This is a genomic window from Methylibium sp., assembly GCF_965279545.1.
Classification (GTDB): domain Bacteria; phylum Pseudomonadota; class Gammaproteobacteria; order Burkholderiales; family Burkholderiaceae_C; genus Methylibium.
In genome coordinates this window covers 3,194,766-3,249,604 of record NZ_OZ257250.1, presented here as the reverse complement: position 1 = coordinate 3,249,604, position 54,839 = coordinate 3,194,766, and the positions used below count along the sequence as shown (strand labels likewise).

General features: G+C 68.4%; 55 protein-coding genes (2 of these 55 cut by a window edge). 30 read left to right on the top strand and 25 right to left on the bottom strand.

Annotation, left to right across the window (positions count from 1 at the left end; translation table 11 throughout):
- A protein-coding gene (locus tag ACQY9S_RS15270; protein WP_428420717.1) for a metallophosphoesterase family protein crosses the window boundary here: on the top strand, positions 1-892 show its 3' portion. 284 nt of this gene lie to the left of the window's left edge; 892 of the gene's 1,176 nt are visible here — the last part of the coding sequence; the start codon falls outside the window, past its left edge; its stop codon occupies positions 890-892.
- On the opposite strand, the gene ACQY9S_RS15265 is transcribed toward ACQY9S_RS15270, so the two are convergent.
- The 9 genes from ACQY9S_RS15265 to urtA form a co-directional block, all read right to left on the bottom strand.
- A complete protein-coding gene (locus ACQY9S_RS15265) occupies positions 889-2,220 on the bottom strand; it encodes a leucine-rich repeat-containing protein kinase family protein (RefSeq protein ID WP_428420716.1) in 1,332 nt (443 codons plus the stop codon). The two genes, ACQY9S_RS15270 and ACQY9S_RS15265, sit on opposite strands and share 4 nt — an antisense overlap.
- Positions 2,220-2,549 carry a hypothetical protein gene (locus ACQY9S_RS15260; protein ID WP_428420714.1) on the bottom strand — a complete coding sequence of 110 codons (330 nt, stop codon included), beginning with the start codon at positions 2,547-2,549 and terminating at the stop codon, positions 2,220-2,222. Before ACQY9S_RS15260 ends, ACQY9S_RS15265 begins: the two co-directional genes overlap by 1 nt.
- A 94-nt stretch (positions 2,550-2,643) precedes the next feature.
- On the bottom strand, positions 2,644-2,988 hold the full coding sequence (locus tag ACQY9S_RS15255; protein ID WP_428420713.1) for an FmdB family zinc ribbon protein: 345 nt from the start codon (positions 2,986-2,988) through the stop codon (positions 2,644-2,646).
- 97 nt (positions 2,989-3,085) lie between these two features.
- Positions 3,086-4,315 carry a formamidase gene (gene fmdA, locus ACQY9S_RS15250; protein WP_428420712.1) on the bottom strand — a complete coding sequence of 410 codons (1,230 nt, stop codon included), beginning with the start codon at positions 4,313-4,315 and terminating at the stop codon, positions 3,086-3,088.
- A gap of 169 nt (positions 4,316-4,484) precedes the next feature.
- Positions 4,485-5,174, bottom strand: a complete 690-nt coding sequence (urtE, locus tag ACQY9S_RS15245; protein WP_428420711.1) for an urea ABC transporter ATP-binding subunit UrtE — start codon at positions 5,172-5,174, stop codon at positions 4,485-4,487.
- A gap of 10 nt (positions 5,175-5,184) precedes the next feature.
- Positions 5,185-5,928 carry an urea ABC transporter ATP-binding protein UrtD gene (gene urtD, locus ACQY9S_RS15240; protein WP_428420709.1) on the bottom strand — a complete coding sequence of 248 codons (744 nt, stop codon included), beginning with the start codon at positions 5,926-5,928 and terminating at the stop codon, positions 5,185-5,187.
- Entirely contained in the window at positions 5,925-7,133 is a 1,209-nt protein-coding gene (gene urtC / locus ACQY9S_RS15235) for an urea ABC transporter permease subunit UrtC (RefSeq protein ID WP_428420707.1), read from the bottom strand. Before urtC ends, urtD begins: the two co-directional genes overlap by 4 nt.
- A 31-nt stretch (positions 7,134-7,164) precedes the next feature.
- Positions 7,165-8,079: an urea ABC transporter permease subunit UrtB gene (urtB, locus tag ACQY9S_RS15230; protein WP_428420705.1), complete on the bottom strand. Its 915-nt coding sequence runs from the start codon at positions 8,077-8,079 to the stop codon at positions 7,165-7,167.
- Positions 8,080-8,154: 75 nt separating this feature from the next.
- Positions 8,155-9,411: an urea ABC transporter substrate-binding protein gene (gene urtA / locus ACQY9S_RS15225; protein ID WP_428420703.1), complete on the bottom strand. Its 1,257-nt coding sequence runs from the start codon at positions 9,409-9,411 to the stop codon at positions 8,155-8,157.
- Between the two features lie 205 nt (positions 9,412-9,616).
- Here urtA and ACQY9S_RS15220 point away from each other — a divergent pair, with 205 nt between their 5' ends.
- From ACQY9S_RS15220 to ACQY9S_RS15200, 5 genes are all read left to right on the top strand, one after another.
- Complete coding sequence (locus ACQY9S_RS15220) at positions 9,617-12,991, top strand: hybrid sensor histidine kinase/response regulator (protein ID WP_428420701.1); 3,375 nt, start codon at positions 9,617-9,619, stop codon at positions 12,989-12,991.
- The gene (locus ACQY9S_RS15215) at positions 12,975-13,886 is read left to right on the top strand and encodes a response regulator (RefSeq protein ID WP_428420700.1); all 912 of its coding nucleotides are present in this window, start codon (positions 12,975-12,977) and stop codon (positions 13,884-13,886) included. Before ACQY9S_RS15220 ends, ACQY9S_RS15215 begins: the two co-directional genes overlap by 17 nt.
- Before the next feature lie 509 nt (positions 13,887-14,395).
- Positions 14,396-15,559, top strand: a complete 1,164-nt coding sequence (metX, locus tag ACQY9S_RS15210; protein WP_428420698.1) for a homoserine O-succinyltransferase MetX — start codon at positions 14,396-14,398, stop codon at positions 15,557-15,559.
- Positions 15,556-16,140 (top strand): methionine biosynthesis protein MetW, encoded by a 585-nt coding sequence (gene metW, locus ACQY9S_RS15205; RefSeq protein ID WP_428420697.1) that lies wholly within the window; start codon positions 15,556-15,558, stop codon positions 16,138-16,140. Before metX ends, metW begins: the two co-directional genes overlap by 4 nt.
- 318 nt (positions 16,141-16,458) lie before the next feature.
- Positions 16,459-17,268, top strand: coding sequence for a TenA family transcriptional regulator (locus tag ACQY9S_RS15200; RefSeq protein ID WP_428420696.1), 810 nt, complete (start codon positions 16,459-16,461; stop codon positions 17,266-17,268).
- 104 nt (positions 17,269-17,372) lie between these two features.
- Here ACQY9S_RS15200 and ACQY9S_RS15195 read toward each other — a convergent pair whose 3' ends face one another.
- Genes ACQY9S_RS15195 through ACQY9S_RS15185 form a run of 3 tightly spaced genes read right to left on the bottom strand, consistent with a single transcriptional unit; the run spans position 17,373 to position 23,368 of the window.
- Positions 17,373-18,860, bottom strand: a complete 1,488-nt coding sequence (locus tag ACQY9S_RS15195; protein ID WP_428420694.1) for an efflux transporter outer membrane subunit — start codon at positions 18,858-18,860, stop codon at positions 17,373-17,375.
- Positions 18,853-22,074, bottom strand: a complete 3,222-nt coding sequence (locus ACQY9S_RS15190) for an efflux RND transporter permease subunit (protein WP_428420693.1) — start codon at positions 22,072-22,074, stop codon at positions 18,853-18,855. Before ACQY9S_RS15190 ends, ACQY9S_RS15195 begins: the two co-directional genes overlap by 8 nt.
- 16 nt (positions 22,075-22,090) lie before the next feature.
- Positions 22,091-23,368 (bottom strand): efflux RND transporter periplasmic adaptor subunit, encoded by a 1,278-nt coding sequence (locus ACQY9S_RS15185; protein WP_428420691.1) that lies wholly within the window; start codon positions 23,366-23,368, stop codon positions 22,091-22,093.
- A gap of 305 nt (positions 23,369-23,673) precedes the next feature.
- On the opposite strand from ACQY9S_RS15185, the gene ACQY9S_RS15180 reads away from it, so the two are divergent.
- The 4 genes from ACQY9S_RS15180 to ACQY9S_RS15165 are packed head-to-tail and all read left to right on the top strand — an operon-like array spanning position 23,674 to position 26,957.
- A complete protein-coding gene (locus ACQY9S_RS15180; protein ID WP_428420690.1) occupies positions 23,674-25,191 on the top strand; it encodes a M20 family metallopeptidase in 1,518 nt (505 codons plus the stop codon).
- Positions 25,188-25,808 (top strand): DJ-1/PfpI family protein, encoded by a 621-nt coding sequence (locus tag ACQY9S_RS15175; protein ID WP_428420688.1) that lies wholly within the window; start codon positions 25,188-25,190, stop codon positions 25,806-25,808. The genes ACQY9S_RS15180 and ACQY9S_RS15175 overlap by 4 nt, the downstream gene beginning before the upstream one ends.
- Positions 25,809-25,824: 16 nt before the next feature.
- Positions 25,825-26,196: a CidA/LrgA family protein gene (locus tag ACQY9S_RS15170; RefSeq protein WP_428420686.1), complete on the top strand. Its 372-nt coding sequence runs from the start codon at positions 25,825-25,827 to the stop codon at positions 26,194-26,196.
- Positions 26,193-26,957 (top strand): LrgB family protein, encoded by a 765-nt coding sequence (locus ACQY9S_RS15165; protein ID WP_428420684.1) that lies wholly within the window; start codon positions 26,193-26,195, stop codon positions 26,955-26,957. Before ACQY9S_RS15170 ends, ACQY9S_RS15165 begins: the two co-directional genes overlap by 4 nt.
- A gap of 195 nt (positions 26,958-27,152) precedes the next feature.
- Here the strand turns inward: ACQY9S_RS15165 and ACQY9S_RS15160 are convergent, their stop codons facing one another.
- From ACQY9S_RS15160 to ACQY9S_RS15125, 8 genes are all read right to left on the bottom strand, one after another.
- Positions 27,153-27,668 (bottom strand): hypothetical protein, encoded by a 516-nt coding sequence (locus ACQY9S_RS15160; protein ID WP_428420683.1) that lies wholly within the window; start codon positions 27,666-27,668, stop codon positions 27,153-27,155.
- A complete protein-coding gene (locus ACQY9S_RS15155; RefSeq protein WP_428420681.1) occupies positions 27,665-28,426 on the bottom strand; it encodes a 5'-methylthioadenosine/adenosylhomocysteine nucleosidase in 762 nt (253 codons plus the stop codon). Before ACQY9S_RS15155 ends, ACQY9S_RS15160 begins: the two co-directional genes overlap by 4 nt.
- A gap of 25 nt (positions 28,427-28,451) precedes the next feature.
- A complete protein-coding gene (locus tag ACQY9S_RS15150; protein WP_428420679.1) occupies positions 28,452-28,961 on the bottom strand; it encodes a hypothetical protein in 510 nt (169 codons plus the stop codon).
- A 133-nt stretch (positions 28,962-29,094) separates the two neighbouring features.
- Positions 29,095-30,768, bottom strand: a complete 1,674-nt coding sequence (locus ACQY9S_RS15145; protein WP_428420677.1) for a long-chain-fatty-acid--CoA ligase — start codon at positions 30,766-30,768, stop codon at positions 29,095-29,097.
- A 135-nt stretch (positions 30,769-30,903) separates the two neighbouring features.
- Positions 30,904-32,328: an NAD(P)(+) transhydrogenase (Re/Si-specific) subunit beta gene (locus tag ACQY9S_RS15140; RefSeq protein WP_428420676.1), complete on the bottom strand. Its 1,425-nt coding sequence runs from the start codon at positions 32,326-32,328 to the stop codon at positions 30,904-30,906.
- Positions 32,325-32,648, bottom strand: coding sequence for an NAD(P) transhydrogenase subunit alpha (locus ACQY9S_RS15135; protein WP_428420674.1), 324 nt, complete (start codon positions 32,646-32,648; stop codon positions 32,325-32,327). Before ACQY9S_RS15135 ends, ACQY9S_RS15140 begins: the two co-directional genes overlap by 4 nt.
- A 17-nt stretch (positions 32,649-32,665) precedes the next feature.
- Positions 32,666-33,031, bottom strand: a complete 366-nt coding sequence (gene panD, locus ACQY9S_RS15130; RefSeq protein ID WP_428420672.1) for an aspartate 1-decarboxylase — start codon at positions 33,029-33,031, stop codon at positions 32,666-32,668.
- Position 33,032: 1 nt separating this feature from the next.
- Complete coding sequence (locus ACQY9S_RS15125; protein WP_428420670.1) at positions 33,033-34,151, bottom strand: Re/Si-specific NAD(P)(+) transhydrogenase subunit alpha; 1,119 nt, start codon at positions 34,149-34,151, stop codon at positions 33,033-33,035.
- Between the two features lie 78 nt (positions 34,152-34,229).
- Here ACQY9S_RS15125 and ACQY9S_RS15120 point away from each other — a divergent pair, with 78 nt between their 5' ends.
- The 6 genes from ACQY9S_RS15120 to ACQY9S_RS15095 all read left to right on the top strand — a co-directional run bounded on the left by ACQY9S_RS15120 (position 34,230) and on the right by ACQY9S_RS15095 (position 40,881).
- A complete protein-coding gene (locus tag ACQY9S_RS15120; protein ID WP_428420668.1) occupies positions 34,230-34,721 on the top strand; it encodes an NUDIX hydrolase in 492 nt (163 codons plus the stop codon).
- 2 nt (positions 34,722-34,723) lie between these two features.
- Positions 34,724-35,911 (top strand): tRNA 2-thiouridine(34) synthase MnmA, encoded by a 1,188-nt coding sequence (mnmA, locus tag ACQY9S_RS15115; protein WP_428420667.1) that lies wholly within the window; start codon positions 34,724-34,726, stop codon positions 35,909-35,911.
- A gap of 529 nt (positions 35,912-36,440) precedes the next feature.
- On the top strand, positions 36,441-37,406 hold the full coding sequence (locus ACQY9S_RS15110) for a UDP-glucuronic acid decarboxylase family protein (RefSeq protein WP_428425771.1): 966 nt from the start codon (positions 36,441-36,443) through the stop codon (positions 37,404-37,406).
- A gap of 526 nt (positions 37,407-37,932) precedes the next feature.
- Positions 37,933-38,628, top strand: a complete 696-nt coding sequence (locus ACQY9S_RS15105) for a glycosyltransferase family 2 protein (protein WP_428420665.1) — start codon at positions 37,933-37,935, stop codon at positions 38,626-38,628.
- Positions 38,625-39,008, top strand: a complete 384-nt coding sequence (locus tag ACQY9S_RS15100; protein ID WP_428420663.1) for a GtrA family protein — start codon at positions 38,625-38,627, stop codon at positions 39,006-39,008. Before ACQY9S_RS15105 ends, ACQY9S_RS15100 begins: the two co-directional genes overlap by 4 nt.
- A 13-nt stretch (positions 39,009-39,021) precedes the next feature.
- On the top strand, positions 39,022-40,881 hold the full coding sequence (locus ACQY9S_RS15095) for a DUF1420 family protein (protein ID WP_428420661.1): 1,860 nt from the start codon (positions 39,022-39,024) through the stop codon (positions 40,879-40,881).
- A 208-nt stretch (positions 40,882-41,089) separates the two neighbouring features.
- On the opposite strand, the gene ACQY9S_RS15090 is transcribed toward ACQY9S_RS15095, so the two are convergent.
- Positions 41,090-42,001 carry a DMT family transporter gene (locus ACQY9S_RS15090; protein ID WP_428420659.1) on the bottom strand — a complete coding sequence of 304 codons (912 nt, stop codon included), beginning with the start codon at positions 41,999-42,001 and terminating at the stop codon, positions 41,090-41,092.
- A gap of 97 nt (positions 42,002-42,098) precedes the next feature.
- Positions 42,099-43,379, bottom strand: coding sequence for a lysophospholipid transporter LplT (lplT, locus tag ACQY9S_RS15085; protein ID WP_428420658.1), 1,281 nt, complete (start codon positions 43,377-43,379; stop codon positions 42,099-42,101).
- Between the two features lie 180 nt (positions 43,380-43,559).
- Between lplT and alr the strand changes: the two genes are divergently transcribed.
- The 8 genes from alr to ACQY9S_RS15045 all read left to right on the top strand — a co-directional run bounded on the left by alr (position 43,560) and on the right by ACQY9S_RS15045 (position 48,541).
- Entirely contained in the window at positions 43,560-44,660 is a 1,101-nt protein-coding gene (gene alr / locus ACQY9S_RS15080; RefSeq protein ID WP_428420656.1) for an alanine racemase, read from the top strand.
- A gap of 75 nt (positions 44,661-44,735) precedes the next feature.
- A complete protein-coding gene (locus ACQY9S_RS15075; protein WP_428420655.1) occupies positions 44,736-44,987 on the top strand; it encodes a GlsB/YeaQ/YmgE family stress response membrane protein in 252 nt (83 codons plus the stop codon).
- The gene (locus ACQY9S_RS15070; protein WP_428420653.1) at positions 44,984-45,490 is read left to right on the top strand and encodes a hypothetical protein; all 507 of its coding nucleotides are present in this window, start codon (positions 44,984-44,986) and stop codon (positions 45,488-45,490) included. Before ACQY9S_RS15075 ends, ACQY9S_RS15070 begins: the two co-directional genes overlap by 4 nt.
- On the top strand, positions 45,490-45,978 hold the full coding sequence (locus ACQY9S_RS15065) for an acyl-CoA thioesterase (protein ID WP_428420651.1): 489 nt from the start codon (positions 45,490-45,492) through the stop codon (positions 45,976-45,978). The genes ACQY9S_RS15070 and ACQY9S_RS15065 overlap by 1 nt, the downstream gene beginning before the upstream one ends.
- Positions 45,975-46,385: an alternative ribosome rescue aminoacyl-tRNA hydrolase ArfB gene (arfB, locus tag ACQY9S_RS15060; protein WP_428420650.1), complete on the top strand. Its 411-nt coding sequence runs from the start codon at positions 45,975-45,977 to the stop codon at positions 46,383-46,385. Before ACQY9S_RS15065 ends, arfB begins: the two co-directional genes overlap by 4 nt.
- Positions 46,386-46,422: 37 nt before the next feature.
- Positions 46,423-47,787: a DNA repair protein RadA gene (gene radA / locus ACQY9S_RS15055; RefSeq protein ID WP_428420649.1), complete on the top strand. Its 1,365-nt coding sequence runs from the start codon at positions 46,423-46,425 to the stop codon at positions 47,785-47,787.
- The gene (locus ACQY9S_RS15050) at positions 47,784-48,152 is read left to right on the top strand and encodes an antibiotic biosynthesis monooxygenase family protein (protein ID WP_428420647.1); all 369 of its coding nucleotides are present in this window, start codon (positions 47,784-47,786) and stop codon (positions 48,150-48,152) included. Before radA ends, ACQY9S_RS15050 begins: the two co-directional genes overlap by 4 nt.
- Complete coding sequence (locus tag ACQY9S_RS15045; RefSeq protein ID WP_428420645.1) at positions 48,149-48,541, top strand: hypothetical protein; 393 nt, start codon at positions 48,149-48,151, stop codon at positions 48,539-48,541. Before ACQY9S_RS15050 ends, ACQY9S_RS15045 begins: the two co-directional genes overlap by 4 nt.
- Before the next feature lie 74 nt (positions 48,542-48,615).
- On the opposite strand, the gene ACQY9S_RS15040 is transcribed toward ACQY9S_RS15045, so the two are convergent.
- Positions 48,616-49,047, bottom strand: a complete 432-nt coding sequence (locus ACQY9S_RS15040) for a hypothetical protein (protein ID WP_428420644.1) — start codon at positions 49,045-49,047, stop codon at positions 48,616-48,618.
- A 208-nt stretch (positions 49,048-49,255) separates the two neighbouring features.
- Between ACQY9S_RS15040 and ACQY9S_RS15035 the strand changes: the two genes are divergently transcribed.
- From ACQY9S_RS15035 to waaF, 3 genes are read left to right on the top strand one after another with little or no spacing between them, the layout of a single operon-like run.
- Positions 49,256-50,179: a branched-chain amino acid transaminase gene (locus ACQY9S_RS15035; protein WP_428420643.1), complete on the top strand. Its 924-nt coding sequence runs from the start codon at positions 49,256-49,258 to the stop codon at positions 50,177-50,179.
- 35 nt (positions 50,180-50,214) lie between these two features.
- On the top strand, positions 50,215-50,415 hold the full coding sequence (locus ACQY9S_RS15030) for a zinc-finger domain-containing protein (RefSeq protein WP_428420641.1): 201 nt from the start codon (positions 50,215-50,217) through the stop codon (positions 50,413-50,415).
- A 16-nt stretch (positions 50,416-50,431) separates the two neighbouring features.
- The gene (gene waaF / locus ACQY9S_RS15025; protein ID WP_428420640.1) at positions 50,432-51,457 is read left to right on the top strand and encodes a lipopolysaccharide heptosyltransferase II; all 1,026 of its coding nucleotides are present in this window, start codon (positions 50,432-50,434) and stop codon (positions 51,455-51,457) included.
- A 123-nt stretch (positions 51,458-51,580) separates the two neighbouring features.
- Here the strand turns inward: waaF and ACQY9S_RS15020 are convergent, their stop codons facing one another.
- Together ACQY9S_RS15020 and ACQY9S_RS15015 are read right to left on the bottom strand one after the other, a co-directional pair.
- Positions 51,581-52,270, bottom strand: a complete 690-nt coding sequence (locus ACQY9S_RS15020) for an anti-sigma factor (RefSeq protein WP_428420638.1) — start codon at positions 52,268-52,270, stop codon at positions 51,581-51,583.
- Positions 52,271-52,277: 7 nt separating this feature from the next.
- Entirely contained in the window at positions 52,278-52,997 is a 720-nt protein-coding gene (locus tag ACQY9S_RS15015) for a sigma-70 family RNA polymerase sigma factor (protein ID WP_428420637.1), read from the bottom strand.
- Between ACQY9S_RS15015 and purU the strand changes: the two genes are divergently transcribed.
- The 3 genes in view from purU to ACQY9S_RS15000 are tightly spaced (at most 19 nt apart) and all read left to right on the top strand, a layout consistent with a single transcriptional unit that may run on beyond the window.
- Positions 52,996-53,883, top strand: coding sequence for a formyltetrahydrofolate deformylase (gene purU / locus ACQY9S_RS15010; protein WP_428420636.1), 888 nt, complete (start codon positions 52,996-52,998; stop codon positions 53,881-53,883). The genes ACQY9S_RS15015 and purU overlap by 2 nt on opposite strands.
- Positions 53,884-53,902: 19 nt before the next feature.
- Entirely contained in the window at positions 53,903-54,343 is a 441-nt protein-coding gene (locus tag ACQY9S_RS15005) for a YybH family protein (RefSeq protein ID WP_428420635.1), read from the top strand.
- Between the two features lie 16 nt (positions 54,344-54,359).
- Positions 54,360-54,839, top strand: partial view of a YheT family hydrolase gene (locus ACQY9S_RS15000; RefSeq protein ID WP_428420634.1) — the 5' end (the start) only. 540 nt of this gene lie beyond the right edge of the window; 480 of the gene's 1,020 nt are visible here — the first part of the coding sequence; the start codon lies at positions 54,360-54,362; its stop codon lies off the right edge, out of view.

Genomic DNA, 54,839 nt, shown 5'->3' with positions numbered 1-54,839 from the left:
CTTCAACGGCGACATGATCATGGGCTACGGCCTCGCAGGCCCGACGGCGAGCAACAGCGTGGCCGACGTGACCGGTTCCGATCTGATGGCCTTCTATCGGCAATACGGCTTCTGGCGCGGCATGGTGGCGCCGCTGATGGAAGCCGGCACCTACGTGGTGCCGGTGGCCGGCAATCATGAAGTCCAGTCGAAACCACTGGGCAAGAAGGCCCAGGTCGAGAACGAAAACGCCTGGCGCGCCAACATGGGCGACCTGATCATCGACACGGCGCGCTTCAAGACCATCGTCGGAACCGATGCCACGAACGTCAATGTCCAGAACAATGGCGGCTACGACGGCCTCGGCACCGATCAGAGTCAGCTGTCCTACAGCTTCGACGTGGGCGATGCGCACTTCGCCGTGATCAACACCGACCCGGTGGGCAAGGACAATGTGGCGCCCACAGGCTGGCTGGCCAGCGACCTGGGTTCGGCCGCCGGGCGCGGCGCCAAGCACTTCTTCGTGTTTGGCCACAAGCCGGCCTACACGTACTACTTCGGCACCAACACCCCGCCCAACCCGGGCGTGTCCGGTCTCGACAAGTTCCCTGCGAGTCGCGATGCGTTCTGGAACGTGATCGAACAGTACGGTGCCACGTACTTCTGCGGGCACGAGCACGAATTCAACATGGCGCAGCCCAAGGGGGCGGCATGGCAGGTGCTGGTCGGTACCGGCGGCTCGCCGTTCGACGCAGCACCCGGCGAGGCCACCCTGAGTCCGGCCACGGACCGGACCTACGCCTGGGCGACCGTCAAGGTCCGCCGCAGCGGCAAGGTCGACATCGACGCTTACGGCTTCAGCGATTCCTTCGGACCCACCAAGGTGCTCAAGCACGTCACCTTGGCGCGCTAGTTCTGAAAGGCGTGCCCGCTGGGCGGGCCCCGGCGCACGGGTGTCCGTTCCGAGTCCGGGCCCTGAGCGGCCACGCGCACGGAGTCCAGCGCTCGCGCATCGTCGCAGCGCTCGGCCAGCTCGTCGAACAGCCAGCCCAGCGCGCGCCGGTCCATGCGCATCAACGCGTCGCTGCGTGCCGCGTCACCGGCCGGCAGGAAGGACGCCGCGCCGAAGTCGCCGAGCAGGCTGTCGCCGGCGTCGTCGACCAGGATGTTGTGCGCGTACAGGTCGCCGTGCGCGAGACCACGCGCATGCAGGTGCGCCAGTGCCGCCGCGATGCCGCGCGCGATGCGCTGTGCCCGCGCCGCGCTGAAGCGGGTGCCGTCGGCATAGACGTCGCGCGTGCAGCTCGCCAGGCTGGGCGGCGCGGCGAGGTTGGTGAAGCCGGGCGGGATCTTGCGCAGCACCAGGCCCTGCGTGCCGTCCGGGTGTTCGCCCACGCGGCCCTCGACGCCGACGATGTGGCGGTGCGCGCCGGCCGCGATGGACGCGGCCATCTCGCTGCGCGGCAGGCCGTCGCTGGTGATGCTGCCCTTGAACAGCTTCACGGCCACGGCCTGTGGCGGTGCGTCGGCGCGCTGCCACAGCGCCTCGTGGATGACGCCCGACGCGCCCTCGCCGAGCCGGGCGCGCAGCTGCAGCGCCGACCAGGGGATGCGCGCGACGGGTTGCGCCTGCGCGGTCTGCGTTTCGTGCGCATCGTTGTAGGGGTTGCCCGCAAGAGCCAGCCAGCTCAGGCGCGGCAGCGCGAGCAGCGGCTCGGGCAGCGCGTCGGCCACCGTCTCGAAGGCATTGGCCGACACGCGCAGCAGCTCCAGGTTGCGGCAGTCGGCCAGCGTGGCCGGCAGCGCGCGCAGCCGGTTGCCGGCCAGCATCAGCTTCTGCATCCGCGTGCAGCGGCCCAGGCTGTCGGGCAGGGCTTCGACGCGGTTGTCGGTCAGGATCAGCCAGCGCAGCGACGGCGCCAGCGCGGCCTCGGGCACGTGCTCGATGCGGTTGGCCTTGAAGCCGACGATGTCGAGCCGTGCGCAGCGGCCGAGCACGGCGGGCAGTTCGGTGAAGCGGTTGTCCGAGCAGAACAGCACGCGCAGGCGGCGCAGCCGGGGCAGGTCGTCGGGCAGCGACTGCAGCGCATTGCCGCTGAGGTTCAGCACCTCCAGCGACTCGGCCAGCGCGAAGATCTCGCGCGGAAATGCCGTCAGCCCGCAGGACAGGTCGAGCCGCTCGAGCCCGGCCAGGCGGCCGGCGCGCAGTTGCGAGAGCGTGTCCGGTGCTGCGCCGTCCATCAGTCGGACGACGAGGCCGAGCCGGCGGCCGACTTCAGCTTCTGGCCGCCGCTCTCGAGCACCTCGCCGGTCTTGCGCACGCCCTTGCGCACGGCGCGATCGGTCGCCTTGGCGCCGGTCTCGATGGCCTCGCCGGCCTTGTGTGCGCCGCGCTCGATGGCGGCGCCGGTCTTGCGCGCCCCGCGTTCCACGGCCGCGCCGGTCTTGGTGGCTGCCGTCGACGCAGCCTCGCCGACCGACGACGCGGCCTGCTTCACCTTGGACGGCTCCTCGGCCTGCGCCAGCACAGCGCTGGCGATCAGGAAAACGGCGATGACGGTCTTGCGCATGGGCTCCTCGCGGTCGGTGCGCCGGCCCCGACATCGCAGGCCGGCCCAGCCGCGATTTTGCGCGCCCCGGTCGAGGTCGCTGTAGCAGACCGTGTCAGTGGCTGATCATCCAGGGCCGCTTGCTCGGGAAGGCCTTGTTGCCGTTGGGCGCCGTCACCGTGGCGCCGCGTCGCGTGGGTGTGGCGCAGCAGCCGCAGCCGGCCGGGTGCCCGAGGCGCTGGTAGTCGCGCGAGCTCCTGGGTTCGTGGCGGGCGCGCTCGTTGGTCTCGATCGCGCTGCGGGCCGTGCCGGCCATCAGCGCCAGGCGCGGCGCGCCGACGAAGACGCGCGGCGACTCGCGGCTGCAGTCGGGGCAGGGCGCCGGATCGTTGCGCGCAGCCAGCGTGCGGAAGGCGTCGAAGCCGCCGCAGGCGGGGCAGGCGTAGTCGTAGGTGGGCATGGTGGCTGAGGCTCGCTGGCTGCGATGGCCCCTCACCCTGGTCCTCTCCCCGGTGGGGAGAGGGAGTGAGCGCGAGGGAGCATGGTGATGTGACGGCTCAGAGGTCCGGCGACAGCGGCATGTCGATCGAGCCGTCGAGGTACTTCACCGGCCCGGCGGCGCTGGGGTTGATGTCGAACTCGAAGATCTGCGTCGGCAGCCACAGCGTGGCGCAGGCGTTCGGGATGTCGACCACGCCGCTGATGTGACCCTGCACCGGCGCCGTGCCGAGGATGGAGTGCGCCTGCGCGCCGGAGTAGCCGAACTTCTTCAGGTACTCGATGGCATTGAGGCAGGCCTGGCGGTAGGCCACGTGCACGTCGAGGTAATGCTGCTGGCCGTATTCGTCGACCGAGATGCCCTCGAAGATGAGGTAGTCGTTGTAGTGCGGCGTGATCGGGCTGGGCTTGAAGATCGGATTCTTGATGCCGTACTTGGCCATGCCGCCCTTGATCAGGCTCACCTTCATGTGCACCCAGCCGGCCATCTCGATCGCGCCGCAGAAGGTGATCTCGCCGTCGCCCTGGCTGAAGTGCAGGTCGCCCACGCTGAGGCCGGCGCCGTCGACGTAGACCGGGAAGTAGATCTTCGAGCCGCGCGACAGGTCCTTGATGTCGCAGTTGCCGCCGTGCTCGCGCGGCGGCACGGTGCGCGCGCCCTCGGCGGCGGCCTTGTCGCGCGCGGTGCCGGTCAGCTTGCCCATGTGCGCGGTGCCGGCCGACGGCGGCGCGGCCAGCGGCGGCACGCGGTCGGGGTCGGTGGCGATGAAGCCGAGCTCGCGCTCGTTCCACAGGTCGAGCATCTTCCTGTCGGGCAGGCAGCCGATCAGCCCGGGGTGGATCAGCCCGGCGAACTGCACGCCGGGCACGTGGCGCGAGCTGGTGAACAGGCCGTGGAAGTCCCAGATCGACTTCTGCGCCTGCGGGAAGTGGTCGGTCAGGAAGCCGCCGCCGTTCTTCTTGCTGAAGAAGCCGTTGAAGCCCCACAGGCTGTCGGGCTTGGCGCCGATGTCGAGCAGGTCCACCACCAGCAGGTCGCCGGGCTCGGCGCCCTTCACGCCCACCGGACCCGACAGGTAGTGCACCGTGGTCAGGTCGATGTCGCGCACGTCGTCGGCGCTGTCGTTGTTCTTGATGAAGCCGCCGGTCCAGTCGAAGGTCTCGAGGATGAAGTCGTCGCCCGGCTTGACCCAGCAGGCCATCGGGATGTCCGGGTGCCAGCGGTTGTGGATCAGCTCGTTCTCGGTGGGGGACTTCGTCAGGTCGACCTTGATCAGGGTGTCGGTCATGGCATTGGCTCCTTCGTTCTGGGTGGGGTGGATGGCGGCGGAGGCGGCGACAAGGCCCCTCACCCCGGCCCTCTCCCCGCCAGCGGGGCGAGGGAGAGGACCGGTGCGGCGGCTCCCTCTCCCGCCGGGCGGGAGAGGGCAGGGGTGAGGGTGGTGCTGGGGCGCAGACTCATACCGACAGGTACTGCTTGATGTGGGCCACGTCGGTGCTGGCGCGCGGGGTCTCGTGCACGAGCCGGCCGCCCTCGATGACGAACAGCCGGTCGGCCACGTCCATCGCGAAGCTCAGCACCTGCTCGGAGACCACGATCGTGATCTCGCGCAGCTTGCGGATCTCGTTGAGCGCCTTCGCGATGTCCTTGATGATCGACGGCTGGATGCCTTCGGTCGGCTCGTCGAGCAGCAGCACCTTGGGGTTGGTGACCAGCGCGCGGGCGATCGCGAGCTGCTGCTGCTGGCCGCCCGACAGGTTGCCGCCCTTGCGGCGGCGCATGTCGAACAGCACCGGGAACAGCGCGAAGATCTCTTCCGGGATCTCCTTGTGCCTGGCGTTCTCCAGGCCGGTCTGGATGTTCTCCTCGACGGAGAGCGTCGGGAAGATCATGCGGCCCTGCGGCACGTAGGCGATGCCCTTGGCGACGCGGCGGTAGCTCTCGTCCTTGGAGACGTCCTGGCCGTCGATTTCGATCGTTCCCGACTTCAGCGGCAGGATGCCGATCAGCGACTTGAACAGCGTGGTCTTGCCCATGCCGTTGCGGCCCATGATCGCGACCGTCTCGTTCTTCTTGGCCGAGAAGTCGATGCCGTGCAGGGCCTCGCTCTGGCCGTAGGCGACGTGCAGGTTGGTCACATTCAGCATGGCGGACTCCTCAATGACCCAAATACACGTCGATGACCTTGGGGTCGTTCTGCACCTTGTCCATCGAGCCCTCGGCGAGGATCTTTCCCTGGTGCATCACGGTCACCTTGTGGGCGATCTGCTTGACGAAATCCATGTCGTGCTCGATCACGATCACCGCGCGGTTCTTGCAGATGCGCTGCAGCAGCTCGGCGGTGAGCTCGCGCTCGCGCGCGCTCATGCCGGCGATCGGCTCGTCGAGCATCAGCAGCTCGGGCTCCTGCATCAGCAGCATGCCGATCTCGAGCCACTGCTTCTGGCCGTGGCTCAGCAGGCCGGCCTCGGTCTCCAGCAGCGCGGCGAGGCCGATCTCCTCGGCCACCCCCTGCACGCGCGCCTTCACCGTGTCGTCGCACTTGAAGAACAGCGCCCCGGTGACCGAGCGGCCCTTCGGGAAGGACACCTCGAGGTTCTTGAACACCGACAGGTTCTCGTAGATCGACGGCGTCTGGAACTTGCGGCCGATGCCCAGGCGCACGCGCTTGTGCTCGGCCATCCGGGTGAGCTCGGTGTTCATGAACTTGATGCTGCCGTGGCTCGCCTTGGTCTTGCCGCAGATCAGGTCGAGCAGCGTGGTCTTGCCGGCGCCGTTCGGGCCGATGATCACGCGCAGCTCGTTCTTGTCGATGTAGAGCGCGAGTTTGTCGATGGCCTTGAAGCCGTCGAAGGAGACCGTCAAGTCCTCGACTGCCAGCGCGAAGTCGGTATTGCTCATCGTGCACCTTCCCGCACGCCCTCACCCCAGCCCTCTCCCGCAAGCGGGAGAGGGGGCGATCCGTGCCCCTGCGGCTCCTTCTCCCGCTTGCGGGAGAGGGCGGGGGGTGAGGGCTCGCGGCGCGCCGCCTGGCGCCGGATCCACCACGGCTTCACCTGGCTCTCCCACAGGCCGGCCAGCCCCATCGGGAAGGCCAGCGTCACGCCGATGAACAGCGCGGCCATCAGGAACAGCCACAGGTCGGGGAAGCTCTCCGAGAAGAAGGTCTTGCCGGCATTGACCAGCAGCGTGCCGTAGACCGCGCCGACCAGGCTCATGCGCCCGCCGACCGCGGCGTAGATCACCATCTCGATCGACGGCACGATGCCGACGAAGCTGGGCGACATGAAGCCGACCTGCAGCGAGAACAGCGCGCCGCCGATGCCCGACAGCGCCGCCGCCAGGCAGAAGGTGAAGATCTTGAAGTTGGCGACGTCGTAGCCGGAGAAGCGCACCCGGTCTTCCTTGTCGCGCATCGCCAGCAGCAGGGTGCCGAGCTTGCTGGTCTGGATCCAGCGGCACAGCAGGATGCTGGCCGCCAGCAGCGCCACGCAGAGGTAGTAGAGGATGTACTTGGCGCTGTCGGTGCGCGTGTCCCAGCCCAGCACGGTCTTCAGGTCGGTCATGCCATTGACGCCGCCGGTGTAGCCCTGCTGGCCGATGATCAGCACCGTGAGGATCAGCGCGACCGCCTGCGTGATGATCGCGAAGTACACCCCGCCGACACGGCGCTTGAACATCGCGAAGCTGATGATCCAGGCCAGCAGCGTGGGCACCGCGATCACCAGGATCAGGCTCAGCGGCAGGCTCTTGAACGGCAGCCACATCAGCGGCAGTTCGGTGATCTGGTTCCAGTCCATGAAGTCCGGGATGCCCGGCGTGGTCTGGATCTTGGTGGTCACCGGGTCGGAGGCCTCGAGCTTCAGGAACATCGCCATCGCGTAGCCGCCGAGGCCGAAGAACACGCCCTGGCCCAGGCTCAGCACGCCGCCGTAGCCCCACACCATCACCAGGCCGACCGCGACGAAGGCATAGGTGAGGTACTTGCCGACCAGGTTGAGGCGGAAGATGTCCAGCGTGAGCGGCAGCACGACCGCGAGCAGCAGGATCAGCAGCAACAGGCTGCCGAGCCCCGATTTCTTAGACCACGCGAGCAGCGATTTCATGGGAAGGGGTCCTCTGCGTCGGAAAACGGTGTCAGCGCCGGACCTTGACGGCGAACAGGCCTTGCGGGCGGAACATCAGGATCAGCACGATCAGCGACAGCGTCAGCACCTTGGCCATCGAGCCGGTCATGAAGAACTCGGAGATCGACTGCGTCTGCGCGATGCCGAAGGCCGAGACCACGGTGCCGAACAGGCTGGCCGCGCCGCCGAAGGTGACCACCAGGAAGGCGTCGACGATGTAGAGCGAGCCGGAGGTCGGGCCGGTGGAGCCGATGGTCGTGAAGGCCGCACCGGCCACGCCGGCGATGCCGCAGCCGATCGCGAAGGTCAGGCGGTCGGTCTTCATCGTGTTGATGCCGATCGCGTTGGCCATCGTGCGGTTGCTGACGGTGGCGCGCACGCGCAGGCCCCAGCGGCTCTTGTAGAGCGCGATCAGCACCAGCGTGGTGACCAGCGCGGTCAGGCCCAGCACGAACATGCCGTTGATCGGGATGTCCAGCCCCTCGTGCGGCGCCCAGGAACCGAGCAGCCAGTCGGGCAGCGTCGGGCTCACTTCCTTCGGGCCGATGAAGGTGCGGAAGATCTGCTGCAGGCCCAGGCTCACGCCCCAGGTGGCGAGCAGGGTGTCGAGCGGGCGCTTGTACAGGTGGCGGATCAGGCCCCACTCGACTCCCCAGCCGACGATGAAGGCGAACACGAAGGCCAGCACGATGGCGAGCGGGAAGTAGTACGGCATCAGGTTCGGCGCGATCTTCTCGGTCAGCGTCGAGCCGAGGAAGATGGTGTAGGCGCCGATCGTCATGAACTCGCCGTGCGCCATGTTGATGACGCCCATCTGGCCGAAGATGATGGCCAGGCCCAGCCCCATCAGCAGCAGCACCGCGAACAGGCTCAGGCCCGCGAAGCCCTGCATCAGGCCGATGTTCATCATGTCGGAGAAGGTCATCGCGGCTTCCTGGTGTTTGCGTCTGCGGCCCCCTCTCCCGCGGGCGGGAGAGGGCAGGGGTGAGGGCTCTGCCTCTTATTGATATCCCTTGGGGAAAGGATCGGGCTTGATCAGCTCCGGCGACTCGGCCACCACCTTGAAGGTGGCGTCCGGCTGGCCCTGGCCGATGCGTGCCTTGCTCCACAGATGGTGGTTGGCATCGAGCTTCACGTAGCCTTCGGGCGCGGTCTTGAGTTCGATGCCGGGCGATGCGGCGACCACTTTGTCGACGTCGAAGCTGCCGGCCTTCTCGACCGCGGCCTTCCACAGCCACGGGCCCAGGTAGCCGGCCTGCGTCACGTCGCCGATCACGGCGTCCTTGCCGTACTTGGCCTTGAAGGCCTCGACGAACTTCTTGTTGTTGTCGTTCGACAGCGACTGGAAGTACTTCATCGACGAGTAGAAGCCGGCGAAGTTCTCGCCGCCCACGCCGGTCATCTCGTCTTCCGTGACGGCCAGCGTCAGCAGGAACTGCTTGTCGCCGGTGATGCCGGCGGCCTTGAGCTGCTTGTAGAAGGCCACGTTCGAGCCGCCCACCACCGCGGCGAAGATGCAGTCGGGCTTGGCGACCTTGATCTTGTTGATGAGCGAGTTGAAGTTGGTGTGGCCCAGCGGGTAGTACTCCTCGCCCTTGACCGTGCCCTTCTGGAAGTTCTCGATGTGCTTGCGCGCGATCTTCATCGAGGTGCGCGGCCAGATGTAGTCGGAGCCGACCAGGAAGAAGGTCTTGGCCTTCTTCTCCTTCGCGCCCCAGTCCAGGCCCCAGATGATCTGCTGGGTGGCTTCCTGGCCGGTGTAGATGACGTTCTTGCTCTGCTCCAGGCCTTCGTAGAAGGTCGGGTAGTACAGCAGGCCGTTCTCCTTCTCGAACACCGGCAGCACGGCCTTGCGCGAGGCCGAGGTCCAGCAGCCGAACACGGTGGCGACGCGGTCGTTGACGAGCAGCTTCTTGCTCTTCTCGGCGAAGTTCGGCCAGTCGGAGGCGCCGTCTTCCGAGATCACCTTGATCTTGCGGCCGAGGATGCCGCCCATTGCATTGATCTGGTCGATCGCGAGCTGCTCGGCCTGGATCGAGCCGGTCTCCGAGATCGCCATGGTGCCGGTCTTCGAATGCAGCTGGCCGACGATGACCTCGGTGTCGGTGACGGCCAGCTTGGTGGTGTTGACCTTGGCGGTGGGGTACTGCTCGGCCAGCGCCCAGGCGGGCATGCCGGCCAGCGGCAGGGCGCCGAGGCCCTGGAGCAGGCGGCGGCGGTCGATGGAGAACGGGGTGTCGTCACGATCGTTGGACATGGCTAGCGGCTCCTGCGAACGGTGGGTGGGAAGTGCGACAGGGGGCAAAGCTGCCGCGACGGAAGTGATGGTGCGGACAAGCGTGCGCCGGCCGAATACGTCAATCGACGTAGCTCGCGAATGCGGCGTGGAGCCCGCAAACAGTGCCCCGGCGCGGGGCGGCGCGCTTCTTGCACCAGCACGGGGAGGAAACGGGACATCGAACGTGTCGATCGCTACGCAGAAAATATTTCGCATCCGCCGCGACTACAACGCCTGGGTGGCCGACGAGTCGATGGAGGACTACGCGCTGCGCTTCACGCCGCGCAGCTTCCGCAAGTGGTCCGAGTGGCGGGTCGGCAACACCGCCTTCGGCGCCACCTCCTTCCTCGCGCTGGAGGCCATCGGCGCGTCGGTGGCGCTGAACTACGGCTTCTCGAATGCGCTGTGGGCGATCCTGGTGGTGTGCGTGGTGACCTTCTTCACCGGCCTGCCGATCAGCTACTACGCCGCCAAGTACGGCGTCGACATGGACCTGCTGACGCGCGGCGCCGGCTTCGGCTACCTCGGCTCGACGCTCACCTCGCTGATCTACGCCAGCTTCACCTTCATCTTCTTCGCGCTCGAGGCCGCCATCCTGGCGCTGGCGCTGCAGATGTACTTCGACTGGCCGCTGGCGCTGTGCTATTTGCTGTCGTCGCTGGGCATCGTGCCGCTGGTGATGCATGGCATCACGCTGATCTCGCGGCTGCAGCTGTGGACGCAGCCGGTGTGGATCGCGCTGTTCGTCTGCCCCTACGTGGCGATCCTGCTGAAGAACCCCGAGGCCTTCGCCGACTTCACCGGCCTGGCCGGGCGCAGCTCGGGCAGCAGCGGCTTCGGCTGGCTCATGTTCGGTGCGGCGGCCACGGTGGCGTTCTCGCTGGTGGTGCAGATCGGCGAGCAGGTCGACTACCTGCGCTTCCTGCCGGAGAAGACGAAGAAGAACCGCGTGCGCTGGTGGACCGCGGTGCTGGTGGCCGGGCCGGGCTGGATCGTGCCGGGCGCGATCAAGATGCTGGGCGGCGCCTTCCTCGCCTTCATCGCGCTGCAGCACCAGATCCCCACCGACAAGGCGGTCGAGCCGACGCAGATGTACCTGGCCGGTTTTTCCTACGTGTTCGACGACCCGGCCTGGGTGCTGCTGGCCACCACGGTGTTCGTCGTCGTGTCGCAGGTCAAGATCAACGTGACCAACGCCTACGCCGGCTCGCTGGCGTGGTCCAACTTCTTCGGCCGGCTCACGCACAGCCACCCGGGCCGCGTGGTCTGGCTGGTGTTCAATGTGCTGATCGCGGTGCTGCTGATGACGCTGGGCGTGTTCGAGGCGCTGGAGCGCGTGCTCGGCCTGTACAGCAACGTGGCGATCGCCTGGGTGGGGGCGCTGGTGGCCGACCTGGTGATCAACAAGCCGCTGGGCTGGAGCCCGAAGCACATCGAATTCAAGCGCGCCCACCTCTACGACATCAACCCGGTGGGCCTGGGCGCGATGCTGGTCGCGGCGACGCTGGCGATCGTCGCCTACTCGGGCCTGCTGGGGCCGGCGGCCGAGGCCTTCGCGCCCTTCATCGCGCTGCTCACGGCGATGGCGGTCTCGCCGCTGCTGGCCTGGCTCACGCGCGGGCGCTACTACCTGGCGCGCGCGAGCCGCAGCGAATGGGCGCCGGGCCAGGTGGTGGCCTGCTCGGTGTGCGACAACCGCTTCGAATCCGAGGACATGGCCTTCTGCCCGGCCTACGAAGCACCGATCTGCTCGCTGTGCTGCACGCTCGACTCGCGCTGCCACGACCGCTGCAAGAGCGGCTCGCGCGCGGCCGAGCAGGTCGGCGCGGCGCTGAGCGTGGTGCTGCCGGCCGCGCTGGCCTCGCACGTGAACTCGCGCGTCGCGCACTACCTGGTCACGGTGGTGTCGCTGCTGGCCTTGCTGGCGGTGATCTTCGGCGTGGTCTACGACCAGGAGAGCACGCTGCGCGGCGTGCAGGGCCTGGTGCTGCAGGGCCCGTTCCTGAAGGTGTTCGCGCTGCTCGCGCTGGTGGCGGCCGTGGGCGCGTGGTGGATGGTGCTGGGCAGCGAAAGCCGCCACATGGCGCAGGAGGAGTCGAACCGCCAGAACCAGCTGCTGACGCGCGAGATCGAGGCCCACCAGCGCACCGACGCGGCGCTGCAGGCGGCCAAGGAGGTGGCCGAGTCCGCCAACCAGGCCAAGACGCGCTACGTGGCCGGCATGACGCACGAGCTGCGCACGCCGCTCAACAGCATCCTGGGCTATGCGCAGATCCTGCTGAAGGACGGCGTGCTGAGCGCGGCACCGCGCGAGGCGGTGCACACCATCCGGCGCAGCGGCGAGCACCTGATGGGGCTGATCGACGGCCTGCTGGACCTGGCCCGCATCGAGGCCGGCCGGCTGCGGCTGGAGCCCGCCGCGCTGCCGCTGCCGGCCTTCATGGACGAGCTGGTGCGCATGGTGCAGCCGCAGGCGCAGGCCAAGCGCCTGGCCTTCGCCTACACCCACAGCGGCCGCATGCCGGCCTGGGTGCATGCCGACGCCAAGCGGCTGCGGCAGATCCTGATCAACCTGTTGAGCAACGCGGTGCGCTTCACCGACGAGGGCACGGTGACGCTGCACGTCGATTGCCGGCGCGAGGTGGTGCGCTTCGACGTGATCGACACCGGCATCGGCATCGCGCCTCAGGACCAGCAGCGCATCTTCATGCCCTTCGAGCGCGGCGCGGCCGGGCGCCGCCGCGGCGAGCCGGGCACCGGCCTGGGCCTCACCATCACCGCGCTGCTGACCTCGCTGATGGGCGGCGAGCTGAGCCTGGCCAGCGAGGCAGGCCGCGGCAGCACCTTCAGCGTGCGCCTGTACCTGCGCGAGGTCACCGATCCCGGGCCGCAGGCCGAGGCGCCGCGCCAGGTGAGCGGCTACCAGGGCCGGCGGCGCACGTTGCTGGTGGTCGACGACCAGCCGGTGCAGCGCCAGATGCTGGCCGGCATGCTGGCGCCGCTGGGCTTCGTGCTGCGCGAGGCGGCCAGCGGCAGCGAGTGCCTCGACAGCCTGCGCGAGACGGTGCCCGACGCGATCCTGCTCGACATCACCATGGACTACCTCGACGGCTGGCAGACCGCACGGCTGGTGCGCGACGCCGGCTACACGCTGCCGATCCTGATCGTCTCGGCCAACATGTTCGAGAACCAGCCCGAGCGCCTGCTGGCTGCGCAATGCCAGGCCTTCATCGGCAAGCCGGTCATCGAGTCGGAGCTGATCGCGACGCTGCAGCGCCACCTCGGCATCGAGTGGATTGCCGCGCACGCGCCGGCCCTGCCGTTGCCCCGGGAGGCGCCGGCGACCGTGGCGGCGTTGCCGGACGAAGCGCGTGCCGACCTGCTGCGGCTGGCGCGCATCGGCCATGTGCACGGCCTGCGGCGCCGGCTCGACGCGATCGAGGCCGAGGACTCGCGGCATGGGGCGGCCTGCGCCCGGCTGCGGGCCTACATCACGGGCTTCGATCTCGAAGGCCTGCAAGCCTGCTTGACGGAGGCGGTCGATGGCCAGCCCGCCTGACCCGTCCGGGGCGGCGCGCCCCGTCGTGCTGGTGGTCGACGACGCGCCCAGCAGCCTGGGCATGCTGTGCGACACGCTGGAGGAGGCCGGCTACACGGTGCTGATCGCGCGCGACGGCGAGGCGGCACTGCAGCGGCTGCACCTGGTGGCGCCCGACGTGATCCTGCTCGATGCGGTGATGCCCGGCCTGTCGGGCTTCGAGACCTGCCGCGCGATCAAGGCCGACGCGGCGCTGATGCACATCCCGGTGATCTTCATGACCGGTCTGTCGGAGACGGCGCACGTGGTCGAGGGCTTCGCGAGCGGCGGCGTCGACTACGTGGTCAAGCCCCTCCGCGCGCCCGAGGTGCTGGCGCGGCTGCACACGCACGCCCGCAATGCGCGCATCACGCGGCTCGCGCGCGAGGCGGTCGACGTGGCCGGGCTCGGTGTGCTGCTGGTCGACGCGCAGGGCCGCATCGCCTGGCGCTCGCCGCAAGCCGCCCGCTGGCTCGCGGCCCGTGGCCCCGAGCATCCGGACGACGTGATCGCCGCGGCCGACGCGGGCACGCAGTGCGTGTTCGAACTGCCGGGGCCGCCGGCGCAGCAGTTGGTGCTGAGCAGCCTCGGCGCTGCAGGCCTCGGCGAGACCATGTGGCTGCTCGAGGTGCAGCGCAGCGACGGCGCCGGCGCCGCCGCGACGCCGTCGCGCCTGAGCGCGGCAGCACTGACGCCGCGCGAGACCGAGGTGCTGTCCTGGCTGGCCAAGGGCAAGACCAACCGCGACATCGGCGACATCCTCGGCGTGAGCCCGCGCACCGTGAACAAGCACCTCGAGCACATCTTCGAGAAGCTGGGCGTCGAGACGCGCGCGGCGGCGGCGGCGCTGGCGAGCACGCAGTGGGGTGGGGACTAGGAATCCTTCCCGCGTGCTCGGTGTGCCTTGCGATCGAATTCATGCGGCCCTGCGAGAACCCTCTTTGTTGCTCGCAGCCGGAAGCGGGGTCGCCGACTCCGTTCAGCCAATTCTTATTCACTCCGTCGGCGACCCCGCTTCCGGCTGGGCCGGTGCAGTTCGGGGCACTGCAATGCGGGTTCGTTCGATCAGCTCCGCCGGTGCTTGCAAAGCCGGTGTCGGGCTGGCCGGCGGAGTGAGTAAGAATTCCCCGAACGGAGCCGGCCAGCCCGACACCGGCTTTGCTCGCCCAACCCCGTAGCACCCGTCGCGAAGCGCCTGTCCATCGACAGAACGACGTCCGGCCAACCGGCGACCGGCCTCGCTATACTTCGCCCACAGCGCCGATTTGATCCGGATTGCGGGCGCTCAACAAATGCAGCTAAAGAGGGGCCTTCGACCGTTCACCGTCACCCGGCCTCGCTAGCGCAGCGACGCCGGGTTGGTTTTTTCTTGGGTTGAACAACGGGATGGCTTCGGTCGGCATCGTCACTCCACAGTCCTTGCGCCTGAGCGCCCCACTGCCGCTGCGCAGCGGCGCCGTGCTCGACGACTGCACGCTGGTCTACGAGACCTACGGCACGCTGAATGCGCAGCGCAGCAACGCGGTGCTGGTGTGCCACGCGCTCAATGCCTCGCACCACGTGGCCGGCCGCTACGAGGGCCAGGACCGGAGCGAAGGCTGGTGGGACAACCTGGTCGGTCCCGGCAAGCCGCTGGACACCGAGCGCTTCTTCGTCATCGGCGTCAACAACCCGGGCTCGTGCTTCGGCTCGACCGGGCCGGCGTCGATCGACCCGAAGACCGGCCGGCCCTATGGCGCGGACTTTCCGGTCGTCACCGTCGAGGACTGGGTCGACGCCCAGGCCCGGCTGCTCGACGCGCTGGGCATCGAGCAACTGGCCGCCGTGATCGGCGGCAGCCTGGGCGGCATGCAGGCGATGAGCTGGACGCTGCGCCATCCGCGGCGCGTGCGGCACGCCATCGTGGTGGCCTCGGCGCCCAACCTGTCGGCCCAGAACATCGCCTTCAACGAGGTGGCGCGGCGCTCCATCGTCACCGACCCCGACTTCCACGGCGGTCACTACTACGCCCACGGCGTGGTGCCCAAGCGCGGCCTGCGCGTGGCGCGCATGGTCGGCCACATCACCTACCTGAGCGACGACGTGATGGCGAGCAAGTTCGGCCGCCAGACGCTGAACCCCGAGCTCGCCTACAGCACGCAGGACATCGAGTTCCAGATCGAGAGCTACCTGCGCTACCAGGGCGACAAGTTCAGCGAGTACTTCGACGCCAACACCTACCTGCTGATCACGCGCGCGCTCGACTACTTCGACCCGGCGCGCGAGTTCGACGGCGACCTGAGCCGCGCGCTGGCCGGCGCCACGGCGAAGTTCCTGGTGGTCAGCTTCACCACCGACTGGCGCTTCTCGCCCGAGCGCTCGCGCGAGATCGTCAAGGCGCTGGTCGACAACCGGCGCGACGTGAGCTACGCCGAGATCGACGCGCCGCACGGCCACGACGCCTTCCTGATGACCGACCCGCGCTATCACAACGTGCTGCGCGCCTACTTCGCCCGCATCGCCGACGAAGCCGTCGCACCGGCGGGCGGGATCAGGAGGTTCGCGGTATGAGCGAGCGGAAGGACCTGGAGCTGATCGCGCAGCTCGTGCCGCAGGGCGCGCGCGTGCTCGACCTCGGCTGCGGCAACGGCGCGCTGCTGGCGCTGCTGCGCGACACCCGCGGCTGCAGCGGCTACGGCGTCGAGCTCGACGACGCCAAGGTGCACGACTGCGTGCAGCGCGGCGTCAACGTGATCCAGCGCAACCTCGACGAGGGGCTGGCCATCTTCGCCGACCAGGCCTTCGACGTGGTGCTGCAGCTCGACACGCTGCAGAACCTGCGCAACACCGAGGCGATGCTGATCGAAACGGTGCGCGTGGGCCGGCTCGGCATCGTCAGTTTCCCGAACTTCGCGCACTGGCCGAACCGCGTGTCGGTGCTGCGCGGCCGCATGCCGGTGACCAAGGTGCTGCCTTACCAGTGGTACGACACGCCCAACATCCGTGTCGGCACCTTCGCGGACTTCGAGGTGCTGGCGCACAAGAACGGCCTGCGCGTGCTCGACAGCTTCGGGCTGCAGAACGGGCGCGCGGTGCGGCGCTGGCCCAACCTGATGGCCGGCACCGCGCTGTTCAAGTTCGAACGCGCCTGAGCGCTGGCGCGACGAGCGGCCGGCCCATTGTTCCCGTGGCCTGCGGCGGCCCGGAGCGCGACCCGCAGCGGACGCTGCGAACGGGTACGCAGGCTCGTCGTTTTCCCTCGGTCACCACGCCTGCGGCGCGCCTCGAAGCACCCGTCCGCGGCTAGCCGGGAACGCGGCCCGGCAACGGCGAGTGTGGCGCGGATGTTGCATCCCGTTGTGAAGCAATGCACGCACCGTCACCGATTTCGCGTATTGTCCCGATCGTGCAAGCGACGCCGACGGGACGGCGGTGACTTGTTCAACCTAACCAAGACGAGGAGCGCATTCGTGAGCGATGACTTCATTCGAGAAGGGGAGCTGACCGACATCCGCAGCTATCCGGCGTGGGCACAAGACCTGGTCGAGAGCTGCGCCGAGACGCGTGCACGCGTGGCGTCGCACGAGCTCTTCCATCGCATGCGCGACAACGAGCTCGACGCGAACCAGATCAGCACCTTCCTGGTCGGCGTGTGGCCGGTGATCGAGCAGTTTCCGCAGTACATGGCGCAGAACCTGCTGAAGCTGCAGTACGGCCGTGCCCGCGGTCACGACCTCGCGCGGCGCTACCTGATCCGCAACATCCGCGTCGAGCAGAACCACGCCGATCACTGGGTCGAGTGGGCCATCGCCAGCGGCGTGAGCCGCGACGAGCTGCTGTACGGTGAGGTGCCGACCGAGACGCATGCGCTGTCGCACTGGTGCTGGCACACCTGCGAGCGCGACACGCTGGCGGCGGCGATGGCCGCGACCAACTACGCGATCGAAGGCGTGACCGGTGACTGGTCGGCGCTGGTCTGTTCGTCCGACGTCTACGAGAGCAACTTCCCGCTCGAGGTGCGCGGCAAGGCCATGAAGTGGCTCAAGCTGCACGCCAAGTATGACGACACCCACCCCTGGGAAGCGCTCGAGATCATCTGCGCCATCATGGGCACGGACCCGACGCACCGTGGCATCTCGCTGATCCGCTCGCGGGTGATGAAGAGCTACGAGTACATGCGGCTCACGCTCGACTACTCGCTGAACGCCGAGCAGGTCGCCACCATCCCGGGCCAGCTGTTGTCGCTGGTCTACCCCGAGGAGCGCAAGCGCGCGGCTTGAGTTGATCGGGCTCGCTCCCTCTCCGCCGGTCACGGGGAGAGGGCTGGGGTGAGAGGGGTCTACGGCCTCGCCAGGGTGCACACCCCGGCGAGGCCGCGTCGCTTTCAGCGCACGTTGCTGCTGACCGCAATGGGCGCCGCTGCGGCGGGCGCGCTCCAGCCGCCGCCCAGCGCACGGTAGACGCTGACCAGTGCCGTGGCCGTGCCGACCTGGGCCTGCACCCACTGATCGCGGTTGGACAGCGCCTCGCGTTCGGCGTCGAGCACGGCGAGGAAATCGGTCACTCCCGCCTCGTAGCGCAACCGTGCCAGGTGCGAGGCCTCCTCGGCGCTGCGCACCGCCACGTCCAGCTTCTCGGCGCGCTGCGCGTTGCGGGTGAACCCGCTGAAGGCGCCCTCGGTCTCCTCGAGCGCCACTGCGACCGTCTGCTCGTAGCTCGCGAGGCTCTGCTGCGTGCGGGCTTCGCTGGCAGCGATGCGCGAGCGGATCTGCCCCAGATCGAGCGGTGTCCAGGTCAGTCCGACGCCGAGTGAATAGATCGCCGACTCGCTCTTGCCGAGGTTGCCGAACGTGGCCGCGTTGAGCCCGAGCAGGCCCGACAGCGAGACACGCGGGAACAGGTCCGACTTCGCGATGCCGATCTTCGCCGTGGCGGCCGCGAGCTGACGCTCGGCGACGATCACGTCAGCCCGGCGCTGCAACCACTGCGCGGGCGTGCCCAGTGGCAGTGCGGACAGGTCCGTGACCGGCAGTCCGGGCAGCGGTGCCGGTGCGGCGAGCTGGTCCAGGAGCGCGCGCGGCGGCTGGGCAGTCAGCGTGGCGAGCCGGAACACCGCGCGTTCGACGGAGGCCTGCAGCGCGGGCAGCGCCGCCTCGGTGCTGGCGACCAGCGTGCTCGCGCGCGCCAGGTCGAGCTGCGTGCCGCGACCGGCGTCGAGCCGTGCCTGGGTGATGCGCAGCGCCTCGCGCTGGTTGATCAGCGCGTCCTCGGTCACCTGTCGGCGCTGCTGCAGGCCGCGCAGCTCGAGGTAGTTGCGGGCCACTTCGGCCGCCACCGACGTGTGGGCTGCGCCGAGCCCGGCCTCACCTGCCTCGACCAGCGCCGCCGCGGCCTCGCTGCCGCGGCGGTAGCGGCCGAAGAAGTCGAGCTCCCAGTTGGCGATGAAGCTGGCGTCGTAGGTGGTGCCGGTGCGCTCGCTGCGCGAGGCGCCGGGCTGCTGCGTGATCGGCCGGACCGAGCGCGTGACGCCGCTGTCGATACCGAAGCCCGGCCGCGCCGCCGCATCGGCCTCGCCCTGGTTGGCGCGTGCCTCCTGCAGCCGCGCCTGGGCGATGCGCACGTCGCCGTTGGCGGCCAGCGCATGCTCGACCAGGGTGCTCAGCAAAGGGTCGCCGAAGCCGCGCCAGAAGTTGGCAATGTCGGCCGACACCGGCTGGGTGTTGCTGGCCGAGGCGCCGGCGTTGACGAAGCCGGCGTCCACGGCGATCGCCGGCCGCTCGTAGTTCGGGCCGACGGCGCAGCCCGTGGCGAGCAGGGCGGCGCTGGCCAGCAGGCCGAGGCGGCCGCGGCGCGGCAGCGAGAGGTCACGCATGGTCGTCTCCCGTCTGGGCGCGCACCTTCAGCGGTGCGGCATGGGCGGTGGGCAGGTGCTTCTGCGGCGCCAGCTTGCGCAGCAGCACGTAGAACACCGGGGTCAGGAACAGGCCGAACACGGTGACGCCGAGCATGCCGCTGGCGACGGCGATACCCATCGCCTTGCGCATTTCCGCGCCTGCGCCGCTGGACAGCACCAGCGGGGTCACGCCGGCGATGAAGGCGATCGAGGTCATCAGGATCGGGCGCAGCCGCATGCGGCAGGCCTCGACCACCGCCCTGACGGCGGTGCGGCCGTGGTCCTCGAGCTCGCGGGCGAACTCGACGATCAGGATCGCGTTCTTGCACGCCAGGCCCACCAGCACCACGAAGGCGATCTGCGTGAAGATGTTGTTGTCGGCCGGCTGGCCCAGGAAGCCGCTGAGCCACACGCCGGTGATCGCGCTCAGGATGCACATCGGCACGATCAGGATGATGGCCAGCGGCAGGGTCGTGCTTTCATACGTGGCCGCGAGCACCAGGAAGACCAGCAGCACGCACAGCGGGAAGATGTAGATCATGGTGTTGCCGGCGATCTTCTCCTGGTAGACCAGCTCGGTCCACTCGTAGCCGATGCCGCGCGGCAGCGTCTCCTTCAGGATCTTCTCCATCTCGGCCTGCGCCTCGCCCGAGCTGAAGCCGGGCTTGGCCGCGCCGTTGAAGTCGGCCGTGTAGAAGCCGTTGTAGCGGCCCACCGAGCCCGGCCCGAAGGTCGGCTCGATGTTCATCACCGCCGACAGCGGCAGCATTTCGCCGCGCCCGTTGCGGATCTTCAGTGCGCCGATGTCCTCGGCCTTGGCGCGGTGGCCGGCATCGGCCTGCACGATCACCTGGTAGGTCTTGCCGAAGCGGTTGAAGTCGTTGACGTACAGCGAACCCAGGTAGGTCTGCATCGTCTCGTAGATGTCGCTGAGGCTGACCCCCATCTGCTTGGCCTTGGTGCGGTCGACGTTGGCGAACAGCTGCGGCACGTTGATCTGGTAGTTCGAGAAGGCCTGCGTGATCGTGCTCTGCGGGTTGCCGTAGACGCGGCCCATCAGCTGCTGCACCACACCGTTGAGCGCGCCCTCGCCGAGCGAGTCGCGGTCCTGCAACTGCAGCTTGAAGCCGCCGGCGTTGCCCAGGCCACTGACCGGCGGCGGCGACAGCACGAACATGAAGGCGTCCTGGATCGCGCCCAGCCGCATGTTGACCTGCCCGACGATCGCGTCGGCGCGCCGCTCGGGCGCGGTGCGGTTCTCGAACTCGTCCAGGGCGAAGAACACGATGCCCGAGTTCGGCGCCGCGGTGAAGCCGTTGATCGACAGGCCGGGGAAGGCCACCGAGTTCTTCACGCCCGGCACCGACAGCGCGATGTCGCTCATCTGCCGGATGACCCTGGTGGTGCGCTCCAGGCTGGCACCGTCGGGCAGCTGCGCGATGCCGATCAGGTACTGCTTGTCCTGCTGCGGCACGAAGCCCGGCGGGACCAGCCGGAACAGCAGCACCGTGGCGACCAGCAGCACCGCATAGACCACCAGCGCGATCGACTTGCGCTTGACGACGACGCCGGTGACGCCGCGGCTGTAGCGGTCGGCATTGCGATGGAAGAAGCGGTCGAACCAGCGGAAGAAGCGGCCGAAGAGCTTGTCCATGCCGCGCGTCAGCGCGTCCTTCGGTGCGTCGTGCGGCCGCAGCAGGATCGCGCTCAGCGCCGGCGACAGCGTCAGCGAGTTGAAGGCCGAGATCACCGTCGAGATGGCGATCGTCACCGCGAACTGCTTGTAAAACTGCCCGGACAGCCCGGACACGAAGGCCAGCGGCACGAACACCGCGCACAGCACCAGGCCGATCGCGATGATCGGGCCCGACACCTCCTGCATGGCCTTCACGCTCGCATCGCGCGGACTCAGTCCCGCCTCGATGTTGCGTTCCACGTTCTCGACCACCACGATCGCGTCATCGACCACGATGCCGATCGCCAGCACCAGGCCGAACAGCGTCAGCGTGTTGATCGAGAAGCCCAGCGCCAGCAGCACCGCGAAGGTGCCGACGATGGACACCGGCACCGCCAGCAACGGGATGATCGAGGCGCGCCAAGTTTGCAGGAAGATGATGACCACCAGCACCACCAGCGCGATCGCCTCGATCAGCGTGTGGATCACCTTCTCGATCGAGGTGGCGACGAAGCGCGTCGGGTCGTAGACGATGGCGTAGTCGACGCCGGGCGGGAAGTCGGCCTTGAGCCGCTCCATCGTCGTGCGCACGTCGTTCGACAACTGCAGCGCGTTCGAGTTGGGCGCCTGGAAGATCCCGAGCGCGGCGGCTTCCTTGTTGTTCAGCAGCGAGCCGAGTGCGTAGGTGTTCGGCCCGAGCTCGACACGACCGACATCCTTGACGCGGATCACCGAACCATCGGCGGTGTCGGCCTTGATGATCACGTCGCCGAATTCCTGCTCGCTCGCGAGCCGGCCCTGGGTGTTGATCGCGAGCTGGAACTCGGTGTTGTTCGGCGAGGGCGGCGCCCCCACCACGCCGGCCGCGACCTGCGCGTTCTGCTCGCGGATCGCACGCACCACGTCGGCCGAGGTCAGGCTGCGCGCCGACAGCTTCTGCGGGTCGAGCCAGATGCGCATCGCATAGTCGCCCGAGCCGAAGGTCTGCACCGAGCCCATGCCCTGGATGCGCAGCAGCGGGTCGCGCACGTTGAGCGTCGCGTAGTTGCGCAGGTAGAGCGCGTCGTACTTGTTGTCCGGCGAGACCATGTGCACCACCATGGTCAGGTTCGGCGAGCTCTTCTCGGTGGTCACGCCGATCTGGCGCACCACGTCGGGCAGGCGCGGCAGCGCGCGGTTCACACGGTTCTGCACCGCGGTCTCGGCCACCTCGGGGTTGGTGCCGATCTTGAAGCTCACCGTCAGTGTCAGGGCACCGTCGGCCGAGGCCTGGCTGCCCATGTAGAGCATGTTCTCGATGCCGTTGATCTGCTCCTCGAGCGGTGTCGCCACCGTCTCGGCGATCACGCGCGGGTTGGCGCCGGGGAACTGCGCACGCACCACCACCTGCGGCGGCGCGACCTCGGGGTACTCGGAGATCGGCAGCTTGAAGACCGCGATCGTGCCGATCAGCGTGATGAAGACCGACAGCACGGCCGCGAAGATCGGCCGGTCGATGAAGAAACGGGACAGGTTCATGGAGGCCGCTCCCGGATCAGGTGGTGCGCGCGCGGTCGGCAGTCACCGGTGTGCGCAGGGCGGCCTTCTTCTCGTCCTTCTTGTCCCCGTCGGCGGGCTCCTTGCCGCCGGCGCCCGGCGGCGGCGCGGCGGGCTTCTCGATCGGCATGCCGCGCGCGTCGACCTCGAGCTTTTGCGGCGCCAGCGGTGCGCCGGGGCGCACGCGCTGCAGGCCGCTGACGACCACCAGCTCGCCCGGCTTGAGCCCGGCGGTGACCACGCGCATGCCGTCGATCAGCGCGCCGAGCTTGACCTCGCGGAACTCGGCGACGTTGTTCGCGCCGACCACGAACACGAACTTCTTGCTCTGATCGGTGCCGATCGCGCGCTCGGGCGTCAGCACCGCTTGGTAGGACGTGCTGCCCGCGACCTGCAGCCGGGCGAACAGGCCGGGCGTGAACTCGCCCCGGGCGTTGTCGAACACCGCGCGGATGCGGATCGCGCCGGTCTGCGTGTTGAGGCGGTTGTCGATGAAGTCGACCTTGCCGGTGTGCGGGAAGCCGGTTTCGTCGGCCAGGCCCATCTTCACGTTCAGCGCGGCGTCGTTGGCCTTGCGCAGGCGCAGGAAGGTCTGTTCGCTGCCGTCGAAGTAGGCATAGACCTTGTGCGTGGCGACCAGCGTCGTCAGCACCGTCTTGTCGTCGACCAGGTTGCCGGCGGTGACGACGGCGCGCGAAGTGTGCCCGGCGATTGGCGCCCGCACCGCGGTGTACTCGACGTTGAGCCGGGCGACGCGCAGCGCCGCCTCGGCGGCCTTGATGTCGGCGTTGCTGGTGCGTGCCCCCGAGCTCAGCTGGTCGAATTCCTGGCGCGACACGGCTTTTGCGTCCAGCAGTTGCTGCGCCCGCGCCAGCTCGGCCTTCGCCAGTTCGGCACGGGACTGGGCCGCAGCCAGCTGCGACTCCGCGCGGGCCACTTCGGCCTGGTAGGGGCGGGGATCGATCGTGAACAGCAAGTCCCCCTTCTTGACCGTCGCACCATCGCGGAAGTGCACGCGGTCGATCGTGCCGCCGATGCGCGGGCGGATGTCCACGGTTTCCAGCGCCTCGAGACGGCCGGTGAACTCCTCGCTGTCGGCGATCGGCTTCTGCACGGCGGGCGCTGCCGACACCGGTGGCGCCTGCGGCGGCCCGCCCTGGGCCGCAGCACGTTCGCCGCAGGCCGTGAGCACGCCACTGACGGCGAACACGGCAGCCAGCAGCGCGGCGGCGCGCAGGGAGGGAACAGGGGAAAAGGGGGCGACAGGGTCACGCATGAGAGCACCCAGGAAAATGAGGTGATGAGGCATCGAGGCCTCCGCGACAACCGAGCGAAGTCCTCCCTTCTTTCTGATCGCACGCGTTCGGCCGTCCACCCGACGCGTGTCTCTTGTGCAGAGCGGCGATCTTACTGACCATGCGGTCATCAAGCGGCGACCCGGGAATACCCCTAAAGATGGCAAGCCTATTGCAGCAAGCGCAGGCAAGCCTTCGGCCAGGAAGCGGACCCGGCGGCGGGCCTTCCGGGGGGGGCTGCCTATACTGGCCGCAACCCCACCCCCTGCGCGATCAGCACGCTGCCATGAACGCTCCCGACCGCCTGCCCGGCCTCGATGCCGGCGCTCTGCAGGGCTTCGTCGACGAGGCCTGGGACAGGCAGATCCTGCCCGAACTCATCGATTACATCGCCGTCCCGGCCAAGAGCCCGATGTTCGATGCCGACTGGGCGGCACACGGCCACATCGACCGCGTGGTGCGCCGCGCCGCGCACTGGGTCGAGCAGCAAGGGCTCGCCGGCCTGAAGCTCGAAGTGCTGCAGTTGAGCGAGGCCGACGGCGGCCTGCGCACGCCGGTGATCTTCTTCGAGCTGCCGGCCACCACGCCTGGCGGCAACGAGCGCGGGGCGCCGACCGTGCTGCTTTACGGCCACCTCGACAAGCAGCCGGAGTTCAGCGGCTGGCGCGCCGACCTCGGTCCCTGGACGCCGAAGTACGAGGACGGCCTGCTGTACGGCCGCGGTGGCGCCGACGACGGCTACGCGGTCTATGCGGCCACCGCGGCGCTGAAGGCACTCGACGTGCAAGGCGTTCCGCGGCCGCGCTGCGTGGGCCTGATCGAGACCTGCGAGGAGTCCGGCTCCGGCGACCTGCCGGCCTACATCGACGCGCTGAAGGCGCGGCTCGGCGACGTGAGTCTGGTGGTCTGCCTCGACTCGGGCGCCGGCAACTACGACCAACTCTGGCTCACCACGTCGCTGCGCGGGAATGTCACGGGAACGCTCGAGGTCGAGGTGCTGAGCGAAGGGGTGCACTCCGGCGATTCGAGCGGCATCGTGCCATCGAGCCTGCGCGTGCTGCGCCAGCTGCTCGACCGCCTCGAAGATGCGGCCACCGGCCGGCTGCTGCCGCAGAGCCTGCACTGCGAGATCCCGGCCGAGCGCACGGCGCAGGCGCGCGAGACCGCCCGCGTGCTGGGCGACGCGGTCTGGAAACGCTTTCCCTGGGCCTGCGGCGCCGATGGTGGCCCCGTGCTGCCGATGACCACCGACCCGACCGAGGCGCTGCTGAACCGCACCTGGCGGCCCTCCCTCAGCGTGACCGGCGCTGCCGGCCTGCCGGCGATCGCCGACGCCGGCAACGTGCTGCGGCCGGTCACGGCCTTCAAGCTGAGCCTGCGCCTGCCGCCGCTGGTCGACGGCCACGACGCGGCGGTGCGGCTCAAGGCGCTGCTCGAAGACAACGCGCCCTACAACGCCAAGGTCACGTTCGCGCCCGACGGCCGGGTCGGCGCCTGGGGTGCCAGCGGCTGGAACGCGCCGCCGATCGAGCCCTGGCTCGAGCACGCGCTGCAGTCCGCCTCGCGTGCGCACTACGGCGCCCCCTGCGGCTACATCGGGCAGGGCGGCACGATCCCGCTGATGAGCCTGCTGCAGCGGGGCTTTCCGAAGGCCCAGATGATGGTCTGCGGCGTGCTGGGCCCGAAGAGCAACGCGCACGGCCCGAACGAGTTCCTGCACGTGCCCTACGGCAAACGGCTCACGGCCGCGGTGGCGCAGGTGATTGCAGCGCTGCCGGGCGCGGCGCAGGCAGCCGCCCGATGACGCGGCGCGTCGGCATCTTCGTGTTCGATGACGTCGAGGTGCTCGACTTTGCCGGGCCCTACGAGGTCTTCACCACGGCGAGCCGCGTGCAGCGGCGGCGCCTGCCGGCGGCCCCCGCCGCCTACGAGGTCTTCACGGTCGGCCCGGGCGCGCCCGGATCGATGGTCCGGGCCCGCGCCGGCCTGCGGGTGCAGATCGACCACGGTCTGGACGCTCACCCGCCGATCGACCTGCTGATCGTGCCCGGCGGCGTGGTGGCGGCCGAACTGGCGCGGCCGGCGGTGGCGCCTTGGCTGCTCGCCTGTGCGGCGCGTGCCGAGCTCACGGCCTCGGTCTGCACCGGCGCTTTCCTGCTGGCCCAGGCCGGGCTGCTGGCCGGGCGCTGCGTCACGACGCATTGGGAAGACATCGCCGAGCTGCGCGCGCTGCACCCGCAACTCGTGGTGCTCGAAGGCCGCCGCTGGGTCGATGAGGGCGCGGTCGTCACGTCGGCCGGCATTTCGGCGGGCATCGACATGAGCCTGCACCTGGTCGAACGCACGGCGGGACGCGAACTTGCGCTTGCCACCGCGCGACAGATGGAATTCGACTGGACACCCGACCGGCTGGCCACCTGATGCCGCGGCGATCCACATGATTCAGGGCCTCGCCGCGCTGCTGCTGTTCCAGTCGCTCGGCGAGGCGATCGCGCAGCTCACGCACGCGCCGGTGCCGGGGCCGGTGATCGGGTTGGTCGCGCTGCTCGCGACCCTGCTGCTGCGCCAGCGTCTGTGCAAGCCGGTCTGGGCGCCGCTGGAGCAGGCGGCCGACGGCCTGCTGGCGCACCTGTCGATCTTCTTCATTCCCGCGGCGGTCGGCGTGATGCTGTACTGGGAACCGCTGGTGCGCGAGGGCCTGGCCTGGGTGGTGGCGCTGATGGCCAGCACCGCCGCGGCGATCGCGGTGACGGCCTGGTTTCTGGCGCGCCGGCTGGGGCCGGCCCCCGACGAGGAGCAGGCGCCGTGAGCGATCGTGCGCTGACGCTGCCGGTCGGCCTCAGCGACGCACTCGAGCCGCTGGCCGAGGTCTGGGTTTACCTCGCCGCGACACCGCTGTTCGGGCTGACCTTGACGCTCGGCGCCTACGTGCTGGCCGAGCGCGTGTCGGCGCGCAGCGGCCGGCACCCGCTGGCCAACCCGGTGCTGTGGGCGGTGCTCGCCATCATCGCGGTGCTGGCGCTCACCGGCACGCCTTACCGCCGCTACTTCGAGGGCGCGCAGTTCGTGCACTTCCTGCTCGGCACCGCGACGGTCGCACTCGCGGTACCACTGGCGCGGCTGTGGCCGGAGCTGCGCGCGCGGGCCGGCACGCTGCTGCTGGCGCTGCTGCTCGGCGGCACGGTGTCCATCGCCGTGGCGCTCGGCACGGCCTGGGCGCTGGGCGGATCGAAGCTGATCCTGGCCTCGCTGCTGCCGAAGTCGGTGACCGCGCCGATCGCGATGGGCATCGCAGAGCGCATCGGCGGCTCGGCCACGCTGGCGGCGGTGTTCGCGGTCACGACCGGCATCGTCGGCGCGCTGATCGTCACGCCGCTGCTCAACGCGATGGGCGTGCGCGACTGGGCGGCGCGCGGCTTTGCGGCCGGTCTCGCGGCGCACGGCATCGGCACGGCCCGGGCTTGGTCGATCAACCCGCGCGCGGGCGCCTACGCCAGCCTGGCGATGGGGCTGCACGGCATCGCCGGTGCGTTGCTGCTGCCGTGGCTGGCGCGCTGGCTGCTGGCCTGACAACCAAGTCGCGTTCACCCGTGTCCGATCACCCGGCGCCTGTCACGGCAGTCAAACCCCGGCGCAGCGCTCCCGCTGACGCTTGACAGTCAGCGTACCGAACAAGAACACCGCAACCAGCCCTGCCCCAATCTTCGATCTGATGCGTTTGAACGCAATGCCGCATGAGCATTGCCGCCGAAGCGAGAGAGCTGTTCAGTCGCTGCGAGTTGCAAGCCAGCGCCGCCAGCGCCGACGCCAGCCCTGACCGATGCGCTCGATCGCGCGCCAAGCCGCCGTCGAGCGCCACCAGGCCTTGACGTGTTGCTTGTAGGCGGACCAGGCGTCGAGGGCTCGCGCCAGCCAGCGATAGTGGCGCAGCTGCGGCTCGGTCAGCACGAACAGGCGGCCGAGCAGGGCGGTGCCGAGCAGCTTGGCCGCGACGATCAGCGCCAGGCCCAGCGCCGCATGACCGGCGTGGACCAGCCACAGCGCGAGCAGCTTGACGGGCAGCAAGCCCAGCGCCGGCGCGAGGAACAGGGCCAGGGCGAGCGGTGGCGGCACCTGCCGCAGGCGGTCTTCCAGGCGCGCGACCGGTGCCCAGCGCGCCAGACGGCCGAGCGCGCGCGACAGGGGCTGCCAGCCCCATTCCTCGAACAGGATCAGCAGCGCGATCGGCGTGCCGGCGATCGCGCGCAGTGCGCGCAGCAGCCGGGCGAGCGCAGGGCTCACGCCGGCTCGACGCGGCGCAGCCAGGTGCGCACGATGGCGGCGGCCAGCGGGCCGGCCACCTCGGCGACGAAGCGGCCGAAGTCCACGTGCGCGCTGTCGTCGGCGCAGTCGGACAGCGTGCGCAGCACCGCGAAGGGCAGGTCGCAGTCGTGGCAGACCTGGGCCACGGCCGCGCCTTCCATCTCGACCGCCAGCGCGTCCGGCAGTTCGGTGCGCAGCGCGGTGCGCTCCAGCGCGGTGGCGACGAAACGGTCGCCGCTGACCACCAGGCCTTCGTGCACGCGCAGGCGGTCGATGCCGAGCGCCGCGAAGCTGGAGTCCAGCCCGATGCGCTCGGCCTCCAGCGCGTCGCGCGCGGCCAGCGCCAGCGCGTCGCTCAGGTCGGCGTCGGTCGGGAAGCGCGAGCGGCCGGTGAGTGGCACCTCGTGGCGCGGGAACAGCGGCGAGGCGTCCATGTCGTGCTGCAGCAGCTCGCGCGCCACGACCACGTCGCCGATCGCGGCGCCGGGTTGCAGCGCGCCGGCCACGCCGGTGAACACCAGCGCGTCGACGCCGTAGCGGTCGGCCAGCAGCAGTGCCGTGCTGGCCGCGGCCACTTTGCCGATGCCGGAGCGCACCAGCACCACCTCGTGCCCGTCGAGCTGGCCGCGATGGAAGGCGCGGCCAGCGTGGTGCTCGGTCACCGGCGCCTGGAGCGCGCCGAGCAGGGTGCGGAGTTCCTCATCGATGGCCGTGACGAGGGCAAAGCGAAGTCCCATCGCGGGCTCGGTGGTTCAGCGCCGCTCAGGGCAGCAGCAAGGCGCGCCGCACGGCGCGGGCGACCGCCGCGCCCTTGGCGCGCTCGACCTCGGCCACCAGGTCCTGCGCCACCTGCTGCAGGCCGGCCAGGCCCGAGGCCTTCTCGATGGCCAGCACGAAACGGTAGCCTTTCATCAGGCCCAGGTGCTGTTTCGCCAGGCTGGGCAGCAGGTCGTAGAGGTCCGAGTAGGACAGTGCCGATTCCGCCAGTGTGCCCGGCGCGGTGGCCGGCGCCAGGGCCGCAGCGGCGGTCGGTTCGGGTTCGACGGGCGCGCCTGTCGTGATGCTCGGGCCGCCGAGCAGCGCCACCAGTCCGGCATCGACCAGGGTCTGCAGGTCCGCGGCGGTGGCGCCCTGCACCATCGACACCCAGCTGACGCCGTCACGGCTGGGATCGATGATCAGCAGCAGGTTGCGCGCGGTGCGCGTCAGCGCGTGGACGCGGGCGCGGATTTCGGCTCGGCCGATCTCAGTCTTCGTGTAGCGATCGGCCATCGTGCATCAACAGCTTGCTCTGCCTCGACAGGGTTCTGCTCACAGTGTACGGGGCGCATTCGGTTGCATCCGGCTTCGACCGGCACAATTGAACAGGGCCCGTGACGCGGCGCACACCGCGCGTCGCCGGTGCTCACGTCTTGTCGCGCAACTCACGGCGCAGGACCTTGCCGACCGGCGTCTTGGGCAGCTCGGTGCGGAATTCCACCGTCCTGGGCCGCTTGTAGCCGGTCAGGTTGGCCTCGCAGTAGGCACGCACCTGCGCTTCAGTCACGGCGGGGTCGCTGCGCACGATCACGAGCTTGACGGCCTCGCCGCATTTCGCATCGGCCACGCCGATCGCTGCGCATTCCAGCACGCCGGGCATCTGCGTCACCACGTCTTCCACCTCGTTCGGGTAGACGTTGAAGCCGCTCACCAGGATCATGTCCTTCTTGCGGTCCACGATCTTGAAGTAGCCGCGCTCGTCGACGATGCCGATGTCGCCGGAGCGGAAGTAGCCGTCGGCCGTCATGACCTTCGCGGTTTCGTCGGGTCGTTGCCAGTAGCCGGCCATCACCTGCGGGCCCTTGATCGCGATCTCGCCCGGCATGCCCGGGGGCACCTCGTTGCCGTCGTCGTCGATCAGCTTGAGCAGGGTGTTGGGCATCGGCAGGCCGATGTTGCCGCTGAATGCGGTGCTGTCGACCGGGTTGCAGGTGGCCGTCGGCGAGGTCTCGGACAAGCCGTAGCCTTCGACGATCGGGCAGCCGGTCTTGTCGAGCCAGAGCTTCGCGGTGGCGCTCTGCACCGCCATGCCGCCGCCGACGGAGATCTTCAGGTGGCGCCAGTCGACGCTGCCGAAATCGGGGTGGTGGGCCATCGCGCTGAACAGCGTGTTGACGGCCGGGAAGCTGTGGATCTTCTCGCCCCTGAGCTGCTTGAACATCGTCCGCAGGTCGCGCGGGTTGGCGATCAGGATGTTGCAGCCGCCCATGCGCATGCCCAGCATCATGTTCGTGTTGAAGCCGAAGATGTGATAGATCGGCAGCGCGCACGCGGTGTTGATCTGCTCGCCGGCCGGGATCTTCTTCAGCGCCGGCTGGTACCAGGCCTCGGACTGCAGGATGTTGGCGACCAGGTGGCGGTGCAGCAGCACCGCGCCCTTGCTCACGCCGGTGGTGCCGCCGGTGTACTGCAGCACGGCGATGTCGTCCGGACCGACCTTCGCCGGCGTGTAGGCCTGGTCGCGGCCGGCGGCCAGTGCATCGTTGAAGCGCGCCGCGCCCGGCAGCTCGAAGGCCGGCACCATCTTCTTGACTCGACGCACCACGGTGTTGACGAGCAGCGACTTCGGAAAGCCGAGCAGGTCGCCGAGCGCGGTGAGCACCACCTTCTTGGTCGGCACCGCCGGCAGCACCTTCTGCAGCACGTGTGCAAAGTTCTCCAGGATCACGATGGCCTTCGCGCCCGAGTCCTTCAGCTGGTGCTCCAGCTCGCGAGGGGTGTACAGCGGATTCACGTTGACCACCACGCAGCCGGCGCGCAGGATCGCCGCGACCGCGACAGGGTACTGCGGCACGTTGGGCATCATCACCGCGACGCGGTCACCCGCGATCAGGCCCAGGCTCTGCAAGTAGGCCGCGAAGGCGCGCGAGAGTTCGTCCGTTCGCCCGAAGCTGAGGGCCTTGCCCATGAACTTGTAGGCGGGCAGTTCGCGGTACTTCTTGAAGCTGTCCTCGAGCAGCGCGACCAGCGAGGGGTACTGCCGGACGTCGATGCTGTGCGGCACGCCGGCCGGGTAGTGCTTGAGCCAAACGGGGTCCATGGGCAAGTTCCTGTGCGAAAAGTCATTCTGACTTCGCGCTGACGAGCCCCTCTCAGGGAATGCGATAGCTCGTGCCGGAGCGGGCTGCCTGGCCTCGGGCAAGGCCCCGAAGGGCTCCGGGGCCTTGCCGCGAGTTCATTCGACGGCCTTGACCATGTCCTCGACCACCTTCTTCGCGTCGCCGAAGACCATCATGGTCTTGTCCATGTAGAAGAGCTCGTTGTCCAGGCCGGCGTAGCCGGCGGCCATCGAGCGCTTGTTGACGATCACGGTCTTGGCCTTGTAGACCTCCAGGATCGGCATGCCGTAGATCGGGCTGCCCTTGGTCAGCGCGGCCGGGTTCACCACGTCGTTGGCGCCCAGGACGATGGCCACGTCGGCCTGGCCGAACTCGCCGTTGATGTCCTCCATCTCGAACACCTGGTCGTAGGGCACCTCGGCCTCGGCCAGCAGCACGTTCATGTGGCCCGGCATGCGCCCGGCCACCGGGTGGATCGCGTACTTCACCGTGATGCCCTTGTGCGTGAGCTTCTCGGCCAGCTCCTTGACGGCGTGCTGCGCGCGCGCCACCGCCAGGCCGTAGCCCGGCACGATCACCACCGTCTCGGCGTTGCCCAGGATGAAGGCCGCGTCGTCGGCGCTGCCGCTCTTGACCGGCCGTGCTTCGCTCTTGCCGGGCGTGGCGGCCGTCGCGTCGCCGCCGAAGCCGCCCAGGATCACGTTGAAGAACGAGCGGTTCATCGCCTTGCACATGATGTAGCTCAGGATCGCCCCCGAGGACCCCACCAGGCTGCCGGCGATGATCAGCATGCTGTTGTTCAGCGAGAAGCCGATGCCGGCCGCCGCCCAGCCCGAGTAGCTGTTGAGCATCGACACCACCACCGGCATGTCCGCGCCGCCGATCGGGATGATGATCGTCACGCCGAGCACGAAGGCCAGCGCCAGCATCGCGAAGAAGGCCGCCCAGTTCCCGCTGGCCATGAACAGCAGCCCGAGGCCGATGGTCAGCAGGCCCAGCACCAGGTTGAGCTTGTGCTGGCCGGGGAAGCTCACCGGTGCGCCCTGGAACAGGCGGAACTTGTAGGTGCCCGAGAGCTTGCCGAAGGCGATGACCGAGCCGCTGAAGGTGATCGCGCCGATGGCCGCGCCGAGGAAAAGTTCGAGCCGGTTGCCGCTGGGGATGGGCGCGCCCTTGGCGACGATGCCGAAGGCATGGGGTTCGGCCACCGCGGCGACGGCGATGAACACCGCGGCCAGGCCGATCATGCTGTGGAAGAAGGCCACCAGCTCGGGCATCTTGGTCATCTCGACTGTCCTGGCCCGGTAGGCGCCGTAGCCGCCCCCGACCACCAGGCCGAGCAGCACCCAGCTCATGCCGAACGCCGAGCCGGCGGCCAGCTTGATGATCAGCGCCGCGGTCGTCAGCACGGCGATGGCCATGCCGACCATGCCGAACAGGTTGCCGCGGATCGAACTGGTGGGGTGCGACAGGCCCTTGAGCGCCTGGATGAAGCAGACGCTGGCGACCAGGTAGAGCAGGGTGACGAGGTTCAAGCTCACTTGGCACCCTCCTTCGCGGCCGGCGCTTTCTTGTCCTTCTTCCTGAACATCTCCAGCATGCGCCGCGTGACGAGGAAGCCGCCGAACACGTTGACGGCGGCCAGCGCGACCGCCAGCGTGCCCATGGTCTTGCCCAGCGTGGTCTCGGTCAAGGCGGCGGCGAGCATCGCGCCGACGATCACGATCGCCGAGATCGCGTTGGTCACCGCCATCAGCGGCGTGTGCAGCGCCGGCGTGACGGTCCACACCACGTGGTAGCCGACGTAGATGGCCAGCACGAAGATGATCAGGTTGATGAGGGTCGGACTGACGGTGTCCATGGCGGGTCTCCTGGGAATCAGAACTTGCGGACCGAGTCGATGCGGTTGCCCGCGCCGAGCAGCACCACCTTGGGCTTGTGGCTGCGCACCTCGTCCTCGCTCATCGGCGCGTAGGTGCAGATGATCAGCAGGTCGCCCACGTGCGCCTTGCGCGCCGCAGCGCCGTTGAGCGAGATCACGCCCGAGCCGGGCGGCGCGGGGATGATGTAGGTGGAGAAGCGCTCGCCGTTGTTGATGTTGTAGAGCTCGATCTGCTCGAACTCGCGCATGTCGGCGGCTTCGAGCAGCGTCGCATCGATGCCGCAGGAGCCTTCGTAGTGCAGGTCGGCCTCGGTGACGGTCGCGCGGTGCAGCTTCGCGCGCAGCATGACGCGGTGGTTCATGTCAGACCCTCAGGAGCTGCCCGTCGCGGCACATCAGGCAGGCCTTGACGATGTCGTCCTCGAGGTCGATCTTCAGCGCCGCGGCGTCCTTCTCGAGCACCAGCTTCAGGAAGTCGAGCACGTTGCGCGCATACAGCGCCGATGCGTCGGCCGCCACCAGCGCCGGCAGGTTGGTCTCGCCGACCAGCGTGACGCCGTGCTTCACCACCGTGCGGCCGGCCTCGGTCAGCGGGCAGTTGCCGCCCTGGGGAGCGGCCATGTCGACGATCACCGAGCCGGGCTTCATGGCCTTGACCATGTCCTCGGTCACCAGCACCGGCGCCGGGCGGCCCGGGATCAGCGCGGTGGTGATCACGATATCGGCCGCGGCCACGCGTTTGGCGACCTCGACCTTCTGGCGCTCCAGCCAGGACGGCGGCATCGGGCGGGCGTAGCCGCCCACGCCCTCGGCGGCTTCCTTCTCTTCGGGCGTCTCGTAGGGCACGTCGATGAACTTGGCGCCCAGCGACTCGACCTGCTCCTTCACCGAGGGCCGCACGTCGCTGGCCTCGATGACGGCGCCCAGGCGCTTGGCGGTGGCGATGGCCTGCAGGCCGGCCACGCCGACGCCCAGGATCACCACCCGGGCGGCCTTCACGGTGCCGGCGGCGGTCATCAGCATCGGGAAGATGCGCTGGTACTGGTCGGCCGCGATCATCACCGCCTTGTAGCCGGCCAGGTTGGCCTGCGAGGACAGCACGTCCATGCTCTGCGCGCGCGTGGTGCGCGGCGCGGCTTCGAGCGCGAAGGCGGTGAGCCTGGCGTCGGCCAGGCCCTGCAGGCCGCCCTGGTCGAAGGGATTGAGCATGCCGACCAGGGCGGTCGAGGCCGGCATCAGCGCGCGCTCGGCCGCCGAGGGCGCGCGCACCTTCAGCACCAGCGGGCAGCCGAAGGCGCCGGCCGCGTCGGTGATCTCGGCGCCGGCCGCGGCATAGGCCTCGTCGGTGACGCTGGCGCTGAGACCGGCGCCGGCCTGCACCTGCAGTGCGTGGCCCTGCGCCTTGAGCTTCTTGACCGTCTCGGGGGTCGCGGCAACGCGGGTTTCTCCCGCTGCCGTCTCGCGCGGCACGCCTATGCGCATGGTGCTGCCTCCTCGGGGCTTGTCGTGTTTGGGGGCGGAGCTTACACAATCCGGAGCCGACCGCCCTTACGATCGTGCATGAAACAAAGATGGAAACCCGCGGTGACCGTGGCCGCGGTCATCGAAAACCAGGGCCGTTTCCTGCTGGTGGAAGAGCAAACGCCCGAGGGCGTGTGCCTCAACCAGCCGGCCGGCCACCTCGACCCCGGCGAGTCGCTGCTCGAAGCGGTGGTGCGCGAGGTGCTCGAGGAGACGGCCTGTGTCTTCACGCCGACCGCACTGCTCGGCGTCTACATGTCGCGCTTCATCCGCAGCGCCCGCAACGAGGACGTGACCTACCTGCGCTTCGCCTATTGCGGCAGCGTGGGAACGCCCGTGCCCGGCCGTGCGCTCGACCGCGGCATCCTGCGCACGCTGTGGATGACGCCCGAGGAGATCCGCGCCAACACCCACCGCCACCGCAGCCCGGCCCTGCAGCGCAACGTCGACGACCACCTCGCCGGCGTCCGCCATCCGCTCGGCACGGTCTTCGTAGACCCCGGCCTCTACGATCCGGTGGAAAAATCCTGAGCATGGGCAAGCAAAGGGTGGTGGTGGGCTTGAGCGGCGGCGTCGATTCCGCGGTCAGCGCCTGGCTGCTGAAGCAGCAGGGGCACGAGGTTGTCGGCCTCTTCATGAAGAACTGGGAAGACGACGACGATGACGAGTACTGCTCGTCGCGCCAGGACTTCCTCGACGCAGCGAGCGTGGCCGACGTGATCGGGATCGAGATCGAGCACGTCAACTTCGCCGCCGAGTACAGGGACCGCGTGTTCGCCGAGTTCCTGCGCGAGTACGAAGCGGGCCGCACGCCGAACCCGGACGTGCTGTGCAATGCCGAGATCAAGTTCAAGGCCTTTCTGGACCACGCGCTGCGGCTCGGCGCCGGCAAGATCGCGACCGGACATTACGCCCGGGTTCGCCGTGTACCGGCGCACCCGGGCATGCCCGATGGGCCTCATGACGAGTCGAGCGCCGGCGCGCTCGACCGTGCCCGGGTGCGCGAGGCCGGCGGCCGCTTCGAACTGCTCAAGGGCTTGGACGCGAGCAAGGACCAGAGCTATTTCCTGCACCGCCTCACGCAGGCCCAGCTGTCGCGCACGCTGTTCCCGGTCGGCGAGCTGCCGAAGACCGCGGTGCGCCGCCTCGCTGCCGAGATCGGGCTGCCGGTGGCCGCAAAGAAGGACTCGACCGGCATCTGCTTCATCGGCGAGCGGCCGTTCCGCGAGTTCCTGAACCGCTACCTTGCCCACACGCCCGGGCCGATCCGCGACGATCGCGGGCGCACGCTGGGCGAACACGTGGGCCTGTCGTTCTACACGCTGGGCCAGCGCAAGGGCATTGGCATCGGTGGCGTCAAGGAGCGTGGTGTGCCGCGTGGCGGCGGCGAGCACGCGCCCTGGTTCGTCGCGCGCAAGGACCTCGAACGCAACACGCTCTACGTGGTGCAGGGCCATGACCACCCCTGGCTGCAGTCGCAGCGGGTCGAGGCCGACGATGCAAGCTGGATCTCCGGCGAGCCGCCTGCGCCCGGCGCGCTGGCTGCGAAGACGCGTTACCGCCAGAGCGATGCGGCCTGCGTGTTGGCGCCGAATGCCAACGGCGCGTTCGCACTCGAGTTCGGCGAGCCGCAGTGGGCCGTGACGCCGGGGCAGTCGGCTGTGTTGTACGACGGCGAGGTCTGTCTGGGCGGTGGCGTCATCGCCGGCACGTCCATCTGATCAGGCGGCAGGCATCGGCCTGCCGGTGAGTCGCTCCCCCGGTGGATTGGAGCAAGGGCCGCTATCTCACAGTCGGGGCGTATGTGAAATACCCAGCGCTGACCCGTCTTGCCTGAATAGCGGCGCGCCGTCAAGCGCAACAGAGCGGCTACCGATCCACTTGGGTGCGCGCATGGCGGCTGTCCGGCAGACCCCGGTCATCCAGGTCCACTTCAACGGGGAGCACGTCTCGGCCAATGCCGGACTGATGCGCACGAGTGCCTGTTCCACTTTGAGCGACCGCGCAATCAAAGACGCACAGGGCGTCGAATTTCTCAAGACATCGCGTGCGCGGTTCAAGCCGATCTTGACGCCGAACAACTTCTGCCCGCGCTCGCGTGGTGAACACAAGCACACCATTCGCATCCGTCCGCACAGCAGTTCGATAGCGGATCGATCGTCGTCACCTGCTGGAAACAGGTGGGGCTACGGAGGTGTCATCGGCTACGTAACAATCAGCAATTCGGGTCGCGACCAACGGAGAAACATGATGCGCCAGTACAACCAGACCAAACGAATCCTCGTGACCGGCGGCGCCGGCTTTCTGGGCAGCCATCTGTGCGAGCGCCTCGTCTCGCAAGGGCACGACGTCTTGTGTCTCGACAACTTCTTCACCGGCAGTCGGCGCAATGTGGAGCACCTGCTGGACAGCCCTCGCTTCGAACTGATGCGTCATGACGTGACCTTTCCTCTGTATGTCGAGGTGGACGAGATCTACAACCTGGCGTGCCCGGCCTCCCCAATCCACTACCAGTACGATCCAGTGCAGACAACCAAAACCAGCGTGCACGGGGCCATCAACATGCTGGGCTTGGCCAAGCGGGTACGTGCCAAGATCCTTCAAGCCTCCACCAGCGAGGTGTATGGCGACCCGGAGGTGCATCCGCAGCCGGAGTCGTATTGGGGGCGCGTCAATCCCATCGGCCCACGCAGTTGTTATGACGAAGGCAAGCGCTGTGCCGAAACGCTGTTCTTCGACTACTACCGCCAGCACCGCCTTCGCATCAAGGTCGTAAGGATTTTCAACACCTACGGCCCGCGCATGCATCCGAACGATGGTCGCGTTGTTTCCAACTTCATCGTGCAGGCACTCAACGGCGAGGACATCACCATCTACGGCAACGGCAGTCAAACGCGCAGCTTTTGCTACGTGGACGACCTGATTGAGGCAATGGACCGCACGATGAACACTCCGGACGACTTCACCGGTCCCGTGAACATCGGCAATCCAGGGGAGTTTTCGATGCTTGAGTTGGCTGAGCAAGTCATCGCCCTCACCGGCTCTCGCAGCAAACTGCGACACCTGCCACTGCCGACGGATGATCCAAAGCAACGCTGCCCAGACAGTTCGCTTGCCAAGGCCGCCCTCGGAGGTTGGGAGCCTCAGGTGCCGTTGGCCGAGGGACTCAAAAGGACGATCGAGTATTTCGACGCACTTCTCGCACGAGAGCGCTGACACGGTGACCGCATCATGCTGATGCTTGCAGGCATTGCGGAGTCACAGGCGACCTTGCCCAACTGCGCGACGCTCGTGGCGTACGAATAGTCGCCCTTTTCGACCCACTTGATTTGCCACGGCTCATTGGGCCGGCATCAGAGTTTTGGTTTCCCATGCTTGCATCAACGTGCAGTGCTCGCCTATGAACGCGCTGTGCACTCATCCATGTGGACGCGCGAGTGGCCCGTGTCGCGCCATCTGATCTGGCGCTGATGCGCGACCGCCAAGTCTGAGCAGACTTCCACCTAGAATTGCTTGTTATTCCACTTCCGTGCAAGCAGACGCATCGCTGCGCATATTGTCCGGTTTGCCCACAGTTCGAAGTCGCTGGCGACCGATTCTCGGAATCTTCAGAATTCAGCGCTGATGAATTCCATGCCGGCATTGCTGCGACCGGCCTTCAGATTCCTCAACTCCGGCGTGACTTTGCACGCGAATGCCGAATTCGCGCGAGAAAGAACGACATCCATCTCGATTCACCACAATGAAACTTTCCATTGTCATTCCTTGCTACAACGAACTTGCCACCATAGACGCCATCATCAGGGCGGTAAATGACTCTCCTTATCCAAGCAAGGAGATCATCATCGTCGATGACTGCTCAACGGATGGGACCCGGCAAAAGCTTCGAGACGAGATCGAAGCATCCGGCAAAGTCGCCAAGGTGATCTATCACGAAATAAATCAAGGCAAGGGTGCGGCCTTGCGAACCGGCATTGCTGCGGCTACCGGTGAGATCGTCATTATTCAGGACGCCGACCTCGAGTACGACCCGAACGAATACTCAAGACTCGTAGAGCCAATCCTTCGCGACAAGGCTGATATCGTTTTCGGTTCGCGATTTCTCGGTAGCGATGCGCATCGAGTTCTCTATTACTGGCATCGCGTCGGCAATGGAATACTGACAACGCTGTCAAATATGTTCACCAACTTGAATCTGACCGATATGGAAACATGCTACAAAGTGTTTCGTCGTGAAATAATTCAAGGGATTTCTATTGAAGAGAACAGATTCGGCTTTGAGCCGGAAATTACGGCAAAAATATCGAAACTGAAGTGCAGAATTTTCGAGGTCGGCATTTCATATTATGGTCGCACCTACGATGAGGGTAAGAAAATAGGCTGGCGAGATGGGGTGCGGGCGCTTTATTGTATTATTAAATACAATGTCTTCCGATGAGGATCGTTCGCTATTTATTCGCCGGTGGCGTCGCCGCACTCGTGGATTGGTCCATCTTTTGGGGTCTGGCGAATGAATTGCAATTGCAGTATCAGATCGCTGCAACCATCTCGTTTTTGTTGGCAACACTGACGAACTATATTGTCAGCATAAGGTACGTCTTCGAGAGTGGGGTTCGGTACTCACGTCGCCGAGAGGCGGCACTCGTATATCTGGTTAGCGCTCTGGGATTGGGAATAAACTTGATCGTTCTGCAGATACTTGTCGGAGGCTACGGGTTCCACTTGATGGTTGCAAAGATTTCTGCGACGGCGATCGTTTTTTTCTGGAATTATTTCTCGCGCGCGACTTTTATCTTCAAGTCCGACCCCAAAGCCTGAGCGTGGGACGAGCATGACCGCTATTTTTGGTCTGGAAGCAGCGGTTCTGTCGCCACCGTATTCGGCGATCGTCTCCCTGCTGATGTTCGTCGGCGTCTTTGCACTTGGCTTGCGTGTGAGTGGCTGGTTGGATGTGCGGGCGAGCAACACGTCAGGCTGGGAGTTTTTCGTCGCGCCGGTCGTGGGAGCCACAGTATTGGCCGCGATGCTTTATCCGCTGATGCTGTTCGGACTGGTCAATGCCACAGGCTTGAGCGTTGTCGCCATTCTGCTTGCGCTGCACGGTCTTTGGGCGCTGGGCCGGGCCGTGCCTGGGTTCAGTTCGAAAATCCGTGCCTCGGGGCGCTCGTATTTTGCGTCACTGTTCCGTTGGCAGGCGATGCCCTATTGGTTGCTCCTTGGTCTGGGGCTTGTCGCCTTGGGCCCCAGCACCAACGCCGACTCGCTGAATTACCACCTCGGTGTCGCGCTTCAGTTTCTGCACGATGGGGTGTGGCCGGTGAGCCCGGAGTGGTTTCATAGTCGACTTGCGGGCGCGGGGGAAGGTCTGATTGCACTGGGTCTGTCCATCGGCGCAGAACAGTTTTCGAGCCTCCTGCAATGGAGTGGCATTTTTTGTCTCTGCGGTTTGCTGCAGCGTTATCCGGACTCGAACAATCCCATCCTCACACCGGTGACGCTGGCCCTTGTTTCGTCGCCGGTGCTTCTCTTCTTGGTGAATGCCGATAAACCGCAATTGGTTCCAATCGCGATGACATCGACAGCCCTTGCCCTCACCCTTTATCCGACGCGCAGATCGGTCAGCCGACGGTCGAGGCTGCTCGGCTTTGGGCTTGTCTGCCTACTCGTCATGACGGCATCGCAGATGAAGCTGAACTTCCTCGTGTCAGGGGGGATCGTGGGTGTCATCGCCTTTGCTTTGATGGCGAGAAGCGGCCTCGCGGTTCCAGCGGGTCTGATGGCCCTGGGTGGATTGGCATGCATCGTCCTGCCTCCCGCGATCTGGAAACACCTGCATTTCGGCGGAACGCTGGCCGATGCATTCCTGAAGCCCTTTCCAGGAGACTGGCCTGGCTACGACGCCTTCACGGGATACCTGCGGAACTATCGAGATTCCTCCATGTGGTTCCCGCTGTCACTCGTTCTTCCCGCCCGCCCGGGTGCTATTTCGACCGTGGTCGGCGTTGGCGTTGGCGCGCTGGCATGGCTTCGGCCCGCAAAGGACATCTATTGCTGGTTGGCCATCGCCGCGGCCACAGCAGTGACCATCGTTGGCACTTTGTTTGGCCAAGCAAATGCAAGGTTCTACCTCGAGCCGTTCGTCTGGGTGCTCATGGCGCTCGCGATGCAGGCGCCGCGCTGCATCCACGACGGTGCGAAACTGGCGCAATGCATCCTTGGCGCACAGGTGCTGATGTTCATGGCATTGATCAGCTATGCCGTCGTGCGCTCGATTCCCGGGGCGATGTCGACGCCTTGGCGCAATAGCATCATGGCAACGCAGGCCGATGGATACACGGTAATGAAGCAGGTGGATGCGGCTCTTCCAGCCGATGCCGTCCTGATTTCAGCCCATCCCAGCGTGGCCCTGTCGCCGCGCAAGGTGTTCGCCAGCGATTGGATAAGCTTCACTGGAAGCCAGCCGGCGGACTGGGCGCCTTATTTGCAGCGTCTGCAGGAGGGGCGCGTGACACACGCCTTGGTTATCGGCGAGCCGTCTCGGAGCCCTTTTGCGAAGTGCTTCAGTGGCGTGGAGGCAGGCCCGATTTCCGCGAGCAAGGCAACTCGCAATCCGCTGAATTCCGGCGCGGCGTACGCTGCGTGGCTCATGAAGATCGACCGGGAGCGGATGCCTTCGTGCTTCGAAAAATAACTTCGTGTCTCTTGGCGCCCGATGCGCGGCGCGCGTTGGTGAGGTGCAGCACGTCGGTCTGGAAGTTTGCGAGGCCGCGGCCGATGTGGGGACCTGTCGCAACGATGGTGCCGCGGCTGCTGGCGGCGTCCATTTCGTCACTGACCGCTGCGGCGGGTTCGTCGTTGCCGCCGCCGCAAACCGCTAGGCACAGCAACGCGGCCCCCACTCATGCCACTGCCCAGGGCTCCAGCGCCGACAGCAGCGCGGCCGCGAGGATGAAGGCCCCGCCGACGAACATCTGCAGCGTCAGCACCTGATCGCCGAGCAGCACCGCCGACACCGATGCGAACACCACCTCGGTGAGCATGACGACCGAGGTCACGTTGGCTTTCAGCCGTGAAGCGCCGTACTGCAGCGCCAGGTTGGCGCCGAGGAAGGCGAGCGCGAGCGCCGAAACCGGCAGCAGCCATGATGTCCGGGGTGCCGGCGGCCAGGCGACGCTGCCCGCCGCGGCCAGGCCGAGGGCCAGCCCGCCGGCGACCAGCATGCCACCGAGGAACATCGCCAGGGCGCGGCCCTCCGATGGCCGGTGCGACTCGCGCCGCAGCATCACGTTGTTCAGCGCGAAGCTGAAGCCCCCGGCGATGCCGAGAAAATCAGCCAGCCCCGAGGGCCAGGGCCAGCCGGCGCCCGCCGGCTTGAGCACGATGGCCGCACCGGCCAGCGCAAGCAGCACGCGACAGGCCGCCCAGCGCGTGAGCCGCTCCTGCAGCAGCCAGCGCGCCAGCAGCACCGCCCACAGCGGCATCAGGTAGAACAGCAGGACCACGCGCACCACGTCGCCGATGCTCACGGCCCAGTTGAATGCGGCATTGGTGCCGCCGGCCGCCAGCACGAGCACCCACAGCACCGGCGTGCGCGCCAGCTGGCCCGGCGAGTGCGGCCAGCGCAGCACGATCACGACCACCGCCAGGCCGTAGACCAGGGCGGTCGCCCACAGCGGATGCAGCCCGAGCGACAGCAGCTGGCGAAACGGCCACCACGACACGCCCCAAACGAAGGCGTTGAGCGTCAGCGCGAGCACCGCGAACAGCGGTGCGGCCGGCGCCATGCCGGCCTGCTGCGGGCGGGCGTTCATTGCGGCACCCTTTGCGCTGCGCGCTGTCCCGCCGGGCGGGCGGGTTCGCCCCGGGGACCGCGGGGGCCCCCTGGCGGCCCTTGGCGGCCGTACCGGTTCACTGCTGCGGGTCGCTGCGGGCCAGCGCGATCAGGTGATCGACCTCGTCCTTGTGGCGCACGCAGTTGGTCTGGTGCCAGCGGCGGATCAGCCACATGGCCCCGGCCACGGCCACGCCGAAGATCGTGATCGCCCCGAAGGCCGACAGGCCGAAGCGCGTCATGCCGGTGTAAAAGGCGCCGAGGCCGAGGATGCAGGCCTGCTCGTTGAAGTTCTGCACCGCGATCGATCGGCCGGCGCCCATCAGGTTGTGGCCGCGGTGCTGCAGCAGCGCGTTCATCGGCACCACCAGGAAGCCGCCCAGGCCGCCGAGCAGGATCAGGAAGGGGGCGGCCACCCAGACGTTGGTGATGAAGTTCATGCCGATCACCAGCACGCCCATCGCGATGCCGAGCGGGATCACGCCGGTCGCCTGGTCGAGCCGCATGCGCACCGAGGCCAGCACGGCGCCGACCGCGGTGCCGATCGCCACCACGCCGACCAGCGACGACGCCTGCGTCGTGCCATAGCCCAGCGCCGCGGCCGCCCAGGCCAGCACGATGTAGCGCAGGTTGCCCGAGACCCCCCAGAACAGCGTGGTGGTGGCCAGCGAGATCTGGCCGAGCTTGTCGTTCCATAGCCGGGCGTTGCAGGCCGAGAAGTCGCGCACCAGGCCGATGACGCTGTGCGCGATCGGCTGCAGCGGCGCCTGCGTGCGCGGGATGTAGAGGTTGAAGATGGCGGCCACCACGTAGAGCGAGGTGAGCGCGGCGATCGCCGCTTCGGGGGCGGTGTCGATGCCGGTGTCGATCAGCGGCAGGTCGATGGCCAGCAGCGCCGGTGCGATCGTGCGGCCCACCAGTTGGCCGCCGAGCAGCACGCCGAGGATGATGGAGCCGATCGTGAGGCCCTCGATCCAGCCGTTGGCCTTGACCAGCTGCGAGTTGGGCAGCAGCTCGGTCAGGATGCCGTACTTGGCCGGCGAGTAGGCCGCGGCGCCGAGCCCGACCACCGCGAACGCGACCAGCGGGTGCGAGCCGAACAGCATCATCAGGCAGCCGACCACCTTGATGCTGTTCGAGACGAACATCACCTTGCCCTTGGGCACCGCATCGGCGAAGGCGCCGACGAAGGGCGCGAGCACGACATAGAACAGCGCGAACATCGGCACCAGCGCGGCGCGCTGCCACTCGGGCTGGCCGGAGGTTCTCAGCAACTCGACGGCGGCGACGAACAGGGCGTTGTCGGCCAGCGAGCTGAAGAACTGCGCCGACATGATGGTGTAGAAACCTTTTTTCATCCGCTCGTCGGCTGGGGCACCGGCATCGACCGGCGCCGGTACTGTCTCCCTGCGGCGCGGGTTATAGCACGGGGTCCCGGCGGTCTCCGTGCGCCGCACCGGGGTATCAGTGGCGCTGATGCGCCTTGAAATCGGCGGCGCGCAAGGCGCCGGCGGCGCCGCGCAGGCACACTGGCGGCCATGCCGCGCCCCATCGAAGCCCTGATCCACACCGAGGCCCTGACGCACAACCTCGCGCGTGCGCGCGCCGCCGTGCCCGACGCGCGCGTCTGGGCGGTCGTGAAGGCCAATGCCTACGGCCATGGCATCGCGCGCGTCTTCGAGGCCCTGCGCGGCGCCGACGGTTTTGCACTGCTCGACCTGGCCGAGGCGCAGCTGCTGCGCGAACTCGGCTGGCGCGGCCCGATCCTGCTGCTCGAAGGCGTGTTCGAGCCGCGCGACCTGGAGCTGTGCTCGCGCCTGAACCTGTGGCACACGGTGCACTGCGGGGCGCAGGTCGACTGGCTGGCGATGCACAAGACCCACCAGCCGCACCGCGTGTTCCTGAAGATGAACAGCGGCATGAACCGGCTCGGCTTCAAGCCCGCCGCCTTCCGCGCGGCGTGGGCGCGGCTCGATGCGCTGCCGCAGGTCGACGAGATCTCGTTGATGACCCACTTCTCGGACGCCGACGGCGGCCGCGGCATCGCGGCGCAGGTGCGGGCCTTCTCGGACGCCACGCACGATCTGCCGGGCGAGCGCAGCCTGAGCAACAGCGCGGCCACGCTGCGCCATGCGGCCGACGCCGCGGTGCGTGCAGACTGGGTGCGTGCCGGCATCATGCTGTACGGCTCGGCGCCCGATTTCCCGGCGCACGACATCGCCCACTGGGCTCTGCGGCCGACGATGACGCTGAGTGCGCGCCTGATCGCCACGCAGAGCCTGCAGCCCGGCGACACCGTGGGTTACGGCAGCGCCTTCACGGCCGATGCGCCGATGCGCATCGGCGTCGCGGCCTGCGGCTACGCCGACGGCTATCCGCGCCATGCGCCGAGCGGCACGCCGGTGCTGGTGGACGGCGTGCCCACGCGCTTGCTCGGGCGCGTGTCGATGGACATGGTGACCGTCGACCTGAGTGCGCTGCCGCAGGCGGGGGCGGGCAGCGAAGTCACGCTCTGGGGTCGCGGGCCGGCCGGTGCCGCGCTGCCGATCGATGCCGTCGCCCACGCGGCCGGCACGGTGGGCTACGAGCTGATGTGCGGGCTCGCGGCGCGCGTGCCGGTCCGGGTCGACGCCGGCTGAGCGCCTGTCACCTCGACCGCCCGCCGTTGTGCGACCATTCGCCATCCTCTCAACCCCCTGCAGGAGATCGTCGTCATGAGCATCATCGGCACCCTGATCGTCGGCCTGATCGTCGGCGCCCTCGCCCGCTTCTTGATGCCGGGCGAGCAGAAGATGGGCTGGATCCTGACCTGCGTGCTCGGCATCGCCGGCTCCTTCATCGCTGGCTTCGTGGGCCAGTCGCTGGGCTGGTACGCCGTCGGCGAGCCGGCCGGCTGGATCGCCTCGGTGGTGGGTGCGGTCGTGCTGCTGTTCATCGTCGGCAAGCTGGGCGCGTCCAAGGCGTGAGCGTGGTGCGCACGGCGCCGGCGGATCAGGCCCGGGAGCGGCACTGCCGGCGCCTCGTGCGGCGCCGGGCGTTCAAGGCCGCCGGCGTGTCGGCGCTGCCGGTGCTCGGCGCCGACCTGTTCGTCAACGGGCAGTTGCTGGCGTCCACGCTCGAAGAGATCAGTGCCGCACACGGCCTCGGTCCCGAACAGATCGCACGCCTGCCGGCGCCGCTGCGCAACCGGGTCGATCATCTGGCGCTGGAGGTCGGCAGCTACCTGATCGGCCGCGTGCTGACGCAAGGCGTGCTGCTGAGCGCGCTGCGCACGCTGGGCCTGCGGTTGAGCCTGCAGCAGGCTGCCAAGCTGGCGCCGGTGGCGGGACAGCTCGCTTCGGCCGCGCTGTCGGGCTGGATGTTCAAGCGCCTGTGCGACCGCCATCTCGCCCACTGCCAACAGGTGCGCACCGCGCTCCCCGAACTGCCGGCGCCGCCGCTGGCCTTGCCTCACTCGACGGCGCACTGATGAACGATCGGCCGCTGCACCAGCTCATGATGAGCGTGCTGATGACGCCCGACATGGCCAACTTCTCGGGCAATGTCCACGGCGGCACCATCCTGAAGCTGCTCGACCAGGTGGCCTACGCCTGCGCGAGCCGCTATGCGGGCCGCTACGTGGTCACGGTGTCGGTCGACCAGGTGGTGTTCCGCGAGGCGATCCATGTCGGCGAGCTGGTCACGTTTCTGGCGTCGGTGAACCACACCGGCAGCTCGTCGATGGAGATCGGCATCAAGGTCGTCGCCGAGAACATCCGCACGCAGGTCGTGCGCCACGCCAACAGCTGCTTCTTCACGATGGTGGCGGTGGACGACGCCGGCAAGCCCACGCCGGTGCCGCCGCTGCAGCCGGCCACGCCCGACGAGACGCGGCGCCACAGCGAGGCCCTGCAACGCAAGGCGCTGCGCCGCGAGCTCGACGCGCGGCTGCGCGACATCAAGGGCAGCCCGGCGTGAACCGCGAGGCACTGGCCGCGCTGCTGGCGCGCGAGGCCGAGTGCACCGCGGTGCGAGCGCAGGGCGCCGGCGGCCAGAACGTCAACAAGGTGTCGAGTGCGATCCACCTGCGCTTCGACGTGCCGGCTTCGTCTCTGCCCGAGGCGCACAAGGCGCGTCTGCTGGCGCTCAGCGACCAGCGGCTCAGCAGCGACGGCGTGATCGTCATCAAGGCCCAGGAGCAGCGCACCCAGGCCCGCAACCGGGACGACGCGCTGCAGCGCCTGCTGGAGCTGGTGGCCAGCGTCGCGACGCCGCCGCGCAAGCGGATCGCGACGAAGCCGACCTACGGCTCGAAGCAGCGCAGGCTGGAGAGCAAGGCGCGCGACGGGCAGATCAAGGCGCTGCGCCGCCGGGCGATCGACTGACCCGGGTGGCCCGGCGGGCCGCGCCACAATGCGGCGAATGGCCAAGGACAAGACGAACTACACCTGCAGCGAGTGCGGTGGCACGACGCCCAAATGGCTCGGCAAGTGCCCGGCCTGCGGTGCCTGGAACACGCTGGAGGAGACCGTCGCCGAGTCGGCGGCGGCCACGAAGCACCGCTTCCAGTCGATCGCGCGCAGCCTGCCCGTCGCCACGCTCAGCGAGATCGATGCGGCCGACGTCGCGCGCACGCCCACCGGTGTCGATGAACTTGACCGCGTGCTCGGCGGCGGCATCGTCGCCGGCGGCGTGGTGCTGATCGGCGGCGATCCGGGCATCGGCAAGTCGACGCTGCTGCTGCAGGCGGTGGATGCGCTGTCGGCGCAGATGAAGGTGCTGTACGTCAGCGGCGAGGAGAGCGGCGCGCAGATCGCGCTGCGCTCGCGCCGGCTCGGCCTCGATGGCCGCCGGGTGCGGGTGCTGGCCGAGATCAACCTCGAGAAGATCCAGGCGGCGATCGACGCCGAGCAGCCGGCCTTCTGCGTGATCGACTCGATCCAGACGGTCTACTCCGACCAGCTCACCTCCGCGCCCGGCTCGGTGGCCCAGGTGCGCGAGTGCGCCGCGCAGCTCACGCGCACCGCCAAGTCCAGCGGCACCACCATCGTGCTGGTGGGCCACGTGACGAAGGAAGGTGCGCTCGCCGGCCCGCGGGTGCTGGAGCACATCGTCGACACGGTGCTGTACTTCGAGGGCGACACGCACAGCAGCTTCCGGCTGGTGCGGGCGATCAAGAACCGCTTCGGCGCGGTCAACGAGATCGGCGTGTTCGCGATGACCGAGCGCGGCCTCAAGGGCGTGGCCAACCCGAGCGCGATCTTCCTGTCGACCCACGGCGAGCCGGTGCCGGGCTCGTGCGTGATGGTCACGCTCGAGGGCACGCGGCCGCTGCTGGTCGAGATCCAGGCGCTGGTCGACAGCGGCGGGCCCAGCCCGCGGCGCCTGTCGGTCGGCCTGGACCGCGACCGGCTGGCGATGCTGCTCGCGGTGCTGCACCGCCATGCCGGCATCGCCTGCATGGACCAGGACGTGTTCGTCAACGCGGTCGGCGGCGTGCGCATCAGCGAGCCGGCGGCCGACCTGGCGGTGATGCTGGCGATCCAGAGTTCGCTGCGCGGGCGGCCGCTGCCGCGCGGCTTCATCGCCTTCGGCGAGGTCGGCCTGGCCGGCGAGGTGCGGCCGGCGCCGCGCGGGCAGGAGCGCCTGAAGGAGGCGGCCAAGCTCGGCTTCAGCGTTGCGGTCGTGCCGAAGGCCAATGCGCCGAAGAAGCCGATCGAGGGCCTGAGGATCCACGCGGTCGAGCGCGTCGAGCAGGCCGTCGAGGTGCTGCGCGAGCTGTCATGAGCGACGCTGCCTTTGCCGTGTTGCCCGAGCCGCCGTACTACGCGGTGATCTTCAGCAGCCGGCGCGCAGCCGCCGCCCGCGACGCCGACGATGGCTATGCCGAGATGGCCGATCGCATGGTGGCGCTCGCCGCCGCGCAGCCCGGCTTCCTCGGCATCGAAAGCACGCGCGATGCCGAAGGTTTTGGAATCACCGTGTCGTACTGGCGCAGCCTGGGCGACATCGCGGCGTGGAAGGCCCACGCCGAGCACCGCGTGGCGCGCGAGCGGGGGCGCACCGGCTGGTATGTCCACTACGAGCTGCGCATCGCACGCGTCGAGCGCGCCTACGGTGGCCCCCCGCAGGGGCCGCAGACGCGGGCATGAACCGGCCCGCCGCCGGCTGGGCGCTGGCGGGCGCAGCGGTGCTGGTGGGCTACTGGGTCCATGGCTGGCCTGGCGTCGTGCTGGCGGTGACGCTGACCGCGTTCTGGCTGCTGCTGCAGTTCAGCCGCGCCCTGCGCGTGATGCGACGGGCCGGCAGTGCGCCGCTGGGCCAGGTCGACAGCGCCGTGATGCTGAACGCGAAGCTGCGGGCCGGCATGACGATGCTGGAGGTCTTGCCGGTCGCGGGCAGCCTCGGTGAGGCGATCGCCGACGCGCCGCGCGATACCTACCGCTGGAGCGACGGCGGTGGCGCCAGCGTGCGCGTGAGCTTCGTCAACGGGCGCCTGCAGGCCTGGCAACTCACGCGGCCAGGAGATCAACCGCAGTGACTTCCTAGCGCCGACGCCCGCAATGAAAAAGGCGCCTGTGCAGGCGCCTTGCCGTCGCCGCCATTGCGGCGGGCTCAGTTGCGAAAGCGCTTGCTGGCCACCAGGCCGATGACGCCCAGCCCCGCGAGGATCAGTGCGTAGGCTTGCGATTCCGGGGTGGTGGCCACTTCAGCCTCGACGTGCAGTGAGCCGGTACCGGCCACCATCTGCTGTGCGGCTGGCAACACCCCAACGCTCGACGGGCGGGCGGTGCCCTCACCGGCTGTGCCGGACTTGAGATTTCTGGCCGCGGGCCCCGACTCGACAGTCTGCCTTTGCTGCGTCAGCGCTTCCGCGGTGCCCGATTCGACGTTCATCCACTGCGGTCTGGTGTCGGCGACACAGGACGCCGGCTCGATGCCGGCGCTGCGGCAAGTCGGGGGCGCAGGCTGTGTTTGAGCCTGGCTGCCATAGGCGATGGCGACCAGCGTGAGCGTGGCAAGAAGCGGCTTGGTGACGGCGTTCATGTGCGACAGAGCCTCGGCTCGGATGCAATCAAGAAATCTGGTTGCTGCAGGGCACAAAATTAGCGCCCGTAACGATCTGCATCAACCCCGCGAAGGGGGGCTCCCCCCGGTTCAGGGGGCGGATGTCGAAGCCGGCGCGACGACGGGGCGACGCCTCGCGCGCCCGTAGAATTTGCAGTTCTCTTTGCGCACTGAACGAGGAACTGCGATGTCTATGTCCGACCGCGACGGCAAGATCTGGATGGACGGCCAACTGGTCGACTGGCGCGATGCCAAGATTCACGTGCTGACCCACACCCTGCACTATGGCTGCGGCGCATTCGAGGGAGTACGCGCTTACAACACGGTCAAGGGCACGGCGATCTTCCGGCTGCAGGAGCACACCGAGCGGCTCTTCAACAGCGCCAAGATCCTGCGCATGAAGATCCCGTTCTCTCAACAGCAGGTGATGGATGCGCAGCGCGAGGTGGTGCGCGTCAACCAGCTGGAAAGCTGCTACCTGCGTCCGCTGGCTTGGATCGGCAGCGAGAAGCTCGGTGTCAGCCCGAAGGGCAACACCATCCACCTGATGGTCGCCGCCTGGCCCTGGGGCGCCTACCTCGGTGAGGAAGGCATGAAGCGTGGCATCCGCGTCAAGACCTCCAGCTATACCCGTCACCACGTCAACATCACGATGACGCAGGCCAAGGCGGTGAGCAACTACACCAATTCCATCCTGGCCAACATGGAGGCCACCGAAGACGGCTACGACGAGGCGCTGCTGCTCGATGCGTCGGGCTTCGTCAGCGAAGGCGCGGGCGAGAACCTGTTCGTCATCAAGAACGGCACGGTCTACACGCCGGACCTGTCGGCCGGCGCACTCAACGGCATCACCCGCAACACCGTCTTCGCGATCTGTCAGGACCTGGGTCTGAAGCTGGTCGAGAAGCGCATCACCCGCGACGAGGTCTACATCGCCGACGAGGCCTTCTTCACCGGCACTGCCGCCGAGGTCACGCCGATCCGCGAACTCGACCGCCTCGAGATCGGTGCCGGCTCGCGCGGGCCGATCACCGAGAAGATCCAGACGGCATTCTTCGACATCGTCAACGGCCGCAACCCGAAGTACGCCGAGTGGCTGACCGCGGTCTGAAGCCGCCCACCCCGACCGACCTCCACCCTACCAGCATGAGCGCACCCCAAGCCGCCGTCGAAGTCACCGCCCAGGACCTGCAGGGGCCCGGTGTGGTGTTCTGTCCCAACCCGAAGATGCCGTTGTGGAGCGCGCACCCGCGCGTCTTCATCGACGTGGCCCACGCTGAAGGCAAGTGCCCGTATTGCGGCACGGTCTACCGGCTCAAGGCCGGTGAGAAGCTCCACGCCCACTGAACCGGGCGGTGGCGCGATGACCCGCGCACTCGTCGTCGCGCCGCAGTGGATCGGCGATGCCGTGATGGCCGAGCCCTTGTTGGCGGCCCTTGCTGCACGCGGCGAACGCCTGACGGTGGTCGCACTGCCGTGGGTCGCGCCGGTCCTGCGCGCGATGCCGCAGGTGGACGAGGTGACCGCGCTGCCTTTCGCGCACGGCCGGCTCGACTGGGCGGCACGGCGCGCGCTGGCGAAGCAACTGAAGGGCCGCTTCGACGTGGCCTACGTGCTGCCCAATTCGCTGAAGTCGGCACTCGTGCCGTGGCTCGCGTGCATCCCGCGGCGCGTCGGCTACCAAGGCGAAGGGCGGGTCTGGCTGCTCAATGAGCGCCTGCCCAATCCGGTCGGCAAGCCGCCGATGGTCGGCTTCTACGGTGCGCTGGCCGGTGGCGTGAGGGCGCAGGCGCGGCCCCACCTGCAGTTGGCGCCGGTCGCGGTCGAGGCCGCGCTCGCGCGCAACGATCTCCTTGCGCAAGCCTACTGGGTGTTCGCGCCCGGGGCCGAATACGGTGCCGCCAAGCGCTGGCCGGTCTCGCACTACGCGACCCTGGCGCGCGAACTCCACGCCCGGCATGGCCTGCCCGTGCTGCTGCTCGGGTCCGGCAAGGAGGCGCCGATCTGCGAGGAGATCGCGGCACAGGCGCCCGGCAACTGCCGGGTGCTCGCCGGCCAGACCTCGCTCGACGACGCCATGGCGCTGATCGCTGCCGCGCGCGGCGTCGTCAGCAACGACTCCGGCCTGATGCACGTGGCCGCCGCTTTCGGCGTGCCGCAAGCGGCCGTGTTCGGCTCCACCAGCCCGCAGCACACCCCGCCGCTGAGCCCGCACGCCCGCGTGCTGTGGCTGCAGACGATGCGCGGGGCGCCCCACCTCGATTGCCAACCCTGTTTCGACCGCGAATGCCGCTTCGGCCACCTGAAGTGCCTGACCGACATCGGGCCGGAGCGGGTCGATGCCGCGCTGCAGGAGGCGCTCGCCAGCCGTGCGGCTCATCTGGGCTGAGTGCCTGAAGATGCGAGGGCCGAGCGGCTGCAGCGCGCGCGGCGGCGAGATGCTGCCGGCGGGTCGACGTCAGGCCGATCAGCACTCCTTCGTGCCGGTCGGCGGCGCTCTTGCCCTGATCTCCTAGAGCTGCAGCTTGCCGACCGACAGGATCGGCCCGGTCGGCGCGCCGGTCGGCGAACCCCCGCTCGGCTCCAGGCTGACCGCGAAGGCCGCCGTGTCGTGCAGCAGCAGGGCGCGCTGCACGGTGGTGGCCCGCTCGCCCGACACCAGGCCCAGCGAGCGCGGCGCGCCCTGCGGCGGCACCGCCCACAACTCGAAGGCCCGCCCGCTGCCGGGCGCCACCTGCTGGATCGGTTGCAGCACCAGCGCGCGGCCGTCGCGCGTCAGGCCGGCGGCGAAGCCGGCCTGCAGCACGCCGGCGGCTTCGGGGTTCGGTGCGATCACCACCACGATCGGTGCCTGCACCGGCTGCGGCTGCGACAGCACCAGGCCGAGCCCGAGCGCGGCCACCGTCGCAAAGGCCGACACGCCCTGCCACAGGCCGAGCCGCTGCCACCAGCGCGCCGGTGCGGCACCGGCCGCAGCGAACAGGCGCTGTTCGAGCCGCGACCACACGGCCGCGGACGGCTGCACCGGCGTGACGGCGGCCGCCAGCGGCAGCAGCCGCACCTGCCAGTCGCCGACCGCCGCACTCAGCGCCGGGTGAGCGAGCAGCAGGGTCTCGAAGCGGCGGCGCGCCCGGCCGCGCAAGGTGCCGAGCACGTACTCGGCTGCCAGGCGGTCGGCGAGGGCGGGGCGGCTGTAGTCCATGGGGCCCTCAGGTCGCCGCGGCCCGCTCGAGACAGGTCTTCAGCGACTGCAGTGCGCGTCGCACCCAGCTCTTCACGGTGCCCAGCGGCTGACGCAGGTGCTCGGCCACCTCGGCATGCGACAGGCCCTGGTAGAAGGCCAGCGCCAGGCTTTGCTGCTGTTCGCCGCTGAGCGCGCCCATGCAGCCGCGCAGCGCGCGGGCATCGGCCGCCTGCCCGAGCCGTTCGAGCGGGCCGGCGTCGGGGGTCGCCAGATCCTGAAGCATGTCGTGTTCGTCATCCTGTTCCTGCGAGCCCATCGAGGTGCTGACGGTGGGGGGCTCGCTCTGACGGCGGCGCAGGCTGTCGATGGCCCGGTTGCGAGCAATGCTGGTGAGCCAAGTGAGCGGCTGACTGCGGCCGGCGTCGAAACCCTGCGCCGCGCGCCAGACGTTCACGTACACCTCTTGCAGCACGTCCTCGGCCTGGGCCCGGTCCTTCTGGATACGCAAGACGACACCGAGCAGATGCGCGCTGGTCTGCCGGTACAGCGTGGCAAATGCCGCACGGTCGCCCAGCGCGACGCGTGCCAGTGCCGCCGCGATGTCGCGGCTGCGTTCGGACCAATCCTTGGGGGCGGCGACCATGGCTTGCGCGGATTCTAAGGAGCCCGGTGCGCCTGCCGCATCGTCGTTTTCGCTGCCGTGCGCCGTCGCGCGCGGGCCGATCCTTACAATCGACGGGACCATGCAGAACCCCGCGCGCGAGTTCGTCCTCACCCTGTCCTGCCAAGATGCCAAGGGCATCGTCTATGCCGTGTCCGGCCTGCTGTACCAGGCCGGCTGCAACATCCTCGACTCGCAGCAGTACGGCGACGTTCAAAGTGCCGACGGCACGGGCCTGTTCTTCATGCGCGTGCATTTCAGCGCGCCGGAACACCTGGCCGACGAGGCTGCACTCGACAAGCTGTTCGCGCAAGTGCGCGGCGAGTTCGGCATGGTGGCGCGTTTCCACGCACTGGCGGTCAAGCCGCGCCTGCTGCTGCTGGTCAGCAAACACGGCCACTGCCTGAACGACCTGCTGTTTCGCTGGCAGAGCGGCTCGCTGCCGGTGGACATTCCGGCGGTGGTCTCCAACCATCCCGACTTCGCTTCGCTGTGCGAAGGGTACGGCGTCCCCTTTCACCACTTGCCGCTCGCCACCGGCAGCAGCCTGGACATCAAGCGCGAGCAGGAGTCGCGCATCGAGGCGCTGGTCGACGAGCACCGTGTCGACCTCGTGGTGCTGGCGCGCTACATGCAGATCCTGTCGCCGGCGTTCTGCCAGTTCCTGTCGGGTCGGGCGATCAACATCCATCACAGCTTCCTGCCCAGCTTCAAGGGCGCCAGGCCCTACGACCAGGCCCATGCGCGTGGCGTGAAGCTGATCGGCGCGACCGCGCACTACGTGACCGCCGACCTCGATGAGGGCCCGATCATCGAGCAGGACGTGGAGCGCGTGGACCACTCGCTCGCGCCGGCGGACTTCACCGCGGTGGGCCGCGACGTCGAGTGCGTGGTGCTGGCGCGTGCGGTCAAGTGGCACAGCGAGCACCGGGTGCTGCGCAACGGCCACAAGACCGTGGTCTTCAAGTGACGCGCCGAGGACGCTGCGCATGCCGCCCAAGTCGAAAGCGCCGCCGTCGTCCCCCGATGACATCGAGGCGCAGTTCTACGAAGCGCTGCAGCAGGCCGACGCCGAGAAACTGATGGCGGTCTGGTCCGACGACGACGAGGTGGCCTGCGTGCACCCCGGTGGGCCGCGCCTCATCGGCACCGCGGCGATCCGCGCTTCCTTCGAGGCGATCTTCGGCAACGGCGCGATCGACGTCCAGCCGGAGAACGTGCGCCGGCTCCATGCGCAGGGAACGGCCGTGCACCACGTGATCGAGCGGGTGCAGATGGTCGGCGAGGGCGGCCTGCAGAAGGCCTACGCGATCGTCACCAACGTCTACCTGCTCGGTCCGCAAGGCTGGCGCATGGTGCTGCACCACGCCAGCCCCGGCATGGCGCGCGAGCTGCAGGAAATCTCCGAAGCGCCGTCGACGCTGCATTGACGGGCTGCACACGGGCATGGCCGCTGTCGTCGATCGGGTCTTCCCTGCGGCCGATGGGTCGGCGCCGTGGTGGTTGCCGAGCGGCAATGCGCAGACCATCTGGCCGGCGCTGTTCGCGCGCCGCTTCGACGGCGCGGCCCCGGCCTTTCGCCGCGAGCGCTGGAGTGCGCCGGACGGCGATTTCATCGATGTCGATTTCCTCGCGGACACGGCGCCCGGCGTCCCGCCCAGGACAGCACCGCTGCTGGTGCTGTTCCATGGCCTCGAAGGCTCGTCCGCCAGCCACTATGCGCAGGCCTTCGCCGGCCGGGCACGTGCACGAGGCTGGCATTTCGCCTTGCCGCACTTTCGGGGCTGCTCCGGCGAGCTCAATCTCGCGCCACGCGCCTACCACTCGGGCGACTTTGAGGAGATCGGCTGGCTGCTCGAGCGCCTGCGCGCGCAGCACGGCCGGCCGGTGTTCGCCGTCGGCGTCTCGCTCGGCGGCAATGCCTTG

Excerpts from the sequence above, each read along its gene's own strand:
- ACQY9S_RS15265 (WP_428420716.1), bottom strand. The coding sequence starts at position 2,220 with ATGGACGGCGCAGCACCGGACACGCTCTCGCAACTGCGCGCCGGCCGC.
- ACQY9S_RS15260 (WP_428420714.1), bottom strand. The coding sequence starts at position 2,549 with ATGCGCAAGACCGTCATCGCCGTTTTCCTGATCGCCAGCGCTGTGCTG.
- ACQY9S_RS15255 (WP_428420713.1), bottom strand. The coding sequence starts at position 2,988 with ATGCCCACCTACGACTACGCCTGCCCCGCCTGCGGCGGCTTCGACGCC.
- fmdA (WP_428420712.1), bottom strand. The coding sequence starts at position 4,315 with ATGACCGACACCCTGATCAAGGTCGACCTGACGAAGTCCCCCACCGAG.
- urtE (WP_428420711.1), bottom strand. The coding sequence starts at position 5,174 with ATGCTGAATGTGACCAACCTGCACGTCGCCTACGGCCAGAGCGAGGCC.
- urtD (WP_428420709.1), bottom strand. The coding sequence starts at position 5,928 with ATGAGCAATACCGACTTCGCGCTGGCAGTCGAGGACTTGACGGTCTCC.
- urtC (WP_428420707.1), bottom strand. The coding sequence starts at position 7,133 with ATGAAATCGCTGCTCGCGTGGTCTAAGAAATCGGGGCTCGGCAGCCTG.
- urtB (WP_428420705.1), bottom strand. The coding sequence starts at position 8,079 with ATGACCTTCTCCGACATGATGAACATCGGCCTGATGCAGGGCTTCGCG.
- urtA (WP_428420703.1), bottom strand. The coding sequence starts at position 9,411 with ATGTCCAACGATCGTGACGACACCCCGTTCTCCATCGACCGCCGCCGC.
- ACQY9S_RS15215 (WP_428420700.1), top strand. The coding sequence starts at position 12,975 with ATGGCCAGCCCGCCTGACCCGTCCGGGGCGGCGCGCCCCGTCGTGCTG.
- metX (WP_428420698.1), top strand. The coding sequence starts at position 14,396 with ATGGCTTCGGTCGGCATCGTCACTCCACAGTCCTTGCGCCTGAGCGCC.
- metW (WP_428420697.1), top strand. The coding sequence starts at position 15,556 with ATGAGCGAGCGGAAGGACCTGGAGCTGATCGCGCAGCTCGTGCCGCAG.
- ACQY9S_RS15195 (WP_428420694.1), bottom strand. The coding sequence starts at position 18,860 with ATGCGTGACCTCTCGCTGCCGCGCCGCGGCCGCCTCGGCCTGCTGGCC.
- ACQY9S_RS15190 (WP_428420693.1), bottom strand. The coding sequence starts at position 22,074 with ATGAACCTGTCCCGTTTCTTCATCGACCGGCCGATCTTCGCGGCCGTG.
- ACQY9S_RS15185 (WP_428420691.1), bottom strand. The coding sequence starts at position 23,368 with ATGCGTGACCCTGTCGCCCCCTTTTCCCCTGTTCCCTCCCTGCGCGCC.
- ACQY9S_RS15180 (WP_428420690.1), top strand. The coding sequence starts at position 23,674 with ATGAACGCTCCCGACCGCCTGCCCGGCCTCGATGCCGGCGCTCTGCAG.
- ACQY9S_RS15175 (WP_428420688.1), top strand. The coding sequence starts at position 25,188 with ATGACGCGGCGCGTCGGCATCTTCGTGTTCGATGACGTCGAGGTGCTC.
- ACQY9S_RS15170 (WP_428420686.1), top strand. The coding sequence starts at position 25,825 with ATGATTCAGGGCCTCGCCGCGCTGCTGCTGTTCCAGTCGCTCGGCGAG.
- ACQY9S_RS15155 (WP_428420681.1), bottom strand. The coding sequence starts at position 28,426 with ATGGGACTTCGCTTTGCCCTCGTCACGGCCATCGATGAGGAACTCCGC.
- ACQY9S_RS15150 (WP_428420679.1), bottom strand. The coding sequence starts at position 28,961 with ATGGCCGATCGCTACACGAAGACTGAGATCGGCCGAGCCGAAATCCGC.
- ACQY9S_RS15145 (WP_428420677.1), bottom strand. The coding sequence starts at position 30,768 with ATGGACCCCGTTTGGCTCAAGCACTACCCGGCCGGCGTGCCGCACAGC.
- ACQY9S_RS15135 (WP_428420674.1), bottom strand. The coding sequence starts at position 32,648 with ATGGACACCGTCAGTCCGACCCTCATCAACCTGATCATCTTCGTGCTG.
- panD (WP_428420672.1), bottom strand. The coding sequence starts at position 33,031 with ATGAACCACCGCGTCATGCTGCGCGCGAAGCTGCACCGCGCGACCGTC.
- ACQY9S_RS15125 (WP_428420670.1), bottom strand. The coding sequence starts at position 34,151 with ATGCGCATAGGCGTGCCGCGCGAGACGGCAGCGGGAGAAACCCGCGTT.
- ACQY9S_RS15120 (WP_428420668.1), top strand. The coding sequence starts at position 34,230 with ATGAAACAAAGATGGAAACCCGCGGTGACCGTGGCCGCGGTCATCGAA.
- mnmA (WP_428420667.1), top strand. The coding sequence starts at position 34,724 with ATGGGCAAGCAAAGGGTGGTGGTGGGCTTGAGCGGCGGCGTCGATTCC.
- ACQY9S_RS15110 (WP_428425771.1), top strand. The coding sequence starts at position 36,441 with ATGCGCCAGTACAACCAGACCAAACGAATCCTCGTGACCGGCGGCGCC.
- ACQY9S_RS15105 (WP_428420665.1), top strand. The coding sequence starts at position 37,933 with ATGAAACTTTCCATTGTCATTCCTTGCTACAACGAACTTGCCACCATA.
- ACQY9S_RS15100 (WP_428420663.1), top strand. The coding sequence starts at position 38,625 with ATGAGGATCGTTCGCTATTTATTCGCCGGTGGCGTCGCCGCACTCGTG.
- ACQY9S_RS15095 (WP_428420661.1), top strand. The coding sequence starts at position 39,022 with ATGACCGCTATTTTTGGTCTGGAAGCAGCGGTTCTGTCGCCACCGTAT.
- ACQY9S_RS15090 (WP_428420659.1), bottom strand. The coding sequence starts at position 42,001 with ATGAACGCCCGCCCGCAGCAGGCCGGCATGGCGCCGGCCGCACCGCTG.
- lplT (WP_428420658.1), bottom strand. The coding sequence starts at position 43,379 with ATGAAAAAAGGTTTCTACACCATCATGTCGGCGCAGTTCTTCAGCTCG.
- alr (WP_428420656.1), top strand. The coding sequence starts at position 43,560 with ATGCCGCGCCCCATCGAAGCCCTGATCCACACCGAGGCCCTGACGCAC.
- ACQY9S_RS15075 (WP_428420655.1), top strand. The coding sequence starts at position 44,736 with ATGAGCATCATCGGCACCCTGATCGTCGGCCTGATCGTCGGCGCCCTC.
- ACQY9S_RS15065 (WP_428420651.1), top strand. The coding sequence starts at position 45,490 with ATGAACGATCGGCCGCTGCACCAGCTCATGATGAGCGTGCTGATGACG.
- radA (WP_428420649.1), top strand. The coding sequence starts at position 46,423 with ATGGCCAAGGACAAGACGAACTACACCTGCAGCGAGTGCGGTGGCACG.
- ACQY9S_RS15050 (WP_428420647.1), top strand. The coding sequence starts at position 47,784 with ATGAGCGACGCTGCCTTTGCCGTGTTGCCCGAGCCGCCGTACTACGCG.
- ACQY9S_RS15045 (WP_428420645.1), top strand. The coding sequence starts at position 48,149 with ATGAACCGGCCCGCCGCCGGCTGGGCGCTGGCGGGCGCAGCGGTGCTG.
- ACQY9S_RS15040 (WP_428420644.1), bottom strand. The coding sequence starts at position 49,047 with ATGAACGCCGTCACCAAGCCGCTTCTTGCCACGCTCACGCTGGTCGCC.
- ACQY9S_RS15035 (WP_428420643.1), top strand. The coding sequence starts at position 49,256 with ATGTCTATGTCCGACCGCGACGGCAAGATCTGGATGGACGGCCAACTG.
- ACQY9S_RS15030 (WP_428420641.1), top strand. The coding sequence starts at position 50,215 with ATGAGCGCACCCCAAGCCGCCGTCGAAGTCACCGCCCAGGACCTGCAG.
- waaF (WP_428420640.1), top strand. The coding sequence starts at position 50,432 with ATGACCCGCGCACTCGTCGTCGCGCCGCAGTGGATCGGCGATGCCGTG.
- ACQY9S_RS15020 (WP_428420638.1), bottom strand. The coding sequence starts at position 52,270 with ATGGACTACAGCCGCCCCGCCCTCGCCGACCGCCTGGCAGCCGAGTAC.
- purU (WP_428420636.1), top strand. The coding sequence starts at position 52,996 with ATGCAGAACCCCGCGCGCGAGTTCGTCCTCACCCTGTCCTGCCAAGAT.
- ACQY9S_RS15015 (WP_428420637.1), bottom strand. The coding sequence starts at position 52,997 with ATGGTCCCGTCGATTGTAAGGATCGGCCCGCGCGCGACGGCGCACGGC.
- ACQY9S_RS15005 (WP_428420635.1), top strand. The coding sequence starts at position 53,903 with ATGCCGCCCAAGTCGAAAGCGCCGCCGTCGTCCCCCGATGACATCGAG.